54 protein-coding genes and 1 riboswitch (2 of these 55 running past the window's edge) are annotated in these 57,671 nt (G+C 36.8%); of the genes, 27 read left to right on the top strand and 27 right to left on the bottom strand.

The features are described 5' to 3' along the window. On the top strand, positions 1–615 hold the 3' portion of the coding sequence (gene gcvT, locus ACP3T3_RS22370) for a glycine cleavage system aminomethyltransferase GcvT (protein WP_426477895.1). It extends 462 nt beyond the left edge of the window; the window shows 615 of its 1,077 coding nt (coding positions 463–1,077); its start codon lies off the left edge, out of view; it ends in the stop codon at positions 613–615. A 104-nt stretch (positions 616–719) separates the two neighbouring features. Here gcvT and ACP3T3_RS22365 read toward each other — a convergent pair whose 3' ends face one another. Together ACP3T3_RS22365 and ACP3T3_RS22360 are read right to left on the bottom strand one after the other, a co-directional pair. Then, positions 720–2,009, bottom strand: coding sequence for a hypothetical protein (locus ACP3T3_RS22365; protein ID WP_426477894.1), 1,290 nt, complete (start codon positions 2,007–2,009; stop codon positions 720–722). Between the two features lie 477 nt (positions 2,010–2,486). Then, a complete protein-coding gene (locus ACP3T3_RS22360; protein ID WP_426477893.1) occupies positions 2,487–2,834 on the bottom strand; it encodes an arsenate reductase family protein in 348 nt (115 codons plus the stop codon). 120 nt (positions 2,835–2,954) lie between these two features. Between ACP3T3_RS22360 and ACP3T3_RS22355 the strand changes: the two genes are divergently transcribed. From ACP3T3_RS22355 to ACP3T3_RS22335, 5 genes are all read left to right on the top strand, one after another. Continuing rightward, the gene (locus ACP3T3_RS22355; protein WP_426477892.1) at positions 2,955–3,422 is read left to right on the top strand and encodes an acyl-CoA thioesterase; all 468 of its coding nucleotides are present in this window, start codon (positions 2,955–2,957) and stop codon (positions 3,420–3,422) included. A 122-nt stretch (positions 3,423–3,544) separates the two neighbouring features. Beyond that, on the top strand, positions 3,545–4,384 hold the full coding sequence (locus tag ACP3T3_RS22350; protein ID WP_426477891.1) for a GLPGLI family protein: 840 nt from the start codon (positions 3,545–3,547) through the stop codon (positions 4,382–4,384). A gap of 166 nt (positions 4,385–4,550) precedes the next feature. Continuing rightward, a riboswitch (Fluoride riboswitch) is annotated at positions 4,551–4,618 on the top strand. 28 nt (positions 4,619–4,646) lie between these two features. After that, complete coding sequence (locus ACP3T3_RS22345) at positions 4,647–5,957, top strand: voltage-gated chloride channel family protein (RefSeq protein ID WP_426477890.1); 1,311 nt, start codon at positions 4,647–4,649, stop codon at positions 5,955–5,957. A 225-nt stretch (positions 5,958–6,182) separates the two neighbouring features. Then, a complete protein-coding gene (locus tag ACP3T3_RS22340) occupies positions 6,183–7,058 on the top strand; it encodes a LysR family transcriptional regulator (protein WP_426477889.1) in 876 nt (291 codons plus the stop codon). Positions 7,059–7,259: 201 nt separating this feature from the next. After that, a complete protein-coding gene (locus ACP3T3_RS22335) occupies positions 7,260–8,195 on the top strand; it encodes a YeiH family protein (protein ID WP_426477888.1) in 936 nt (311 codons plus the stop codon). Positions 8,196–8,481: 286 nt separating this feature from the next. Here the strand turns inward: ACP3T3_RS22335 and ACP3T3_RS22330 are convergent, their stop codons facing one another. The 8 genes from ACP3T3_RS22330 to ACP3T3_RS22295 all read right to left on the bottom strand — a co-directional run bounded on the left by ACP3T3_RS22330 (position 8,482) and on the right by ACP3T3_RS22295 (position 14,764). Next, on the bottom strand, positions 8,482–8,664 hold the full coding sequence (locus ACP3T3_RS22330; RefSeq protein ID WP_426477887.1) for a hypothetical protein: 183 nt from the start codon (positions 8,662–8,664) through the stop codon (positions 8,482–8,484). A 169-nt stretch (positions 8,665–8,833) separates the two neighbouring features. Then, positions 8,834–10,075, bottom strand: a complete 1,242-nt coding sequence (locus ACP3T3_RS22325) for an MFS transporter (RefSeq protein ID WP_426477886.1) — start codon at positions 10,073–10,075, stop codon at positions 8,834–8,836. 73 nt (positions 10,076–10,148) lie between these two features. Beyond that, positions 10,149–11,714 carry a ribonuclease Y gene (gene rny / locus ACP3T3_RS22320; RefSeq protein WP_426477885.1) on the bottom strand — a complete coding sequence of 522 codons (1,566 nt, stop codon included), beginning with the start codon at positions 11,712–11,714 and terminating at the stop codon, positions 10,149–10,151. 232 nt (positions 11,715–11,946) lie between these two features. Next, positions 11,947–12,234 carry a cell division protein ZapA gene (locus tag ACP3T3_RS22315; protein WP_034695967.1) on the bottom strand — a complete coding sequence of 96 codons (288 nt, stop codon included), beginning with the start codon at positions 12,232–12,234 and terminating at the stop codon, positions 11,947–11,949. Then, positions 12,234–12,536 carry a hypothetical protein gene (locus ACP3T3_RS22310; RefSeq protein ID WP_426477884.1) on the bottom strand — a complete coding sequence of 101 codons (303 nt, stop codon included), beginning with the start codon at positions 12,534–12,536 and terminating at the stop codon, positions 12,234–12,236. Before ACP3T3_RS22310 ends, ACP3T3_RS22315 begins: the two co-directional genes overlap by 1 nt. Positions 12,537–12,673: 137 nt before the next feature. Then, a complete protein-coding gene (locus ACP3T3_RS22305; RefSeq protein WP_105683631.1) occupies positions 12,674–13,456 on the bottom strand; it encodes a porin family protein in 783 nt (260 codons plus the stop codon). Between the two features lie 3 nt (positions 13,457–13,459). Continuing rightward, the gene (ubiE, locus tag ACP3T3_RS22300; RefSeq protein ID WP_238590583.1) at positions 13,460–14,122 is read right to left on the bottom strand and encodes a bifunctional demethylmenaquinone methyltransferase/2-methoxy-6-polyprenyl-1,4-benzoquinol methylase UbiE; all 663 of its coding nucleotides are present in this window, start codon (positions 14,120–14,122) and stop codon (positions 13,460–13,462) included. Positions 14,123–14,194: 72 nt separating this feature from the next. Beyond that, positions 14,195–14,764 carry a hypothetical protein gene (locus tag ACP3T3_RS22295; RefSeq protein WP_034695976.1) on the bottom strand — a complete coding sequence of 190 codons (570 nt, stop codon included), beginning with the start codon at positions 14,762–14,764 and terminating at the stop codon, positions 14,195–14,197. 101 nt (positions 14,765–14,865) lie between these two features. Between ACP3T3_RS22295 and ACP3T3_RS22290 the strand changes: the two genes are divergently transcribed. Then, positions 14,866–15,933 (top strand): 3-oxoacyl-ACP synthase III family protein, encoded by a 1,068-nt coding sequence (locus ACP3T3_RS22290; protein ID WP_426477883.1) that lies wholly within the window; start codon positions 14,866–14,868, stop codon positions 15,931–15,933. A gap of 63 nt (positions 15,934–15,996) precedes the next feature. Here ACP3T3_RS22290 and ACP3T3_RS22285 read toward each other — a convergent pair whose 3' ends face one another. Both ACP3T3_RS22285 and ACP3T3_RS22280 read right to left on the bottom strand, forming a co-directional pair. Then, complete coding sequence (locus tag ACP3T3_RS22285; RefSeq protein ID WP_426476643.1) at positions 15,997–16,839, bottom strand: IS3 family transposase; 843 nt, start codon at positions 16,837–16,839, stop codon at positions 15,997–15,999. A 23-nt stretch (positions 16,840–16,862) separates the two neighbouring features. Continuing rightward, complete coding sequence (locus ACP3T3_RS22280) at positions 16,863–17,297, bottom strand: transposase (protein WP_426476642.1); 435 nt, start codon at positions 17,295–17,297, stop codon at positions 16,863–16,865. Between the two features lie 97 nt (positions 17,298–17,394). Here ACP3T3_RS22280 and ACP3T3_RS22275 point away from each other — a divergent pair, with 97 nt between their 5' ends. Continuing rightward, entirely contained in the window at positions 17,395–18,600 is a 1,206-nt protein-coding gene (locus ACP3T3_RS22275) for a metallophosphoesterase (protein ID WP_426477882.1), read from the top strand. Positions 18,601–18,862: 262 nt separating this feature from the next. On the opposite strand, the gene ACP3T3_RS22270 is transcribed toward ACP3T3_RS22275, so the two are convergent. The 3 genes from ACP3T3_RS22270 to ACP3T3_RS22260 all read right to left on the bottom strand — a co-directional run bounded on the left by ACP3T3_RS22270 (position 18,863) and on the right by ACP3T3_RS22260 (position 23,680). Further along, complete coding sequence (locus tag ACP3T3_RS22270; protein ID WP_426477881.1) at positions 18,863–19,615, bottom strand: polysaccharide deacetylase; 753 nt, start codon at positions 19,613–19,615, stop codon at positions 18,863–18,865. 84 nt (positions 19,616–19,699) lie between these two features. Then, positions 19,700–20,665: an NAD-dependent epimerase/dehydratase family protein gene (locus tag ACP3T3_RS22265; protein WP_426477880.1), complete on the bottom strand. Its 966-nt coding sequence runs from the start codon at positions 20,663–20,665 to the stop codon at positions 19,700–19,702. A gap of 102 nt (positions 20,666–20,767) precedes the next feature. Further along, positions 20,768–23,680 (bottom strand): TonB-dependent receptor plug domain-containing protein, encoded by a 2,913-nt coding sequence (locus tag ACP3T3_RS22260; protein ID WP_426477879.1) that lies wholly within the window; start codon positions 23,678–23,680, stop codon positions 20,768–20,770. Positions 23,681–23,912: 232 nt separating this feature from the next. On the opposite strand from ACP3T3_RS22260, the gene ggt reads away from it, so the two are divergent. Then, the gene (gene ggt, locus ACP3T3_RS22255; protein ID WP_426477878.1) at positions 23,913–25,601 is read left to right on the top strand and encodes a gamma-glutamyltransferase; all 1,689 of its coding nucleotides are present in this window, start codon (positions 23,913–23,915) and stop codon (positions 25,599–25,601) included. A 165-nt stretch (positions 25,602–25,766) separates the two neighbouring features. Continuing rightward, positions 25,767–27,047, top strand: a complete 1,281-nt coding sequence (locus tag ACP3T3_RS22250; protein WP_426477877.1) for a dicarboxylate/amino acid:cation symporter — start codon at positions 25,767–25,769, stop codon at positions 27,045–27,047. A 183-nt stretch (positions 27,048–27,230) separates the two neighbouring features. Here the strand turns inward: ACP3T3_RS22250 and ACP3T3_RS22245 are convergent, their stop codons facing one another. From ACP3T3_RS22245 to gyrB, 7 genes are all read right to left on the bottom strand, one after another. Beyond that, positions 27,231–28,082, bottom strand: a complete 852-nt coding sequence (locus ACP3T3_RS22245) for a diacylglycerol/lipid kinase family protein (RefSeq protein WP_426480005.1) — start codon at positions 28,080–28,082, stop codon at positions 27,231–27,233. 43 nt (positions 28,083–28,125) lie between these two features. Then, positions 28,126–28,950, bottom strand: a complete 825-nt coding sequence (locus ACP3T3_RS22240) for an RsiV family protein (RefSeq protein WP_426477876.1) — start codon at positions 28,948–28,950, stop codon at positions 28,126–28,128. A 90-nt stretch (positions 28,951–29,040) separates the two neighbouring features. Next, positions 29,041–30,975: a transglutaminase domain-containing protein gene (locus tag ACP3T3_RS22235; RefSeq protein ID WP_426477875.1), complete on the bottom strand. Its 1,935-nt coding sequence runs from the start codon at positions 30,973–30,975 to the stop codon at positions 29,041–29,043. Between the two features lie 2 nt (positions 30,976–30,977). Next, on the bottom strand, positions 30,978–32,870 hold the full coding sequence (locus ACP3T3_RS22230) for a DUF3857 domain-containing protein (RefSeq protein ID WP_426477874.1): 1,893 nt from the start codon (positions 32,868–32,870) through the stop codon (positions 30,978–30,980). A gap of 30 nt (positions 32,871–32,900) precedes the next feature. Further along, complete coding sequence (locus ACP3T3_RS22225) at positions 32,901–34,823, bottom strand: transglutaminase domain-containing protein (RefSeq protein WP_426477873.1); 1,923 nt, start codon at positions 34,821–34,823, stop codon at positions 32,901–32,903. Between the two features lie 507 nt (positions 34,824–35,330). Then, positions 35,331–35,753, bottom strand: coding sequence for a DUF5684 domain-containing protein (locus ACP3T3_RS22220; RefSeq protein ID WP_426477872.1), 423 nt, complete (start codon positions 35,751–35,753; stop codon positions 35,331–35,333). A gap of 82 nt (positions 35,754–35,835) precedes the next feature. Beyond that, on the bottom strand, positions 35,836–37,770 hold the full coding sequence (gene gyrB, locus ACP3T3_RS22215) for a DNA topoisomerase (ATP-hydrolyzing) subunit B (RefSeq protein ID WP_426477871.1): 1,935 nt from the start codon (positions 37,768–37,770) through the stop codon (positions 35,836–35,838). Positions 37,771–38,004: 234 nt separating this feature from the next. Here gyrB and ACP3T3_RS22210 point away from each other — a divergent pair, with 234 nt between their 5' ends. Genes ACP3T3_RS22210 through ACP3T3_RS22200 form a run of 3 tightly spaced genes read left to right on the top strand, consistent with a single transcriptional unit; the run spans position 38,005 to position 40,871 of the window. Continuing rightward, positions 38,005–39,348 (top strand): cytochrome ubiquinol oxidase subunit I, encoded by a 1,344-nt coding sequence (locus tag ACP3T3_RS22210; protein WP_426477870.1) that lies wholly within the window; start codon positions 38,005–38,007, stop codon positions 39,346–39,348. Continuing rightward, positions 39,345–40,349 (top strand): cytochrome d ubiquinol oxidase subunit II, encoded by a 1,005-nt coding sequence (locus ACP3T3_RS22205; protein WP_426477869.1) that lies wholly within the window; start codon positions 39,345–39,347, stop codon positions 40,347–40,349. Before ACP3T3_RS22210 ends, ACP3T3_RS22205 begins: the two co-directional genes overlap by 4 nt. Before the next feature lie 6 nt (positions 40,350–40,355). Beyond that, a complete protein-coding gene (locus ACP3T3_RS22200; protein WP_426477868.1) occupies positions 40,356–40,871 on the top strand; it encodes a ClbS/DfsB family four-helix bundle protein in 516 nt (171 codons plus the stop codon). Between the two features lie 35 nt (positions 40,872–40,906). On the opposite strand, the gene lysS is transcribed toward ACP3T3_RS22200, so the two are convergent. The 4 genes from lysS to ACP3T3_RS22180 form a co-directional block, all read right to left on the bottom strand. After that, positions 40,907–42,604 (bottom strand): lysine--tRNA ligase, encoded by a 1,698-nt coding sequence (gene lysS / locus ACP3T3_RS22195; RefSeq protein WP_426477867.1) that lies wholly within the window; start codon positions 42,602–42,604, stop codon positions 40,907–40,909. A 161-nt stretch (positions 42,605–42,765) separates the two neighbouring features. Beyond that, positions 42,766–43,695 (bottom strand): 23S rRNA (adenine(1618)-N(6))-methyltransferase RlmF, encoded by a 930-nt coding sequence (gene rlmF, locus ACP3T3_RS22190; RefSeq protein ID WP_426477866.1) that lies wholly within the window; start codon positions 43,693–43,695, stop codon positions 42,766–42,768. Between the two features lie 3 nt (positions 43,696–43,698). Then, positions 43,699–44,073 carry a c-type cytochrome gene (locus tag ACP3T3_RS22185; RefSeq protein ID WP_426477865.1) on the bottom strand — a complete coding sequence of 125 codons (375 nt, stop codon included), beginning with the start codon at positions 44,071–44,073 and terminating at the stop codon, positions 43,699–43,701. Then, positions 44,073–44,291: a hypothetical protein gene (locus tag ACP3T3_RS22180; protein WP_426477864.1), complete on the bottom strand. Its 219-nt coding sequence runs from the start codon at positions 44,289–44,291 to the stop codon at positions 44,073–44,075. Before ACP3T3_RS22180 ends, ACP3T3_RS22185 begins: the two co-directional genes overlap by 1 nt. A gap of 872 nt (positions 44,292–45,163) precedes the next feature. Between ACP3T3_RS22180 and ACP3T3_RS22175 the strand changes: the two genes are divergently transcribed. The 12 genes from ACP3T3_RS22175 (at position 45,164) to ACP3T3_RS22120 (ending at position 55,906) form a co-directional block, all read left to right on the top strand. Beyond that, positions 45,164–45,805: a hypothetical protein gene (locus ACP3T3_RS22175; RefSeq protein WP_426477863.1), complete on the top strand. Its 642-nt coding sequence runs from the start codon at positions 45,164–45,166 to the stop codon at positions 45,803–45,805. Positions 45,806–46,057: 252 nt separating this feature from the next. Then, complete coding sequence (locus ACP3T3_RS22170) at positions 46,058–47,482, top strand: anthranilate synthase component I family protein (RefSeq protein WP_426477862.1); 1,425 nt, start codon at positions 46,058–46,060, stop codon at positions 47,480–47,482. Positions 47,483–47,591: 109 nt separating this feature from the next. Then, the gene (locus tag ACP3T3_RS22165; protein ID WP_426477861.1) at positions 47,592–48,194 is read left to right on the top strand and encodes an anthranilate synthase component II; all 603 of its coding nucleotides are present in this window, start codon (positions 47,592–47,594) and stop codon (positions 48,192–48,194) included. Positions 48,195–48,235: 41 nt separating this feature from the next. Continuing rightward, positions 48,236–49,222 carry an anthranilate phosphoribosyltransferase gene (gene trpD / locus ACP3T3_RS22160; protein ID WP_426480004.1) on the top strand — a complete coding sequence of 329 codons (987 nt, stop codon included), beginning with the start codon at positions 48,236–48,238 and terminating at the stop codon, positions 49,220–49,222. A gap of 32 nt (positions 49,223–49,254) precedes the next feature. Beyond that, the gene (trpC, locus tag ACP3T3_RS22155; protein WP_426477860.1) at positions 49,255–50,028 is read left to right on the top strand and encodes an indole-3-glycerol phosphate synthase TrpC; all 774 of its coding nucleotides are present in this window, start codon (positions 49,255–49,257) and stop codon (positions 50,026–50,028) included. An 11-nt stretch (positions 50,029–50,039) separates the two neighbouring features. Then, entirely contained in the window at positions 50,040–50,711 is a 672-nt protein-coding gene (locus ACP3T3_RS22150; protein WP_426477859.1) for a phosphoribosylanthranilate isomerase, read from the top strand. Between the two features lie 28 nt (positions 50,712–50,739). Continuing rightward, positions 50,740–51,252, top strand: a complete 513-nt coding sequence (locus tag ACP3T3_RS22145; protein WP_426477858.1) for a hypothetical protein — start codon at positions 50,740–50,742, stop codon at positions 51,250–51,252. A 219-nt stretch (positions 51,253–51,471) separates the two neighbouring features. Continuing rightward, on the top strand, positions 51,472–52,650 hold the full coding sequence (trpB, locus tag ACP3T3_RS22140; protein WP_426477857.1) for a tryptophan synthase subunit beta: 1,179 nt from the start codon (positions 51,472–51,474) through the stop codon (positions 52,648–52,650). A 90-nt stretch (positions 52,651–52,740) separates the two neighbouring features. After that, positions 52,741–53,475: a tryptophan synthase subunit alpha gene (trpA, locus tag ACP3T3_RS22135; RefSeq protein ID WP_426477856.1), complete on the top strand. Its 735-nt coding sequence runs from the start codon at positions 52,741–52,743 to the stop codon at positions 53,473–53,475. Between the two features lie 31 nt (positions 53,476–53,506). Next, positions 53,507–54,235 (top strand): lipoyl(octanoyl) transferase LipB, encoded by a 729-nt coding sequence (gene lipB, locus ACP3T3_RS22130; protein ID WP_426477855.1) that lies wholly within the window; start codon positions 53,507–53,509, stop codon positions 54,233–54,235. A gap of 329 nt (positions 54,236–54,564) precedes the next feature. Continuing rightward, positions 54,565–55,524, top strand: coding sequence for a protein-glutamine glutaminase (locus tag ACP3T3_RS22125; RefSeq protein WP_426477854.1), 960 nt, complete (start codon positions 54,565–54,567; stop codon positions 55,522–55,524). Positions 55,525–55,594: 70 nt separating this feature from the next. Beyond that, complete coding sequence (locus tag ACP3T3_RS22120; protein WP_426477853.1) at positions 55,595–55,906, top strand: hypothetical protein; 312 nt, start codon at positions 55,595–55,597, stop codon at positions 55,904–55,906. Positions 55,907–55,912: 6 nt separating this feature from the next. On the opposite strand, the gene ACP3T3_RS22115 is transcribed toward ACP3T3_RS22120, so the two are convergent. Next, positions 55,913–56,665, bottom strand: coding sequence for an SDR family oxidoreductase (locus tag ACP3T3_RS22115; protein WP_426477852.1), 753 nt, complete (start codon positions 56,663–56,665; stop codon positions 55,913–55,915). Between the two features lie 252 nt (positions 56,666–56,917). Between ACP3T3_RS22115 and ACP3T3_RS22110 the strand changes: the two genes are divergently transcribed. Together ACP3T3_RS22110 and ACP3T3_RS22105 are read left to right on the top strand one after the other, a co-directional pair. After that, positions 56,918–57,550, top strand: coding sequence for an NAD(P)H-dependent oxidoreductase (locus tag ACP3T3_RS22110; protein ID WP_426477851.1), 633 nt, complete (start codon positions 56,918–56,920; stop codon positions 57,548–57,550). Positions 57,551–57,581: 31 nt separating this feature from the next. Further along, positions 57,582–57,671, top strand: the 5' end (the start) of a protein-coding gene (locus tag ACP3T3_RS22105) for a MarR family winged helix-turn-helix transcriptional regulator (protein WP_426477850.1). 345 nt of this gene lie beyond the right edge of the window; only the first 90 of its 435 coding nucleotides appear in the window; the start codon lies at positions 57,582–57,584; the stop codon falls past the right edge of the window.

Below are 57,671 nucleotides of genomic sequence, written 5' to 3'. Positions count from 1 at the left end.
CAAAAGCTTACAGAAGTTAACCTTTCGGAAATTCCTTACTATCATTTCACGGTAGGAAGTGTTGCCGGAGAAAATGATGTGATTATTTCAAACACAGGATACACAGGAAGCGGAGGTTTTGAAATTTATTTCAACAATGCAAGCGCTGAAAAACTTTGGGATGCCGTAATGGAAGCGGGTAAAGAAGAAGGAATCATTCCGTGCGGACTGGCTGCAAGAGATACTTTAAGATTAGAAAAAGGATTCTGCCTTTACGGAAATGATATCGATGATACCACTTCTCCTATTGAAGCTGGCTTAGGATGGATCACTAAGTTTGATAAGGACTTCGTTTCTAAAGATGTTTTCGCCAAACAGAAAGAAGAAGGTGTTACAAGAAAATTAGTAGGCTTTGAACTTACCGACAAAGGAGTTCCAAGACACGATTATCCTGTGGTGGATGCTGAAGGAAATGTGATCGGGAAAGTAACTTCAGGAACACAGTCTCCAATGAAAAAGATCGGTTTGGGTCTTGCTTATGTGGACAAGCCTTATTTCAAATTAGGATCTGAGATTTTCATTCAGGTAAGAAATAAAAATATTCCTGCTAAAGTAGTGAAAGCTCCGTTTGTATAATTTACTAGAAATACATTCCGATAAAATAAATAAAAACCGCAGATTAAAAATCTGCGGTCACTTTTTGAAAATATATTGAAATCAACTATAGTTTCAACCTATAATTAAAAATCTTTTGCAATAACGCACCATTCATTACTTGTATTTCCCCATACCCCTTTTCCGATTGCAAAAACAGTAACTCTTTTACCCCCGGCAATAGATGTTAATTTTGTTGCATTACTTACAGTTGGGGTTGATCCCGCTAAGGTAATTTGTGAGCCTGATGCAACAATAGTTACAGATTTTCCTACCTGATCATCTGCAGGGGTAGGCAATGTTACAATAACTGTACTTACACTTCCACTCCAGATAACGGATTCATTACCCGAAGCCGAATAGTCTACTGATATACGAGTCAGTGATACCGGACCTGCCAGTAAATTATTTAAAGGTACTTTTTTTACGTCTCCTGAAGCATCTATGGCCAAAATATTAGAATCTCCCCCTCCTCCTGTAAGGCTTTGAAGATTTGACAATCGGATCGGGTTATTATTTGCATTTACTTCCAATACCCTTTGTGGGCTTACCGTACCAATTCCTACATTACCCGAAGATTTAATGGTCAGTCTTGGTGCAAAATCTGTTGAATTTCTTGTAAAAAACTGTAAACCTGCATAACTGTTTGTGGCATCCCTGTCAATACCGGTAATAGAAGCTCCGGAAAGTCCCGTTGCCGAAGTTGAAGGAATAAAATCCAGCCCTGCAAACTGCCCGCCGGTTCCGTTTAAATTATAAAGAGCAATATTTTTTGATATACCTTGACTACATGGAATACCACAATTATCAATTCCTACGGAAAAAGTATTGGTTGTAGATCCTGCTGTATTCTGAACTGACAAGACAGATGAAGGAGCAATAGTACCAATTCCTACTCTGCCATTTGCCGCATCCACCGAAAAACTTTTCCCGTCCACAGAAAAAGCATTGGTGGCAGTTCCCGTAAATGCCAATGTATTGGCTCCCTGTGTAACGGTACGGTTTCCGGTAAGGGTACCATTTGTATTGTAAATATTGGTATCTGTAGCATTGGTCGGGTTATGTAGCTTTACCCAGGCTGTTCCATTATAATAGTAATAGCCAACAGTATCAATATTCAAAGCAGTACCTGTTTGTGTTCCTGTAGCTATATTGTTTACATATATTAAGGTTGAGGTAGGAACACTGGTCATACTTTGAGCTCTCTGTCTGTCGACCCTGGTAATTAGAACACCGTCCACATTGGTAGAAGTTCCGGTTGTATTTTTGGCATTGATATCTAAGGTAGAAGCTGGGCTTGTGGTATTAATCCCAATTTGGCCATAAGCCGAGACTGCAACCCCCAATAAGGAGGTAAAAAAAAATTTTCTTATCATTGTGTGTTTATTTTGATTGACAAATATATAAAAAGAACACACATAAATAGTACAAATCATATAAATTAAAAAAAATTAACTAATCACAACATAATAATCAAATTTTTTTTTAAGTAATTCACAATAAAGAGATGTTTTTTATTCTATTTAAAATCCAATATTTTCATAGATTTTAAATGATGAAAGGACCCAATTTATTGCAGCTTCTTTACCGTCAAAACCCTCATTTCTATTAGGGCTATATCCGATTAATAAGCTGAATGACGGCTTTCCTGCTGAAAACATATCACATAGTCGTTGATATTCATATAAAGTAAAACAGGCTGTCACCTAATTTGTAAACAATAGGAGACAGCCTTTTGGGAAATAAATTCACATAGTTTTCCAAATGATCCGTGTATACAGTGATTTTCATTTGTGGAAGGGTGTCAAAAGACACCTTTCCGCCGGACAAAATCTGAAAGAATTACAACCAGCCTATCCAAAATACATCTTCAATTCTTCAATATTTTTTTTATCACTGCCTATAAATATTTTCTCATCCGTTAAGAAAACCGGTCTTTTTAAGAAGGTATAATGATCCAGCAGCAATTCTTTAAAATCTTTTTCCGTCAAAGATTTCAGATTCAATTCTCTCAGTTTGATCTGAGTAGACTTTTTACTGAACAAGACTTCATATGATTTTGTTTTTTTATACATTTCGGCCAGCTCTTCTTCCGTAAGCGGCTCTTTTTTAATTTCGCGGAGTTCCCAGTCTTTAAGATTAAATTGGGCTAAAATTTTTCTACAGGTATCACATGTATTAAGATAAAATACTTTCTTCATTACGATTTCTAAATCTGTTATGGGTTAAAATTCTCTTCCATTGAAGTTTCGTCTTTCAAAAGTAGGATTTAATCTAAAACTTTGGAAATTATTAAATAACTTTATTCAAATTTTATAAAGATGCAGAACAAGCCTATTACTTTTCAGTTTATTTCGGAACCTTCAGATGTTAATTACGGAGGCAATGTACATGGAGGAAGTGTAATGAAATGGATTGATCAGGCCGGTTATGCGTGTGCAACCACGTGGAGTGGCAATTATTCTGTCACCGTGTATGTAGGCGGAATCCGTTTTTATGATCCGATCAAAATCGGGGAAGTGGTAAAAGTGGATGCGCAGGTAATTTATACCGGTACTTCAAGCATGCATATTGCGATCAATGTTTTTTCAAGAAACCTTAAGCAGCCGAATTTTGAGAAGAAAACCCATTGTATCATCGTTTTTGTTGCCGTGGATGAGAATGGTAAAAAACTTCCTGTCCCTAAATGGACCCCTGAAACACAAGAAGAAAAACAGCTTGAAATGTATGCCAGGCGCCTGATGGAACTGAGAACGCAGATTGAAGATGAGATGAAGCCTTTTTTATAGAGAGCGAGTTTCGGGATGCGGGATGTAAAGTTCAAGGGTTAACGTTGTAGGGTAACTAATAACTTAACAGCGAATAATCAAGAACAACCGGAAGCCAGTAACAATAAAACCAACCACATTGTATGAAAAGTATTTTTATCTTAATGGCATTGCTTATTTTAGCTTTCGTCCAGGCTCAGACCCATCGGTTTATTTATGAACTGCAATATAAGATGGATTCTACAGAGACCACTTATGAAAAGCTGAATATGATTCTGGATATTACGCCCAAAGAGGTAAAGTTTTACGGAAGAAACCTGATCACAACAGATTCTTTAAATAAAAAATTCGGGATGAACACCAGTCACACCGATATGTCGGGGCAGATTGTGAAAAGAAAGATCAATTCTTTTGATAACGAAAATTTCATCAATATTAAAAACGGATATTATTTTTTCAAAACCACAGATAAAATAAACTGGACCATTTCCAATGAAATCAAAAAAGCAGAAAACTATACCTTACAAAAGGCATCCGCGCGATTTGGGGGAAGAAACTGGACAGCCTGGTTCTGTAAAGATATTCCTTTTAATGAAGGACCTTTTAAATTTCGTGGGCTGCCCGGTTTAATTTTTGAACTTTTTGATTCAAAAAAGAATTTTATTTACCATCTTATTAAAAGTCAGGAACTGTCTGAAGTGTATCCTACTGATGACTTTGTTGAATCTAATTTCGGAAATAAAGCGATTCCCATCAATGAAAAGCAGAAGTATAAACTGATTATGGAGTTTTATAATGATCCTTTTGCTTTTGAGAGAAATAATTTCAGCAAATCCAACAATGATCTTAAAATTAATATCAACGGAAAAGAAATCCGTACTGTGGATGAGCTGAATACCCAAACCAAAAGCATGCAGGAAGTCATACGAAAATACAACAATCCGGTTGAGATTGACAAGGCAATACATTATCCAACACATTAAAACCCTGGTCTATTTTTAAATTTAAGCTAAAGCCAATGGAATACTTTAAATTATTTGGTCGGGCAAAAGCCCACCTCTATTGATGATAATATCCAAATATTTAATATAATATCTTTTATCTTTTATCTTTTATCTTTTATCTTTTATCATAATTCATATATTTGTATCATCAAAAGGAAATGGTGTTCTTCCTTACCCAACCGCTTTACAAAAGCTGATGACGCCTGATTAAAAGATTATTAACAAATAACTAATCAGGAGTATGATGTCCAAAAAACAACGAGCACTTATTAAAAAAGCAGTTTTTCACACTCATTTTTTCTTCAGAAAGTTTCCGGCTCTGCCTTATATTTTAAAATGGCTTCTTATCAGTATTATTATTGGTGCTTTGGTTGGAACCGCTTCAGCAGGATTTCTTCAGTCATTGGAATGGGCAACCAACTTCAGGGAAGATCATCTCTGGCTGATTGCTTTCCTTCCTGCTGCAGGATTCCTGATAGGACTTCTTTATTATTATCTCGGAAAAGATGTAGAGGCCGGAAATAACCTGCTGATTGATACCATTCATGAGCCTAAAGGAAGAATTCCGTTTAAAATGGCTCCTTTTGTATATGTAGGGACGATTATCACCCATTTCTTCGGAGGTTCTGCAGGCCGTGAAGGGACGGCGCTCCAAATGGCAGGTGCAATCGCAGATCAGCTTACGAAACCTTTTAAGCTTGACAGCAATGAAAGAAAAATATTGATGATTGCGGCTATTGCTGCCGGATTCGGTTCTGTTTTCGGAACTCCCCTGGCGGGTGCGGTTTTTGGTCTTGAGGTTTTCCTTATCGGAAGGATTCGCTACAATGCTATTTTCCCGGCTTTTGCCTCTGCTATTCTCGCGGACTGGGTAACCGACCTCTGGAATGTAAAACACACCCATTATCACATTGATTCTATTCCAAAACTTGAGTTTTTACCGATTCTCTACAGCATTCTTGCAGGAATAGCTTTCGGAATCTGCGCTGCTGCTTTCAGTAAAATCATTCACTGGATGGGAGCTTTTTTCAAATCGAAAATCAAATATCCCCCGCTTCGTCCTGTTGTGGGAGGAATTATTATTGCACTGGCTGTTTTTGCCATGGGCACCACAAGATATATCGGATTAGGAATTCCTGTGATTGTAGAATCCTTTGAAAAGCAGCTGCCACTGTATGATTTTGCTTTAAAAATGATCTTTACTATTGTCACACTTTCGGCAGGATTCAAAGGTGGAGAAGTCACTCCCCTGTTTTTTATCGGAGCGGCATTGGGCAGTGCTTTATCGCTTTTTATTCCTCTGCCTTTCGGATTATTGGCAGGAATGGGCTTTGTAGCCGTATTTGCAGGAGCTACCAATACTCCTTTGGCCTGTATGCTGATGGGAATTGAATTATTCGGAGCAGAATGTGGCGGGTATGTGGCTATTGCCTGTGTCGTTTCTTATCTGCTTTCCGGCCACAACAGCATTTATACCCGACAAAAAATCGGAGAAGCTAAGAACAGAAGATATGAGAACCGACAGGACAGGTCAATTTTGGATTTTTTATAGGTTGTTTTTGTTGCTGGTTATTTTTGGTACTCGTTGCTGGCTATTTTTTGTTGCTAATGACTCCTCGAATCCTGCATCCCATATCTCATATTCCGAAACCCAAATCTCTCAACACAAAAACTCTCCACTCTCAAACCCTCAAACCCTCAAACTCTCAAATCCTCAAACTCACCAACTCACCAACTCCTTTTCGCCATTTCCAACTATAATTCGTAATTTTACCCCATGTTCGATTACAGATTAAAAGTGTTCCATACAGTAGCTTCAAGATTAAGTTTCACCAAAGCTTCAGAAGAGCTTTATATTTCCCAGCCCGCTGTTACCAAGCACATCAAAGAGATTGAAACCCAGGTGGGAGCCAAGTTATTTGACCGTAAGGGAACTTCTATCCAGCTGACCCAAAGCGGAAAGATTCTGTACGAGCATGCTGAGAAGATCAGAAATATCTACCGTGACATGGAATTTGAGATCAGCCAGATCAACCAGCAGCATAAGGGGAAACTGATTATCGGGGCCAGCACAACTGTTGCACAGTATATTTTACCTGAAATTTTAGCCAAATTCAATTCTTACTATAAAGATATTAAGATTGAACTTCTTACGGGCAATACCGAAGCTATTTCATCACTTTTAAAAGAAGAAAAAATTGACCTCGGAATTATCGAAGGTGAATCTCAGTCTTCTTATTTTGAATATAAAACTTTTAAACCGGATGAAATTGTTCTGGCTGCAAAATCAGATCATCCTCTTGCTCATAAAACGTTACTTTTAAAAGACCTTTATCAACTGGATTTAATATTCAGAGAGCAGGGGTCCGGAACGCTTGAGTTTATACACAACCGGCTTAAAGAGAAAGGAGTCAATATCAATGAGTTGAATACCGTCATACAGCTGGGGAGCAGTGAGAGTATTAAAAATTACCTTCTTCATTCAGAATGTATGGCTTTTCTTTCTATCAGCACCATTCTGAATGAGCTTAAAAACAATATACTTACACTGATTGACATTAAAAACTTCAGTATTGAAAGAGACTTCCACTTTATTCTGCCTAAAGGTGAACAGTCTGAACTGATTCAACTTTTTCTGAGATTTGCAGAGTAATTAATTTGTACAATGTATAAAGTATGAATGTAAAAAGTATTTAATGTCATGGCAGGCCTATAGTTGATTATCCGAAGTACATTTTACATTTTACATTTTACATTTTACATTATAACTTTTAGTTATCCAATATAACAAAATACAATTTACTTTGTAATACTAATTTCCGGAATTTTGTTGCAGATTTTAAAAGTCCGCATTATGAAAGATTTCATACAAAATGAAATGACCCGGAAAGTATTTTTTATCGTTTTGGCTGTTGTATGCCTTACACCATTTATATCTTCACCTATTGCACTGGCCTTGGGATTTGCCCTGGCTGTCTTTATAGGAAACCCCTTTGAAAAACATCTTCACCGATATATTCATTTATTGCTGCAGATTTCAATTGTAGGTCTGGGATTCGGGCTGAAACTGGACGAAGCCCTTCACGCCGGAAAAACCGGTCTGATGTTAACTGTTGTCAGTATTGTTACGGTAATGGTTTTAGGATATTTTCTGGGTAAAATATTTAAGCTGGAAAGATCTTTATCTTACCTTCTTTCTGCGGGAACGGCTATTTGTGGCGGGAGCGCTATTGCAGCGGTTTCTCCTATTATTAAACCTGATACAAAACAGATTTCCCTTGCACTTGCTATTGTTTTTACCTTAAATTCAGTTGCGTTGTTTGTTTATCCGGTGGTAGGGCATCTCCTGAATCTTTCCCAGGAGCAGTTTGGACTTTGGTGTGCTGTAGGCATTCATGACACAAGTTCTGTAGTGGGGGCTGCCGGCAAATATGGTAATGAAGCTCTGAAAATAGCTACCACCGTAAAGCTGGCCCGTGCCTTATGGATTATTCCGGTTTCCATCATTACCATGTTTATTTTTAAAAATAAAGAGTCTAAAATAAAAATTCCATGGTTTATCGGATATTTTATCATGGCTATCCTGCTTAATACGTACCTGCCTTTTCCGGAACAAGTAAATACATCCATTACTGCTCTGGCCAAATCCGGCCTGAACCTGACCTTATTTTTTATTGGCTCTACCCTTTCCATTCAAACGCTGAAGTCTATAGGATTTAAACCTTTACTTACGGCCATACTGCTATGGGCAGTGATCAGTATAGGAAGCCTGGCTTACATTACAGGTTAATTATTTCAAATAATTAGTACTTAAAAACTTTATCCAGCAATATTCATACTTTTTAAAAATAACCTTTTACAAGGTTGCAGGGAAAGATAAAAAAACAACAATCAACAACATACATATATCTGATGTAGATTGTGTTAATTCAACATCGTTTATCGTCAGCGCTTAAGTTCAGTGGTTGCCTTAACGGACACTTTACACAACTTTTCCCCATAACAAAAGCCTTTTGAAACTCCAAAAGGCTCTTGCATTAAATGTGGAAATGTTTATTTCATATTGAAATAATTTCTTAAACTTCACCACAAGTATATACCTGTGGACAACCGATATACTGTACGCAATACCATGGTCCTGTTACTGCTCCTGAGCAGCTGCATCCGCAAAGAGACAAATCAGGGTTTCCACTTATTCCTCCAGTGATATTTTTCAGATCTTGTTTTCTTAGTTTTTTAGCGTTTTTCATAATGTTCATGAGATTTAGTTTGATTATACAATATAGTTTTTAGTTACATTTCAAAGTTAAACAAATATTAATTACACGCAACAAAAATTAGTATAAAAGTTAATAATTTGTTGATTTTAATGTAATTATTACATTGAAATAAGTAAATACAATGTTAGCTTTTTTTAAACAACTTAAATTACTCTGTAAATTCAAGGTCTCTGTCGTGGGTTTCAGAAATCGTAAGTGAGGAGTAAAATGCCAGCCCAAATACCACGACTCCTATTATCGCCGCACTTTCTACTACCGGAAAATGGCCTTTAAGAGTGTCAAAAGCCAAAATCATGACCGGTACAAGACCTCTTACCATATTCGGTACGGTTGTCGTTGCTGTGTTTCTGATATTGGTCCCAAACTGTTCTGCAGCCAGCGTAACAAACATTGCCCAATAACCTGTTCCAAAGCCAAGCCATATACAAAACAGATAATATTTCATTTCTGTGTTGGTATTCCCGAACAGCATGACGCCTACTCCGATCAGGGTAAAGATCAGCATATAAAAAATAGCCATTTTACGGGATTTTAAAGCATGGGAAATAAAACCACTCAACAAATCACCGACGGAAATCCCCACATACGCCCACATAATTGCTTTTCCGGGATTGATCTCTTTAATTCCTAATTCAGGAGCAAACTGATTGGCCAGAACCGCCAGAATTCCTATGCAATACCATGTCGGCAATCCTACCGCAATACATTTTAAATATCTTATCAGCCGGTCTTTATGGGTAAAAAAGGACAGGAAATTTCCTTTGGAGATGTTTTTATGTTCCATATTCTTATAAATTCCTGATTCGGAAACGCTGATTCGCAGGAGCAACAGTAAAATTCCCATTATTCCTCCAATAATGTAAGAGATATTCCAGCCGCCCGCCAATTCAACGGTAAGCTGAGCTACCACAGCACCCATTAATCCAAAACCTGCCACCACTGAGGTTCCTATCGCTCTTAAGTTCTTCGGGAGACTTTCAGAAACCAGTGTAATTCCTGCTCCAAGCTCTCCGGCAAGCCCAATACCGGCAATAAATCTTAACCCGGCATATTGGTATACTAAATGCTCTTTGGGGAAGTAAGGCAGGAAGCCACAGGCAATATTTGCCAGGGAATATACCAGGATAGATCCAAAGAGTACGGAAAGCCGCCCTTTTTTGTCTCCGAAAATTCCCCAGAAAACACCTCCGAGAAGAAGCCCCACCATCTGGCAGTTCAGAATAAAGGTTCCATCTGCATCAGGATTAAGCCCCAATGCTTTTAAGCTGGGTATTCTAACGATGCCAAATAAAAGAAGGTCATAGATATCTACAAAATAGCCAAGGGCGGAAATAATAACGGGAATAGAGAAAATGTACTTCAGTTTTGAAGACACGGACAGTTCTTGCATTTTTAAGTTTTGATAAAAATAAAAAACCTTTCAATTTCTTGAAAGGTTTTTATCAAATATCTTTTTTGGATTATTATCTGGCAATATTGACAGCTCTCGTTTCTCTGATTACCGTTACTTTTACCTGCCCCGGATAAGTCAGCTCATTCTGAATTTTCTCGGAGATGTCGTAAGAAAGCTGAGAAGCTACTTCATCATTCACTTTTCCGCTCTCTACCATTACTCTCAGTTCTCTACCCGCCTGGATGGCATAAGCACTGGATACTCCATCGAAGCTTAATGCTGCAGATTCAAGGTCTTTTAATCTCTGGATATAAGATTCCAGCACTTGTCTTCTTGCTCCCGGTCTTGCTCCTGAGATTGCATCCGCCACCTGAATGATCGGAGATAATAATGATTTCATTTCAATTTCATCGTGGTGAGCTCCAATAGCGTTCACGACTTCCGGATTTTCTCCGTATTTCTCAGCCCACTGCATTCCTAACAATGCGTGTGGTAATTCTGATTCCTGCTCAGGAACTTTCCCGATATCGTGCAGAAGACCTGCTCTTTTTGCTAATTTTACGTTCAGCCCTAGCTCAGCAGCCATGGTTGCAGCAATATTGGCAACTTCTCTTGAGTGCTGCAGTAAGTTTTGTCCGTAAGAAGAACGGTATTTCATTCTCCCTATGATTTTGATCAGCTCAGGGTGTAATCCGTGGATTCCTAAATCGATAATGGTTCTCTTACCTACCTCAATGATTTCCTCTTCGATCTGTTTTCTTGTTTTTTCTACTACTTCTTCGATTCTTGCCGGGTGAATTCTACCATCGGTAACCAATCTGTGAAGTGACAGTCTCGCAATTTCTCTTCTTACCGGATCAAAGCACGAAAGAAGAATCGCTTCCGGAGTATCATCAACGATGATCTCTACTCCTGTTACGGCTTCCAGAGCACGGATATTTCTACCTTCCCTACCGATAATTCTACCTTTTACTTCATCAGACTCAATGTTGAAAACTGATACTGAATTTTCGATAGCCTGCTCGGTTCCGATTCTTTGAATCGTTTGGATAACAATTTTTCTTGCTTCATTTTTGGCATTCAGCTGAGCTTCTTCCATAATGCCCTGAACATGTGCCTGTGCTCTTGTTTTAGCTTCTGCTTTCATGGTTTCTACCAATTCTGCCTTCGCTTCCTCAGCCGTATAATTAGAGATTTTTTCAAGTATTTCTACTTTCTTAGCCGTGGCTACATCCAATTCCTGCTGTTTTCTTTCCAGAATTTCGTTTTTCTTAGCGTAATCTGCGATCTGCTTATCTAAATCTTTTTCAAGTTTTCCAATTTTGCTAAGCTCGTCATTCAGTTTATGTTCCTTGTCTTTCGTTCTCTTTTCAACTTCCTGCATTTTCTTTTCACGGATCTGAATATCAGCGTCATGCTGTGATTTCAGTTCCAGGAATTTTTCTTTAGCCTGAAGGTTCTTTTCTTTCTTTATGGATTCAGCTTGAACGTTAGCTTTTTCTATAAGGTTTTCGGCATTTTTCTTAGCATCATCTATGATGAATTTTGCTTTAGTATTCAGAGAACTTCTGGAAAAAAACATTCCCACTACAGCTCCGATTACTAAACAAACAACACCGACTATAACTTCTATCATAATATATATTGAGTTTTAATTGTATTCATATCTTTTAAATAAAAAAAGCCCACAATAATCCAGAGATTGAGAGTAAACTCCTAATCAACACGATTTGAACTGATTTCCACTGTCTGTAATCCGGAAAACCGGCACGCCATTCGATGGACATTTGTTCGGTAATTGTTTAGCGTTGAGTTTACCTTTAATGTGTTAGAATTATTGTAGGCAGTAATTTTTCAGGAAAAAAAATCTATTTCCCGATTTCATTCAACGACTGATTAATCTGTGTTAACCTTTCGTTGGTTGAATTAATATTTTTCTCGTAGTTAAGAGAAACTACTTCTGCATTGGTTCCCAGTTTAAGGGCACACATTGCCAAAGCATCCTGTTTATCTCTTACATCGAAGTTTTGTTCAAAATCTTTAATCATATTCTCGATCTGCTTTCCTACTTTACGCAAAGTTTCTTCCTCTGCTGCCGGTACGTTCAGCGGATATACTCTTCCTGCAATGTTGACGGTTATTCTCCTTACCTCCATTATAATCCACTGTTTTGAAGCTGAGCAATACAGAAATCAATTTCTTTCACCAATCTGTTGATATGGTTTTTCATTAATCTATTGTGTTCAGGATTTCCTGATATTGCTGAATAAAGTTTTATATTTTTTTGTTCTTCTGCTAATACCTGATTTTTTCTTCTTTCCTCATCATATTTCTTCTTCAACTCTTCATGCTCAATATTTAATTCTTTTAAATTTTCCGTAAGACTTTTATAGTTCTTTTGCAGAGTCAAAATCTTTCTCTCTAATTCTGAAAAATTGTTTTCTAAATCTTGAAGCATTTCAGGTTTGTATATTCTAACTAAAAGCAAAAATAAAAAAATAATAACACTAACAAAAATAAAACGCTCTATATTTTGAAATACAAATAAAAAAGGAGGCGCCAGAGCACCTCCTGTATATTTTTCAATACATTATTTTATTCAAATTTCAGAACAAACATTACCGCTCTAGTCTGCAGTGTAGAAATTGCAGATGACCAGTAAGGAGGTGTGGTAGCATTATCCGCCACTTTTTCATTGTTCATGAAGAATGTTCCTCTGACGGCAGGAGTCAGTTTAAATTTGTTGAAATAAAACTGGATCCCCATTTCTGCAGACCATGCAAAGTTGTGGGTAGTAGATCTGTAAATTCCCTGCATGTTGTCATCAGTGGAAGTTGCGTTAGACTGAAGGTTTACTACATAGTTTACCCCTGCAGCAACGTAAGGTCTTGAATTGTACCATCTTTGTCCGTGAAGTTCCAAAAGTACCGGAATATCAATCAAAGTAGATTTAATTTCTCTTACTTTATCCTTTTCCTGTAAAGGAAATGGCATAAAAGGGGGATTGGTTAAAGATCCGCCCGCATAAATGTCATTGGATTGTGTATTAAAAGTCAACTGTCTTTGTGCAAACTGTAAACCTGGCTCTATTCTTACGTCAAGATAGTCATTCAGTCTCCATTTTGCAATAAGCCCGGCACCGAAACTATAACTTTCCTTAGAGGTAACAAGGTTTTCATTATCATTCATCCCGTACTTTGGATGCAAAACAATGCGGTAATCCAGTCTGTTCCCGTTCAAATAAAACCCCCAACTGAATTTCTGCTCGTCGAAATCTTCCAACTTATCCATTCTGTTTCGGGTTCTGAATTGCGCGTTTGCAAAAACGGCAACATTTACTGAGGTTAAAACCAGTGCTTTTAATAGAAATTTATTCATAGGTTACTTTGTTGCTTTATAAATTGTGGCTATACCTAAACTTAATTTTTTATATTCAACTTTCTTAAATCCCGTATCTAAAAGAATTTGCTTCATCTTCTCCCCGAAAGGAAAAGCATTTACAGAATCCGGAAGGTATGTATACGCCCTATTATCCTTAGAAACCAATCTGCCGATAGCAGGTAATATATTTTTGAAATAAAACATATAAAATGGTCCCATGAACCCCTCAACCTTTGAAAACTCCAGTATATAAACACTCTTGTTATCTTTAACTACTCTTCTTAACTCTGCCAAACCTTTGGTAAGGTTTTCAAAATTCCTTACTCCAAATGCAACGGAAACAGCATCAAATCTATTGTCCTCGAAAGGTAAATTTTCCGCATCTCCTTTTTGCATGGAAATTTTGCCGTCTAATTTAAGTTTTTTTATTTTAATAACGCCAACATTGAGCATTTGTTGTGATAAATCTAATCCAACTACTTTAGAACCGGTTCCTTTTTCAATGGTAATTGCCAGGTCTCCCGTTCCTGTAGCCACATCCAGCACTTCCTGCGGATTATCATTTTTCATCCATCTTACCAGTTTATTCCTCCACAGAACGTCAATTTTCATGGATAAAACATGGTTCAGAAGGTCGTACTTCGGTGCAATGTTGTCGAACATATCCTCTACCTGGCTTTTTTTTGTAGCCTCTGAATTGTAGGGAGTAACTTTGGTGATATCTTTTGTCAAAACTTAAAACTTGTAATATTCTTTGTAATAATTTAGGTAATCCTGCTTTCTGAAGATTTTAGATCGTGATTCCACTTTCTGGATATTCTTGATCACTTTGTCATAATCTTCATCTACATTGTAGTAAAAATCTTCTGTGTAAAGCTTATTGAAGCGTCTTGCTCCTCCGTAATAATCCTTTCCGTCAATAACGGTTTTATCAAGATTTGCCAGCAACGAATCTTTTTTAAGATTATATCCGTAATACTGATCATTTACGTAGTAATCCTGGTGTGTAATATTAATCAGTCCACGAAGTTTGTTTACTTCAAATGCCGAATCGTACAGCATTTTTTTGTTCTGATCAAAAACCTGAATAGAGTTTTTCCCTTTATTCAAATCCACATGCACATACTGCCCCGCAGAAATAATTCCTTCAGATCCGTTATTGATCTTAAAGTAATACGTATTCGGGGTAGGATTATCTACAACATAATAATTCTTCTTGGCTAAAAAAAGGAAGTAGATCCCAAAGGCAACGATAAACGCCACAGCTGCAATAAGTAAGCCTTTTAAGGACGAGTTGTTTTTCATAGATTGTAAAGTACAATTTTTGCAAATTTAATAATATTTTTAATTCTTCGTTATTAATATTAATTATTAACTTTGCATCTTTAAAAAAATCATATAAACGAATGCCGAATACGATCATTATTGGCTCTGGATCTTATATCCCGAACAGAGTTATTGGTAGAGATTACTTCATGAATTCTGAATTTTATAGTGAAGATGGGGTAAAGATTGAAAAGCCTGTGGAAGAGACCATTGCGAAATTTGTAGAGATTACAGAAATCGAAAACAGGAGATTCATTGAGGATAATCTTTCCAATTCACAAATCGGTTATGAAGCTGCAAAAATTGCTCTTGAAGACGCAAAAGTAGACGGCGAACAATTGGATTATATTATCTATGCAAGCAATTTCGGGGAAGTTACCGAAAATGGATATGCTGATTTCATGCCTACTATGGCAGCAAGAGTAAAAAATAAACTGGGGATTACAAACAGAAAATGCGTAACGTATGATATGCTTTTCGGATGTCCGGGATGGGTTGAAGCAATGATTTTAGCGGATAACCTTATTAAAGCGAAAGTTGCTAAAACAATTCTCGTGATCGGAGGTGAAACATTAAGCAGAGTAACAGATCCGCATGACAGAAACAGAATGATTTTCGCTGACGGTGCCGGAGCGGTAGTAGTACAGGCAACAGATGACGAGAGTGTAGGAATTATTGCACATAATACAATCTGTGACAACGGACCGGAATTAAACTATCTTGAAAACCAGCCCTCCATCAATAAAGAAGTAGATCAGAAACGCCTTTATGTAAGAATGCTGGGAAGAAAAATCTACGAATACGCTCTTAAAAACGTACCGGTTGCCATCAAAGACACCATTACAGATGCAGGTCTTTCTATTGAAGATATAGACAAAATCTTAATCCACCAGGCTAATGCTAAAATGGATTACGCCATGATTGAGAGACTTCACAGGCTTTATGACGTAAAAGAATATGATCATTCTATTTCTCCTATGACGATTCAGGATCTTGGGAACACTTCTGTAGCGACCATTCCTACCATGTATGATTTAATAATTAAAGGAAAAATGGAGGGTCAATCGTTTAAAGAAAAAGGCAACATTGTGATGACTTCGGTAGGTGCCGGAATGAACATCAATGCTGTCGTTTACAGATTTCCTTAAAAATATTTAATAACATGACTAGTCCTGAAATAATGATACAAATTAAAGGATAAAAATAAATAATTAAACCAGAGTAAATTTACTTTTGCTTTGGTTTTTTGTTTTATAAGTTTTCATTTTTAATTTGGACTGTTCATGCATTTGATTTGGTGTTAAATAATGATTTGAAAAATGTGGTCTGAACTCATTATAGATGCTAATGGATTGCTCCACAATTTTTCTTCTCATTGAAGTCTCAATATCATATTTATCAATATCGAATTCCTGTTTTAAAATACCATTTACTCTCTCTGCAATAGCATTTTCATAAGGATCAGAGTTCTGTGTCATACTGCATTTTATCTTATGCTTTATCAATATTTTCTGATACTCATTTGAGCAATATTGCAATCCCCTGTCAGAGTGATGAATCAATGATTCTTTATCAGTTTTATTGTTCTTTAATGCCTTTTTCAATGCCATCAGGCTACTTTCCGTATTGAGATTATCTGCAACATAGTGACCTACAATTTTCTTAGAATAAGCATCAGTTATCAGACTTAAGTAACTCGGTTTTTTCCTGTTTCCAATATAGGTAATATCTGCTACCCACACCTGGTTGGGTTTGTTGATACAGTACTCCAAAATCAGATTTTTATGTTTTCTGAATCTATGATGAGAATTGGTTGTGATATGATAGCTTCTCTTTGATGTGATCAATAAATGATTAGCTCTCAAAATATCAAAGAACTTATCCCTTCCTATTTTCAGAGATCTTAAAGGTTCCCTCAAAATAAAATATAGCTTTCGACCTCCTAATTTTGGCATTTTTATGCGGATATCTTCTACGAGGGTTATTACTTTTAATGCTTTGCTTTGTGAGCGTTTATATCCTCGGATACTTCTGTAATAGACTTGTCTATCCAACCCGAACAATTCGCAGGTAAAAACTATGGTTTCTTTTTCTTCACTGCGGAAGTTGGTGATTGTTCGGGTGATGAGTTTTTTCTGATATCAATATCATATTCTTTCTCAGCAAGATTTATCATCATATCAAAAAATATAGCTTTTTTATCAGCAATGTAAGCCTGTTTCTCTAAAAATGCTTTCTGTTTTTCAAGCACTTTAACTTCTGCCTCTAATTCCATGATACGCTGTTCAGGAGTCTTTTTCATGGTAAATGGTGTTTGGTATTCCCAATCAAAGGTACCATATTTTCTCAACCAACTAACAATTGTTGAGCGTGCTTGTATACCATATTTTTTCCGACTGTCTGTAATTCCTGATTTTCCCGTTTCTATTTCTCTTACAATTTGAAGTTTCAAATTCAAACTGTAATCTTTCTGGGTACGCTTGACATAGCGCGTTTCTAAGTTTTCTTCCATAACGATTGTTTTTTTGTGTATCGCTATTTCAGGACGGGACAACAAAAAAAATATAAAGCACAGGGAAGTTTATTCTTTGTGCTTTTTTTGATCAGACATGCAAAAGAATTTTTTAATCATCGCAGGAATTTTCCTGTTTCTGGAAGTTTATATTTATCAGGCTGTAAGAACTCTTACCGATAATTCCTGGATCAGAATCGGGTATTGGGCACTATCATTAGCTGTATACGCAATTTTCGCTTATGAAGTCACCCACTACCAGAGATCAGACCGAAGTATGGTAAGGGCCCAGATTATGATTTCTTTGTTTTTAATTTTTATCCTTCCTAAAATTTTCGTGGTCCTGTTTTTATTAATTGATGATATCATAAGAACCGGGGGCTACCTGATTGGCTTTGCAAAACCATCAGAAAATTTCTTCCCGGAAAGAAGGAAGTTTCTGAGCCTGGTAGGACTGGGAATGAGCGGCGTTCTTTCTGCTCTTTTCATCGACGGAATTACTTTTGGAAAGTACAGACATAAAGTAAGAAGGGTAAGAGTAAATTTTGCCAATCTTCCAAACAGCTTTAAAGGCTACAAAATCATCCAGATTTCTGATGTTCACAGTGGAAGCTTCTCTGATCCGGATAAGCTGCAGCACGCCATTGAACTGATCAATGAACAGAAGCCTGATTTGGTATTATTTACCGGAGATATGGTGAATAATGTTGCAGATGAGTTCAAACCTTTCATCCCTTTATTTTCAAAAATTCAGGCTAAAGACGGCAAATTCGCCGTATTAGGAAACCACGATTACGGAGATTATGTAACATGGGCATCACCTGCTGCAAAAAAAGAAAACCTTGAAACATTGATCAGTTATGAAAAGCAGGCCGGTTTCGACATGTTGAGAAATGAGCATCGGGTAATTGAAAAAAACGGCGAGAAACTTTACATTTTAGGGGTTGAAAACTGGGGATTAAAACCATTCCCACAGTTTGGTAAAATAGATGATGCTTTAAAAGACGTACCGGAATCTGCCACCAAAATTTTAATGAGCCACGACCCTACCCATTTTGATTACGTAGTGAAAAAACATCCCTCAAACATCCATCTTACCCTTTCGGGACACACGCATGGTATGCAGTTTGGCTTGGATCTTAAAAATGTAAAATGGTCACCGGTACAATACAAATACCCAAAATGGGCCGATTTATACGAAAGTGAAGGAAAACTGCTGTATGTCAACAGAGGATTTGGAGTGCTTGGATACCCGGGAAGAGTGGGTGTACTGCCTGAGATTACACTTTTTGAGTTGAATTAGGGTGCGGGATACGAGTGGCAAGTTGTTTGGTTGCGAGTTAATTTTGTTTTGAGTTTCGAGTTGCTGGTTACTGATTGCAGGTTATTTTGTTGCTGGTTCTTTGGTTGCGAGTTACGTTTTTTTTGTTCCTGCTTACCCACAACCTTAAACCCTCAAACATTCCCACTCTCAAACTCTCAAACGTTCCCACTCTCAAACTCAAACTCCTAATCCCTTTAACCTGAAACCTATTACCTAATATCTGCCACCCAACACCTGCAACCTAAAAAATATAATCTTTCATACGGGAAGTCGCCATTTCCCTGTCATTGAGAAAAGTAAGGAGGGCATCTAATTTGTCCTCCATTTTTTTGCCCGAAAATAAGCTTCGGTAAAATGGGATATCAAAACGGTATTTCTTAAAGTCTGTAAACTGCCAGGTGTTCAGATAGATCAGCACAAACTCTTCATTCTGTAAGGTTTCCAGCACCATATTCTGGTAATACTTCATCGGAAGGATCTGAAACACAAAATCATTATAAGGAAGCTGACTGTACGGAGAGATACTTTCCGGGACAATACTCAATCCATCCTCTTCTGTAATTTCCGTATCTCTTCTGAGTCTTTTGAAAGGAAAAAGAATATCCGCATTGTCAATATTGGAGACATAATTAAATTCCATCAGTTTCAAAATTTCCTGTGAAACCTTTACCTCTTTTTGGCGGATTCCCCTGATCTGTTTTTCCAAAAGATCCTGAATATTTTTTTTGGCATTTTCAATTTCTTCAGGATTTGAGTCTTCATTATAAAAAGCAATTTCATGCCCTTTGGATGAAATTGCTTTTATTAAATTTTGAAGTTTTCCGACAAGAGAAATCTCTACAAAAAAACTTGATTTGATATCATGAATATCTAAAATTCTAAGAATTGCTCTGGTATTATTTTCTGTGATTTTCAATCGCTCATCATCAGTAAGTTGGGGGCCGCTTTTTACTTCAGCTTCAATTTCCGTGATGTTAAAAGTTAATAATACCATTTAAATTAAATTTTATATAAATTCTATAAAATATTAAAAATCAGACGTTAAAATAATTATCAATTAAAGTATTACTTTACATTGTTAATCCTTACTTAGTTTTACCTTTAAATTCTTGATCATATCCTTCGTCATTTCAGAAATTCCGAAATCATACGTCAGACCCCAGTCTTTTTTCGCTACTGAATCATCAATAGAAGCCGGCCACGAATCTGCAATTGCCTGTCTGAAATCCGGGTTATAATCAATCGTAAAATCCGGAATTTCTTTTTTGATTTCTGCTGCCAGTTCTTTTGGAGTAAATGACATTCCCCCTAAATTATAAGAAGAGCGAACGGATAAACTTTCTTTCGGAGCGTCCATTAATTTCAAGGTTGCATTGATGGCATCATCCATATACAACATTGGCATTCCTGTATCTTCGGAAATAAAACTTGTATATTTTCCATCTTCAATGGCCTTATAAAAAATCTCAACAGCATAGTCGGTAGTTCCACCTCCTGCCGGAGTTTTCCATGAGATCAATCCGGGATACCTGATACTTCTTACATCCACACCATATTTATCGAAATAGTATTCACACCACTTCTCCCCTGCCATTTTGGAGATCCCATAAACCGTTGTCGGATTCAACACTACGTCCTGTCCCACCTCATGCTTTGGAATTCCTTTTCCAAAGACAGCAATAGAACTTGGCCAGAAGATCTTTTTAAGCAGCCCTTCTTTTGCCATTTCACAAAAATGAAGCAGCGGCTCAAGATTCAGTTTCCACGCAAAAACAGGCTGCTTTTCCGAGGTTCCGGATAAAAGTGATGCCAGATGATACACTGTAGTAATATCGTAATCTTTGATCACCTGTCTTACCAGTTGTGTGTTGGTAACATCCATTCTTTCATAGTGTCCGGCAGAAGTAATTCCTTCCTGCCATCTGTCTAATCCCGAAGCAACAACATTATCAGCTCCGTGAATTTCAACAAGTCTGTTCGTCAATTCGGTACCAATTTGTCCCAAGGCACCTGTAATCAGTATTCTTTCCGTATAGGATTCCATTTTTCAGATTTTTTTAGAATTGTACAAAAGTAAAAAAAACATGCCAACCATAATAAAAAAGGTATACTTTCGTACACCTTTTTATATTCCTTAAACTTGTAATTAAAAAGTAAGATTTACTCTGGCAAAAAGAAACCTTCCGTTCATTCCGAACTGAGAAACATTTCTCGAGTACACAAACTGATTCTGATTAGAAAGATCAATAGTAGAGGTATTAACATACACAAGGTTACCAGAAGCATCCAGAGAAGGAGTTTTCACCGTTGCCGGACCGTAGTTTTTATCAGGATAAATGTCAAACAAATTATTCGCCCCGATTGTCAGTTTAAAGTTTTTATTAAAATTATACCCAACAGACAGGTCGGTAATTATTTTTCCTCCCCAAACCGGATGTTCAGTAGCGACAGCCTGGCCGTTAATGATTTCCCCACTTACAATTCCATCTCCATTAGCATCCATTGTATTAGGATCCGTAACTTTTCCGAAATAAACATTTCTTAACAGCACACTGAATTTATTAATTTCCAGAGCGTTATTCAGGGAAGCTTTGAACCTTGGGATAGCTTCTTCAAGATAAACACGGCTTGATTCTGAATAATACCTGTTGATCTGGCCGGCATTGATTAAAACATCAGAACCATGGATATTACCTATCCTGTTTGTTTTTGACACCGTAACTGCAAAATCAGAATTCAGAGCTACACCCTGGGAAAACTTTGCCTTGTGCGAAATGACCCCTTCGATACCTTTCGTCTGTGTATCAATAGCATTAGCAAAGAAAGTGGCGGCATTTGCATTGGCCTTATCAAAGGCGGTCTGTAATTTACCAAGATCACTTTCCGCCGGATAAGTTCCTGACGGTCTTGAAAACTGATCTGTTAATACAACTCTGTTTTTAATTTTAATATAATAACCATCTACCGTAAACGTCAGATTCATCTGAGGAACTTTAGCTGTAAAGCCAGCAGAATAACTGACGGACTCTTCCTGCTTCAATTGTGGAATTCCCAGAATACCCGCTGCATCAGAATCATTAGAAAATGTACCTACTTCATATGCCGTTCCGCCCACAAATTGTGTAGCCGTAGCATTAAAGTAGATCTGCTGCAACGAAGGAGCTCTGAAGCCCGTGGAATGAGCTGCTCTTATATTTATATTATTCGTAAGTTTATATCTTGTAGCGACTTTATAATTGAAAGTAGAACCAAAGTCTGAATAATTTTCATATCTCAACGCCGCACTCACCAGCCATTTATCCGTAACATCCAGTTCCGTGTCCACATAAGCAGCTACGGAATGCCTTCCTTTATTTAAAGCATTTTCCGGACGAAAACCAGGGAATACCTGAGCTCCTCCGGGCCTGACACTAGTAATCGACCCTGGATTATTTGGACCAATTGGAAGATTAGGATCTGGAGGAGTATAAACTCCAAAAAAATCTGTAGGTTTCAAGCGAGGGTCTATTCCTGGAGTCTGTATATTTCCGTTAATATCATAAAGAGCCCATGAAGCTTCCTCTCCATTTTCTATCTTATACTTTTCGAATCTCATCTCTCCCCCAAAAGCAACATTGAAACCTTTTAACCAGTCTAACTTTGTATCAAAATCTGCATTGATCGTATTTTGAGAGAATCCCAAACCTCCTGCATTAAACTCTCTTTTACCAGGATACAGCATGGATGCATTGGCTGTATTTTTTATGGTATAGTCAAAAGTATTGCTTCCGAAAGTATTGCTGATATCATAATTAATATTTCCTAATTTCCCTTTAAATCCAGCAGCAAAAGAGAGATCAATAACATCAGAGGCAATTTCCGGAAGGAAACCATTAGGATATATTGATGTGGAAGTCCTGTTTTGATTGGGTCTTCGGTAAAAACCTGCTGCATTCCCTGCTCTATAGGAGATTCCTCCAAAAGCATATCCACGGATTGTTGAAGACAGATCAAATTCAGAATTCATAAAAAACTGACCGGATCCTAGCCGGGATTGCCCGACCCTCATATTAAAATCATCTCTTGTTAACCCCCTGTAGACCAGTTCATTTTCAGTAACATCACCTTTCAGCAGATTCTGCAATCCAGCAATTGTATTTGCCGACTGAATATTAGCCTGCTGTGCTGCTGTAAAATAACTTACACTTGGAGCATACTGATGTATATAATCTATGATTTGCTGAGTATTGGAAGTGTTATTGACATTCCCAAAAAGAGCGGAAATATTAACTCCCTTTTCCAATGCTCTTTGCTCAATAGCATTATATGCATTAAAAATATCACCTGCCGCCGACCTGGCTCTTCTCGTATCATTCCTGTTCAGCAAGCTTGCTGTAAAATTGACGAACCCATTATTACCAATTTTAGTTCCGTAATTAAGATCAAGCTGATACTTCTCTCCATCCCATCCTCCGGTATGATCATTAGCTCCTTTTGAATTAAATCCACCTCCCATAATTGCAGCGGTAAATGCATTCGTATTTTTTTTCATGATCACATTAATAACTCCGGCAATTGCATCAGAGCCGTATTGCGCTGAAGCCCCATCCCTCAATACTTCCAGCCTTTCAATAGCAAAAGCAGGAATAGCATTCAGATCGGTCCCTACAGACCCTCTACCCGGAGAACCGTTAATGTTAACCAGTGATGAAGTATGCCTTCTTTTTCCATTAAGTAAAACAAGTACCTGATCCGGCCCCAACCCTCTTAATTGGGCAGGATCAACGTGATCTGTACCATCTGCCACAGTTGTTGAATTGGAGGTAAAAGATGGTGCTGCATAGTTTAAAATCTGATTAAGGTCAGTTTGAGGGCTTAACACAGATTGTGATCCGATATTGATAACATCCACAGGAACAGGAGTATCAGTTGCAACACGACTTTTATTTCTGGATCCTACAGTAATTTTAACTTCATCTACTGCTTTTACTTTTATAGAATCTGTTGTTTGCGCATATACATTAGCTGATACAAGGAATAAGGTTCCTAAAAAGATAATTTTCTGGTAATTTTTTTTCATGCATTTTTTTTCAAATGTAGAAATAAAATTCAAAAAACTACAATAAAAATCACAAAAAGTCTAAATAGACTAAATATTATTCAATAAATACAAATAATCAATCAAATAACATTAAATAAATTTAAAATATATTAATAATTAATTAAAACAAAGTATAATTTTCACATCTATAATAAAAACAAACATTTACATAAAAAAATTCAATAATTTTGTTTCAAGAAAAAACAATTATATGAAGAAGATTTTAATTGCTTCGATGCTGTTGGCGGCTCAACTCAGCTGGGCTCAATTTACAGATATCAATATTATCAAGGAAGTACAGGTAAAAAATAAAGGGGTTGTAGTCTCTGCACATCCGCTAGCCAGTGAAGCAGGAGCCAGAATCTTAAAAATGGGCGGAAATGCCTATGACGCTGTTACAGCGACACAATATGCTCTTGCTGTCGTGTATCCCCAGGCAGGAAATATCGGAGGAGGAGGATTTTTAGTAGGTGTAAAAAATAATGGCGAAAAATTCACATTAGATTACAGGGAAACTGCTCCGAAAAAAGCTTTCAGAGATATGTACATTGATAAAAAGGGAAAAGCAGATACGGATCTTTCCCAAAACGGAAGACTGGCTGTAGGTATTCCCGGAAGTGTGGCAGGATTTTTTGCTACTCTGAAATACTGTAAACTTCCTATGGAAAAGATTATTCAGCCCGCCATTGATCTTGCTGAAAAAGGATTTGCCATCACGGATAAAGAGGCAGAAATGCTGAATAACCAAAGAGAAAAATTCCAGAAACATAATAAATCTTCCATCATTTTTGTAAAAGATGCTCCATGGAAAGCCGGCGATCTGTTGATCCAAAAAGACCTGGCAGAAACTTTGAAATTGATCCAGAAGTCAGGAGCAAAAGGCTTTTATGAAGGAAAAACAGCCGAACTTCTGGTGGCCGAAATGAAAAGAGGCAACGGACTTATCACGCTGGAAGATCTTAAAAACTATAAAGTTGCCGAAAGAAAAGCCCTTGAATTTGATTATAAGGGGAACAATGTTGTGACAATGCCTTTACCTTCAAGCGGCGGAGTTCTTCTTGCCCAGATGCTCAGAATGGCCAGTTTTGAAAATCTTGAAAAATACCAGCAAAACTCTGCAAAAGCTGTCCAGATCATGACAGAAGCAGAACGAAGAGCTTATGCAGACAGAGCAGAATATATGGGTGATCCGGATTTTATCCAGGACAAAACCTCTTACCTGATCTCTGATGACTATCTGAAAGGCAGATGGAAAAGCTTCAGTTTTGATAAGGCTACTCCAAGTGCAGAAGTGGGTAAGATCATAGAGCAGCCTAAAGAATCTATGCAGACTACTCATATTTCCGTATTGGATAAGGATGGAAATGCGGCCTCTGTAACTACCACGCTTAACGGATATTATGGAAGCAAAGTTTTAGTTTCGGGAGCCGGATTCTTTTTAAATAACGAAATGGATGATTTCTCTATCAAACCAGGGGTACCGAATATGTTCGGGGCAGTAGGCGGAGAAGCGAATTCCATTCAGCCTAATAAAAGAATGCTTTCTTCTATGACTCCAACCATCCTGTTGAAGAACGGAAAACCTTATATGGTTGTGGGAACTCCCGGAGGAACTACGATTCCAACTTCAGTGTATCAATCTATTGTAAATGTGGTAGATTTCAAGTTGAATGCGAATATGTCAGTCAATGCGCCAAAGTTCCACCACCAGTGGTTACCGGAAACCATTACTGTTGAAAATAGTTTCCCGGAAAGTACTATTTCTGAACTGAAAAGTAAAAACTACGTCATTGAAAAGACAAAATACATCGGCAAAACAGAAATGATTGTTCTTGATGAAAACGGAAACATTCATGCTGTGGCAGATGGACGTGGAGATGATTCTGTAGCAGTGGAATAATTCTCATACAACAAAATACGGTTTGGGTTTCATTCTTGGAATGAAGCCCAAATTTCTTCAACCATATTATAAAACAAGCGCTACAGCTACTTTTCAATGACTTTTGTCATGTCTTCAGATAAATTTTCTTAATTTTCGGTCTTAAAAAAACAAAACGACTGTTCTTTGAAAGCAAAAAAAATCTACAATCAGCTTTATTTTCAGGTGATTATCGCCATCATTGCCGGTATTCTTCTTGGAAATTTTTATCCTGAATTAGGCGAAAAGATGAAACCTTTGGGAGACGGATTCATCAAATTGGTAAAAATGATTATCGCTCCTGTCATCTTTATTACGCTTACTTTGGGAATCGCCCATATGACCGATTTGAAAAAAGTAGGCAGAATTGCGGTTAAAGCAATGATTTATTTTTTCACCTTTTCAACCCTTGCTCTTATCATCGGATTAGTGGTAGGAAATATTTTACAGCCAGGTCATGGTTTAAATATAGATCCTTCTACGCTTTCAGGGGATGTTTCACAATATCAGGCCAAAGCCCATGAATCAACACTTACGGGCTTCATTATGAATATTATTCCGGAGACATTGTTCAGTCCATTGGTGGGTGAAAATATCCTTCAGGTTCTTCTGGTGGCTATTTTAATGGGAGTTGCTTTGGTTCTGACGAAAGAAAAAAGCAGGAAAGTAACTGATTTCCTGCAGGATTTATCAACTCCGGTATTTAAAATTGTACATATGCTTATGAAACTTGCCCCTATCGGAGCTTTCGGAGCTATGGCTTTTACGATCGGAAAATACGGACTTCATTCTGTGCTGAATCTGATATTCCTTGTTGGTACATTCTATATCACTTCTATCCTCTTTGTTGTTCTGGTATTAGGAGCGGTAGCATGGTATAACGGATTTAATATTTTCAAACTCCTTTTCTATCTTAAAGAAGAGCTACTTCTCGTTTTGGGTACGAGCTCTTCAGAATCTGCCCTTCCTGGAATTATGGAAAAGCTTGAAAAAGCAGGCTGCTCAAGAGCCATTGTAGGTTTGGTAGTTCCTACGGGATATTCTTTCAATCTCGACGGAACGAATATTTATATGACGCTTGCCTCTCTCTTCATTGCGCAGGCATTAAACATCCATCTCCCTATTGAGAAGCAACTGATGCTTCTTCTGGTAGCTATGTTAAGCTCAAAAGGTGCGGCAGGTGTTACCGGGGCGGGATTTGTTACTCTTGCAGCAACATTGGCCGTAGTTCCTGAAATTCCGATTGCGGGAATGACCTTAATTCTGGGAATTGATAAGTTCATGAGCGAATGCAGAGCCCTGACGAATGTAATCGGAAATTCTGTAGCAACCGTTGTAGTAGCCAACTGGGAAAAACAGCTTGATAAAAAACAGCTTCAATACTGTCTGGATCATCCGGCTAATGTAGAGAAGAAACTGGAAGTGTAAATAGGTGGCAGGTTTTAGGTTGCAGGGATTAGGGAGTTTGAGTTTGAGAGTGGGAACGTTTGAGGGTTTAAGGTTGTGGGTAAGCAGGAACAAAAAAACGTAATTCGCAACCAAACAACCAGCAACAAAATAACACGCAATCAGCCAGCAACTCGAAACTCGAAACAAAATTAACTCTTACCTTTAAACCAAAATATTCAAACTCGCGGGCTGTACTTTAATATGGATTGGTGATTTGATCTTATTGAATTCTCCATCCAGATGCCAGTTTTTGGTATTCACTTTAAATGATATTTCAGAGACCGGAAGATAGGTTACATATTCATCATCTTTGAGTCTTTTGGTAAACATCCTGAAGGCAAACAGCGCAGAATAGGTCAAAGGAAATTTTTTTACCAGAACCATATCCACCAGCCCATCGCTTTTACTGGCTTTTGGTGCAATATAAGCATTGTTACCAAATTGGCGGGTATTGGCGATGTTCATCATCAGATACCTTCCGTTATACTGCTGGTACTCTTCATCAAAAAACTTCACCTTAATCGGTTTGTAATTGAAAAAAGTTTTCAGGGAAACTTTAATATAGTTTTTGAATCCACGGCTTGTTTTTTCAAACTCTTTAACGACTTTACCGTCAAATCCCGTTCCTGAAACATTGATGGAAAGCCTGTCGTTTACGGTGAAAGTGTCTATCTTTCTGGAGTTTTTTGCTTTTATTTTTTCTAAAAGTTCATCAAGATTTTTACTGAATTGTGTTTCATTGGAAAATCCGTTTCCAGAACCGGCTGGGAAAATAGCCAGGATTTTATCTGTATTAATCAGATTTTTGGCGACTGTAGAGATTGTACCGTCCCCTCCTATGGCCACAAAAATATCCACTTCTTCAAAATAAGACTGAATAAATTCATCTGTCCCAAGAATAGATTCTGATACATAATACAATGGGTTGTTAACCTTTGTTTTAAGTTCATTCAGAAACGGCTGATAGTTTTTTTTGGCCGAAAAAGGGTTGATAATAAAAGCTACTTTGTCCATTACCGCAAAATTAAAAAATGCTCCCATAACTGGAAGCATTAATTTACTTAATTTTCATTCTTTCTTTAAATTCTGTATTCAATGTGCCTTTCAGGTCTTCCCATGATACGGGAATGGTAATATCTCCGGCTGCAAAAGCGGCAATTTCATAGGGACTGTAGTGAAAATACAGGTTTTTATCATCAAAATAAAAGTTATCGGAAGCCGGAATTTTATCAACCAAAAGCATTTCCGAGTTTTTCACTTCCCCGTCTCCATCCATCGTTCCGCTGTTAATTTTATCAATATTTTTCATCAGAATGGCTTCAATCTTACTTTTAGGCATTGATGTAATATCTTTCAATTCTAATTTTTTGCTGTTTTTAAGATCAAAAACCCTTTCAGAAAATCCGTAATTGTCATGTGCTCCGCCTTCGTACCCGCTTCCTACATATTGAATATGCATATAACCATTTGTATTGGATATTAAATTCATATGTGAACTTGAATACCAGTCCTGGGCATAGGTAACGTCTGAAAGCCAGTCTTTATTATCATTTTTTATGGAACTGAAATAATTATTCTTTTCTTTATCAAGGTAAGCCTGAAGTCCGGCCTTGGAAAAGTCTTTGATTTTTTCATTCTGGAAATAGATGCTGTCCAGGAGCTTTTTATCTTTTAAAGTAGGGAAAACCAACAATTTTGAAGTATAGCTCACTTTTAAAGAGTCTGTAATTTTTGTAGAATCACTGACTTTCACAGAGTCTACAACCAATTGCTCTGATGTTTTATTTTCCGTTTTTTCTGCTTGTGCTGCCGTTTCTTTTTTTTTGCAGGCAGTAACCGCTAAGAAAGAAGATAGTGCTATAACAGCAATCGTATTTTTCATAATCCTATTTTCAGGTATCAAATACAAAAACCATTCAAAAGATGAATGGTTTTTGAAAAAAAATTATTTTTTTGCTTATTTTGTTTTATATTACTTCTTAATAAGGCTGATCACCTGATTTTCAAATTTCGAAGCAACTCCCCAGATTTGTTTGAATGCCGGGTAATATTCTTTCGGATAGTCTGAACTGCTGATTTTTGTAGTTGTTGTAACCTCAAGCTTATTTCCTTTTTGTTCTACAGAATAGGTATACGCTATTTCTTTATCTTCTGTAACGATTCTTTTTTCTTTAGGCATTTCCTCAATGACGTATCCTTCAGGGATTTCAAGAATGATCTTTTTCACTTTCGTGGTAGGTGATCCAAAATCGATAGGATATTTTCTGACTTCAGTCTGATCAAACTCATTGGAATTTTTACTTAAAAACAACATCGGATTAATGATCATTTTCTTTCCTACCCTGTCGATCAGGTTCATAGAAGAAAACTTCATGCTGCTTTCAAATTCCCCGTTTTCCAATACTTTTGAATCAATATCGGTGAAATCCATTGAGAAATTTTCTTTGTACTGCTTTTTATATTTCTCAGCATTATCATCATAGTTATCTTTTGCATACATAGCATATGCACCGGTATCCTTATCTGAATAGGTCCCGGAAATGCTTCCGTCATCATTGATCCTGGCATTCACGGTAAGATAAGTATTGCTTGATTTTAAATTGCTCATTTGAATCTGCAGTGCTTTATCTTTAGTCACCAGAACTCCATATTGGTTCCAGTTTTTAAGAGGAATTTCATCCAGTGAAGACTGCTTAGAGGTAGCATCATAAATATGTAACTGATTATCCAGATTGATAGCAGCCAGCACAAAATTCATATTGGAGACATTCGGTGATACCAGATTGATGAGGCCGTTTTCTACTGTGGAAATAACCAGCGGATCTGCTTTAAGGCCAGCTTCCCGAAGCATCATGACAAGGAAAAGATTAATTTCTGCTGCATTTCCGGTTTTAGTTTCTAACAATTTTTTGATCCCGTCTTCAGTATAAATTCCTTTGTCTTTATTCCAGATCAAGGTTTTCTGAACATAGGAAAAAATGGCATTGGCCTTTTCAAGATCAGTTTTCATGCCTGAGATTCCTGCCGGCATATTTTCTTTAGCCAGTTTTGTCCTTTTCAGTTCACCGCCAAAATCCTCATTTTCATAAAGCCTTTTGGCAATCTGATCCCAGGAAGATGAATACAGTTTAAGCTGACCAAAATTAGTAGAGTTTAGCTCTGCACTGATTTTTGTTCTGAAATTCCTGTCATTTCTAACAAATTTTTCAGTTTTAAATCCTTTTACATTTTCATAAGCAAATCTAAAGGTTTTGTATTGGGAACCATAAATATTTCGCTCATCCATTTCCCTGTATTTAGGAGACATCCCACCGGTATAATTGACGTTATACGACATATTGATCGGAGCATCAAAAACATACTCTGTATTTAATGAAGGAGTATCAGATTCTATTAATACCTCCGGGATAATAAAGAGAAACGGAGATATGACTTCGTATTGATATTCCAAGACTGATCCGTTTTTCACACCGGGAAAAGCAAATTTCGTCAGGGTAACATATTTATTCTCTTTACTTTTATATTGAGAGCTTTTTTCCACTTTTACAGGAACGACATTTCCGTTTTCAAGATTGTAAGTAAACGCTTTGAATTTGCTTAAAGATTCACGGTTGGTTCCAATATTATAAATAGGAATTTCAAGGTTCAACCAATCTTCCGCTTTATCTTTATTGTACACTTTGACTCTGTAAAAATATTTTTTGTGCATATTTCCTGTACTTCCATCCACCATAAAGTAGACAGATTTATACAAAATTTCGGCAGGAGCATTTTCATCAAGTAATGATTTTGTCTTAGACAAATCTGCTTCATTAAATTTAGGAGGATTCAGAAATTCATATTTCTTCTGAGCATTCATCATGATTGCATTGGCAGAACAAAGTACCAATACTATTATTTTTTTCATGGTTATATTTTAGTTATTAAGATTTTTGAATTATCCATGTTCAGAATTTTTTTTCTGAAACTTATGTATTCATTGTATTTTTCTTTTGGATACAATCCTTTATTGACCTGCATTTTTCTGATCACTTTTACCTGTCCATCACTTTTAACGAAGCTTAGCTTGTAAGACCCGAATTCTGACGTGATGCTTGAGTTATCGGGGGTTTCATCAACCTTATAGCCTACAGGAGGGATAAAAGCAATTTCATATTCATCTTCAAAAGACATATTCACCTCGAAAGGAAGCTCGCGGTTCTCCTCTGTTTTATAGACCACATCAGAAAAAATAGGAACCGATCTGAACAGCAGGCTGTTTCCTGCTTTTTTAGAGAAATTATTCGTTTTAAAATCCAGGTCATAGGTAATAACAGCATTGTCTCTGTCATTATTAAAGTTTTTCATTTCAACTTTTTCAAAGTTTAAAATATCAAATGTTCCTTTCACTGCTTCATTTTTCTCTTTAGGATTAAGATTGGCAAATCTTAAATTATAATCATACTGATTTCCTGTGTAGGTAAAATTTCCTGTTCCTGTAATGCTGTTATCTTCATTAAGATTAATTCTCAGAACTTGCTTTTCTTTATTCTGTTCTGCTTTATAAGCTGGTGTATTGATCAGTTCAATTCCTTTTTGGGTGACAGCAAGCACATTTCTATCGGTGGTAGTGTACCCTAAGTGGTTAAATGCAATTTGCTGAGAAGTATTTTCAAGCCAGATATTTCCTTTTTCCGTAGGAACCATAAGAATAACGTGATTTCCACCCATAGAAGGGAATTCAGGATCAAAGGAAACCTGTGAGCGGCCAGAATTGATGATACAATACGTGGAAGGAATCCCGGCCTCAGTCAAAAGAATTCTCATATAATTGGTAAGCCCTTTGCAGTCTCCATATCCTTTTTTCTGAACTTCATCCGGCTGCATAGGCTGCCAGCCGCCTATTCCCAATGATACGGCTATATAACGGCTTTTGTTCTGCATATACTGATAGATTTTCTTTACTTTATCTTCTACAGATCCCTGTAGTTGTAAAGAAGCCACTTCCGCTTTAATAGCAGGTGTAGATCCTGAAACGGGTATCAGAAGATCATTATAAATCCATGTTCCGAAATCTTTCCAGTTATTTAGCGTTCCCTGCTTCCCTGCCAGACTGAATTTTGCCAGAGCAAAGTTGACTGAAGGTAAGATTTTAACAGGCTGTGGTATCATAAAAGCATCATCAATAGCAGGTACATTTTTATACGAATAGGTTTTATCATTTGCACTACCGCTTTCAATGACAGATGCATAATTATATTTTGAGGGATAAATCTTGGTTCTGAGCTCAATTCCTGAGTTATTAATCACCTTAAACTGTGCTTCTTCCAACGATGTTTTTACAGAGGTAAAAGGCACAAAATCCGGTATAAAAACTGTATTTTCATCATTTGTCTCATAAGAGAAATCTATCGTATAAGGATACTGAGCAGGTGTATATGAATATACAAGCATTCTGTTATCCGAATAAAAAACTCCCTGAGAGTTATTGGCTATATCCTGAAAATCAGACTTTGAAACACTCTTGATCTTTTTTCCGGCTTCATCGTAAACCGTAACTTTTATGTTTGAAATACGCCTTGCTTTATCATAGGGAATATAAATAACTGCCTGTTCGTTACCGTCTTTATTTAAAACGGTAGTAACCGTATTATACTGGTACTTTATTTCATCAACTTTGTTGATCTGGGCTGTGGTAAAATCCTTTCGAACAACCACATTAGCATTTTTCTTTAAATTTTCAGGAATTGCAGAAGCAGGATAGCTCTGTGCAAAATATAATGAGGCAGTAGATAAGGCCCCTAAAATTAAAAATTTCATCATTACTGTTAATTTTAAATAATAAATTTTGTTTTATTTTTTTATTAAACTAATCACCTGATTTTCCGTTTCAGAGATCGTTTTCCAAATTTGTTTAAAAAACGGGTAATATTCTTTAGGATAATTTTGGCTAGCAACACCTATTTTTGAAGTAATTATTATTTTATTACCAAGCGTTTCAACCTTGTATAAAAAAGATATCTCCTGGTCATCTGTAGCAATCTTTTTATCTTTTGGAAGACTCAAAACTTTATAATTTTCAGGAATTTCTAATTCTATTCTTTTTTCTTTATTAAAAGCTGAAATAAAATCAATTTGATGTTTTCTTTCATGGGACTGATCAAACAATTCCTTTTCAGCATTTAAAAACATGATTGGATTGATAACTATTTTCTCTCCTATTACATCCATCAGATTAGTATCGGAAAATGTCATCTGAGTCTCAAAATCACCATTGGCCAAGAGCTTTGGTTCCACATTTTTCCCATCTATATTATATTGCAGAGGGAACGCTTGTTTATATTTATCCTTACTTATATCAAATTCATCATAAGAGTTAATTGCATACATCCCGCTATCCTTTTGTGTGAAGGTTCCTCTCACTAAAGAGTTTTCCAGGTCTAAGCTGGCTTTAATAGTCATCTCTTTTTTACTTATATTAGTATTGGAGAATGAAAGAGAGGTTCCTTTTTTCCCTTCCAGCAAAATTCCGAAATCATTCCAATCCCTCTCAGGCAACATATTCACCTTAGAATTAAAAGAAGTTGCATCATAAAAATAAATCTGATTATTAATTTTCACTGATGCTAATACAAAATTCAAGTTATTAACGTTAGGAGAAATAATATTTAATATACCATTGTCAACAGTAGAAATCAGAAGAGGATTAGCGTCAATTCCAGCATCTCTTAAAAGCATAATCAAAAGAAGATTAATGTCTGCGCTATTTCCAGATTTTGTTTTTATAAGCTGTCTTAAATTCTGAGAAGCCATTATTCCTTTTTTGTCATTCCATCTGTAATTTTCTTTGACAAAATTGAAAATTCTATCAGCCCTTCCTAAAGGATCATAATACGTTTTAATATTCTCAGGAAGAACATCTTTCACATTGCCTTTTAAGAAATTCCCAAAGTCGTCAAAGTTATAAAGTTTGTCTGCAAGACTGTTCCAATCTTTGAACTCATTATAAGCAAAATACTTAGTTGCAAATCTTTTAAGTTCAGGTTTTACTTTTCCCCTGAATCTATCTAAATCTTTTACATAATTTTCTTTCTGAATAGATTTCATATTCTCATATCCAAATCTGAAAACGTTATATAAAGCTCCTAAACGATCTTCGGTAGTTGTGACATAATATTTGGGTTTCACAACACTTCCTGTATTATTGAAAAGGTAAGTAATAGGTTCATCAGGATATTCCAGATTATACTCCTGATAAACAACAGGAATATTATACTCCAAAAAATATACTGGATTGGCTATATTATTACTCGTCACTTTATAACTATATTCTATTACAGATCCATCTGAAATATTAGGTAAGGCAAGTTTATAGATATTTATGCCTTTTGTAAAATTCTCTTTTAGCTGCTCTTTTTTATCAATTAAGACTTTTTCAACTTTATTATTGAAAAGGTTATATATTTTAACTTCAAATTTACTCAGAGATTCATCGGTAAGGAGAGGAATACTTATATTAAGCCAATCTTCTGATCGCTTTTTATCATAGATTTTAATTTTCGAATACCATTCTTTTTCTAAAGAATTATCATTCCTGATATTATATCGAACACTATTATAGAGAATTTCAGCTGGTGCATCCTTTTCTATCAGTGAGTTAGTTTTTTTCAGATCCGATTCATCAAAGACAGGTGGAGAGAGGAATTTATGTTGTGCAAAAATTACATTAAACATAAGACCGCTCACTGCTACAGTAAGTTTAGTTTTGGTTTTCATCAAATATTATTGTTTTTTGGAATTCTCAGAAATTGCAGAAGCAGGATAGCTCTGTGCAAAATATAATGAGGCAAAAAAGAAAGCCCCCAGGACTAATATTTTCATCATAGTTATTAAGATTATGCAAAAATAAGAAAATCTTAATAACTGTTAAAATAAATATAAAAGGCTTCAGTATATGAAGCCTTAACCTAATATTTAAAAAAGTACTATATTAAATGTACTTATAAGAAAATCAATACATTATCAACTTTTCATCATCAATTCTGAAAAATAAAAAACAGAATATTTATACTCATTTTATATTGAAAGAAAAGAGAACATGTATTCTATGGTATAATGGATAAATTTCATTTTGTCTGCATTTCAAATTTAAAATAAATTACAATTCGTACTATCCGGATAATGTAGAATTAATAATAGCTAGAAGTAAAATAAATTCTACAATGGAATAATTATTTATAAAAAAAGACCTCATTTCTGAAGTCTTTAAATTTTTTGTCTTTTTTAATCATTCGGAACCAGTTTACTATCATACTGATCACTGCCAAGCCCCAATACAGGAATAAAAATAAATCCTAAAAAGAAGATCAGAATAGTGTAAAGGGGTGTTTCTTTGGAGAATCCTTTGGCAAGTCTATCGTATACTACCCAATATGCGTAGAGATTTACCAACGGAATAAAGAAAAGGATGATCCACCATATTGGCTTCTTCACGATTTCCAGCAATACAATCATATTATAAATTGGAATAAAGGCTGCCCATGCATCCTGTCTTCCTGCTTTCTGGAAGATTTTATACATGCAGTATCCATAAAAAATATAGCATAGTAAGCCGAAGAACATAGTTCCGATCCCTAATCCGGCAGCTACTGCTCCGGATGCGGCATCTGCCCCGTTGTAAGGATCTGTTTGTAAAAGAGTTAACATATTATTTGTTTTTTTGGTTCATCCAAATATAAAAAAAGCTTCTAAATAATCAGAAGCTTTTGTATTATATTTTTAAAAAGGTTTATGCATCAATTTTTGCATATTTTGCATTTTTCTCGATAAACTCTCTTCTTGGCGGAACCTCGTCACCCATTAACATTGAGAAAACACTATCAGCTTCTACAGCATTATCAATGGTTACCTGCTTCAGAATTCTGTGTTCAGGGTTGAGGGTTGTTTCCCAAAGCTGTTCCGGGTTCATTTCCCCAAGACCTTTGTAACGTTGTACTTCTACTCCTTTTCCGTCCGGAGCCATATCTAAAGTAAACTCTTCACGTTCTTTTTCGTTATAAGCATATACTTTTTTGTTTCCTTTCTTTAACAGGTATAAAGGTGGCTGAGCAATATAGATATATCCGTTCTCAATAAGTTCCTTCATATATCTGAAGAAGAACGTAAGGATCAGCGTAGAAATGTGAGATCCGTCAATATCGGCATCGGTCATGATCACGATCTTGTGGTATCTCAGCTTAGCCATGTTCAATGCTTTGCTATCTTCTTCCGTACCTACAGAAACTCCAAGAGCGGTGTAAATATTTCTGATCTCCTCATTGTCATAAACTTTATGAAGCATAGATTTTTCTACGTTCAAAATTTTACCTCTTAAAGGAAGTATAGCCTGGAAGTGTCTGTCTCGTCCCTGCTTGGCTGTTCCACCTGCGGAATCTCCCTCTACAAGGAAAAGTTCAGATTCTGCCGGATCTTTGGATGAACAGTCAGAAAGTTTTCCGGGAAGTCCGGAACCTCCCATCGGAGATTTTCTCTGAACCATTTCACGCGCTTTTTTCGCAGCTTGTCTTGCTTTTGCAGCCAGAACAACTTTTTGAACAATTATTTTAGCTTCGTTAGGATTTTCTTCCAGGAAGTTAGTAAGCATTTCTCCTACAATCTTATCCACAGCACCAGAAACTTCAGAGTTTCCTAATTTTGTTTTGGTCTGTCCTTCAAACTGAGGTTCCATTACTTTTACAGAAATCACAGCTGTTAATCCCTCACGGAAGTCATCTCCGGTAATTTCTACTTTTTCTTTTGCCGGAAGTCCCAATTCGTCTGCATATTTCTTTAAAGTTCTTGTTAAAGCTCTTCTGAAACCGGCAAGGTGAGTACCTCCTTCGTGGGTATTAATATTATTAACATACGAGTGAAGATTTTCGTTGAATGACGTGTTATAACGCATCGCCACCTCAACAGGAATATCATCTCTTTCGCCTTCCATGAAAATTACGTGTTCCATGATAGATTCACGGTTTCCATCGATATAAGCAACAAACTCTTTTAAACCTCCTTGAGAATGGAAAACTTCTGTTCTGAAAGAACCATCTTCCAGTTTTTCTCTTTCATCGGTAAGCGTAATGGTAATTCCTTTATTAAGATAAGAAAGCTCTCTTAAACGCGTTGCTAATGTATCGTAGTTGTAAACTAATTCTGTAAATATACTGTCATCGGGCTGGAAGAACTGCTTAGTTCCTCTTTTTTCACTGTTCCCGATCTCTTCAACACCAGTCTGTGCCTTTCCTCTTGAATAAATCTGCTGGTAAACGTTTCCGTCTCTGTAAACAGTAGTGATCATTTCATTGGAAAGTGCATTCACACACGAAACCCCTACACCGTGAAGACCTCCTGAAACCTTATAAGAATCTTTATCAAACTTACCTCCGGCTCCAATTTTTGTCATTACAACTTCAAGGGCAGATTTCTGTTCTTTTTCGTGGAAATCAACCGGGATACCTCTACCGTTATCACTTACTTCAATTCCGTTTCCTTCCTTGATGCTCACGAAGATCGTATCGCAGTATCCTGCCAATGCCTCGTCAATAGAGTTATCTACTACTTCATAAACCAAATGGTGAAGACCTCTTGTTCCTACATCACCAATGTACATTGAAGGACGCATACGAACGTGCTCCATTCCTTCCAATGCCTGAATACTACTAGCTGTATATTGTTTTTGACTCATATTAAATATTAAAAATCCTGCTACATGCAAAGACTTACAAATATCGTGATTTTTTTCGAGGTATGAAAGTTAAAAAGTGTCAAAAAAATGTAGCATTTTCTTAGTGAAAGCATCAGGAATAGTATGTCAATAAAAGAATCAAAATTAAAATGAATTGGTGAAATACCAACTGTTGTAAATCATATTCAACATCAATAATTTATGCGTAAATTTATTTACTGAAAAGTTGATATTATGGATGATTTTATAGCAGCACGTGCTCAGATGGCTCTATCCCTGGGCTTTCATATCATATTCTCCTGTGTGGGTATGGTGATGCCTTTTCTGATGGCTTTTGCCCATTGGAAATACCTAAAGACCAATAATGAAATATATAAAGGACTTACCAAAGCATGGAGCAAAGGGGTGGCTATCCTTTTTGCCACCGGAGCGGTTTCGGGAACAATGCTTTCTTTTGAGCTGGGACTTTTATGGCCTGGATTTATGAAACATGCCGGTCCTATTTTCGGAATGCCTTTTTCTCTGGAAGGAACAGCTTTTTTTATCGAAGCTATTGCGATCGGGTTCTTTTTATATGGCTGGGATAGGTTCAATAAATGGTTCCACTGGTTCTGCGGATTTCTTGTAGGATTGAGTGGACTCGCTTCCGGAATTCTGGTAGTAGCCGCCAACTCGTGGATGAACTCGCCCACCGGTTTTGATTATATCAACGGACAGTATCTTAATATTGATCCTATCAAAGCGATGTTCAATGATGCGTGGTTTCCGCAGGCTCTTCACATGACGGTTGCTGCATTTTGTGCAACAGGGTTTGCTGTTGCCGGAGTACATGCCTTTATGATCATGCGAAAAAGAAATATTGAATTTCATACCAAAGCCTTTAGAATTGCTGTAGGTTTTGCATTGATCGGAGCATTCGGTGCACCATTAAGCGGTGATGTTGCAGCAAAATCGGTAGCGGAAAGACAGCCTATTAAGCTTGCTGCTATGGAAGCTCATTTTGAAACTGAAAAAGGAGCCTCATTTATTATCGGGGGAATTCCCGATGAGGAAAAAGAAGAAGTGAAATATGCGGTGAAAATTCCAAAAGTTTTAAGTTTTCTAGTGAGTAATGATTTCAATGCTGAAGTAAAAGGCCTTAAAGATTTCCCGAGAGATGAATGGCCACCGATTGCAGTTGTTCATTATGCTTTTCAGATCATGATCTTTTTTGGAGTCGTAATGATTGGTATCGGGGCCATGTATTTATATGCTTTCTTCTTCAGAAAAGAATGGCTGAATAAAAACTGGCTGTTAAAAACCTTCCTAATAGCAACACCTTTCGGATATATTGCCCTGGAAGCAGGATGGACAGTGACAGAAGTTGGAAGGCAGCCATGGATCATTTATGGCGTCATGAGAACGATAGATGCCGTTACTCCTATGCCGGGAATACAGTATTCATTCTACTTCTTTACGGCTATTTTCATATCATTATCAATGATTCTTATCTTCCTTTTAAGAAGACAGATTCAAATGGTACCGAAACTTTACGATCCTACCGATCCTCAGTTTAACGATAAAAACAAAAAATCATGATCTACGTTGTTATAGGTTTTCTCTGGCTTTCCATCTGTCTTTATATTATTCTGGGCGGTGCTGATTTCGGGGCTGGTATTGTAGAACTTTTCACCAATAAAAAAGCAAGAAATAAGACCCAGGAAATCATGTATGAGTCCATAGCTCCCGTATGGGAAGCCAATCATATGTGGCTGATCATTGCCATTGTAATTCTCTTTGTAGGATTTCCTGAAATCTATACCACCATGTCTACCTATCTTCATATTCCTTTGGTATTGATGCTTGTAGGCATTATTGCAAGAGGAACGGCATTTACCTTCAGACACTATGACGCCGTGAAAGATAACTGGCAGGTTTTATATACCCAGATTTTCTATTATGCAAGTCTTTTAACGCCTTTCTTTTTAGGATTAATAGCTGCCGCCACGGTTTCACATTCTATCAATCCTGATGCTTCAGGTTTTCTGGATTTGTATGTGTTCAGCTGGCTGAACTGGTTTGGGGTTTCTGTAGGTTTGTTTACTGTGGCACTCTGTGCCTATCTTGCTTCTGTTTTTGCATTAAGAGAAACACGTAATAAAACTGATCTTTTATTAATGATAAGAAAATCCAAGCAGACCATGATCTTTGTGGTGATTACCGGAATATTGGTATTTGTGACCGCTTATATTTCAGATATTCCTCTTTTGATGTGGGTATTTTCCAAACCTTTGGGTATCATGGCTATTGCCTTTGCTACTATTGCGTTATTACTTATTTTAAGAGCGATGAACCGACAAAAGCTGCTTCCGGTACGTGCATTGGCAGGGTTTCAGATGGTCATGATTCTAGTGGCCGCAACGTATCAGCATAATCCGAATATTATTTTATTAGGAAACGGGCAGCACCTTTCTTTATTGGAACATATGGCTCCTGAAAAGACTATTGCCGCATTGGGATGGGCATTGATGCTGGGGTCATTATTTATTCTTCCATTTTTATTTTATCTGATGGCATCGTTCAGTAAACTTAGAAAATAGGTAAATATGCGGCCGTATAAAGATAAAGCAGAACTCATTGAGGAGATCAGGAAGAGACTTCTGTTGTATGATGAGGAATTTAACGATATAAAAGAGGAGGAAAAAGATCTTCTTATGTCTGGAGTTGACAAAACTCCCTCGCAAAATATTTCTTATCAATTGGGCTGGACCCGACTGCTTTTGCAATGGGAATCTGATGAAAACAAAGGAATTGAAGTAAAAACTCCTACTCCTGAATACAAATGGAATAATTTAAAAGGGTTATATCAGTCTTTTTATGATCAATATGGTTCCCACAGTTTGCAACAGCAAAGAGAACTTCTGCGAAATCAGGTTAATGAAATTATTGAATGGATAGAAAGCCTTGATGATGATACATTATTCATTCCCGGACAGAGAAAATGGACAACTACACCCGCTCGGTGGCCGGTCTGGAAGTGGATTCATATTAATACCGCAGCTCCGTTTAAAAACTTCAGGGCACAGCTTCGGAAATGGAAAAAAGAAAAAGGTACAGCATAGCGCTGTACCTTTATACTTATATTTTCTGAAAAATCTTAAGCCAGTTTCATCAAAAGGTTTTCATCAATCTTTTCTACTTTCACAAGATTATTCTTTGTCAAAGTTTTAGAAGCTTTATCCCATTTTTTACCGGATAGCTGGCTTCTTTCTTTTACTTCAGCCAGAGACATTGCTTCTTCCTGAGAATTAAGGATTTCAAGGATTACTTTTTCATCTTCTCCTAATTCAATTTGAGGAACCGCTTTTTCCGGTCTCATCTGAGGGAAGAATAATACCTCCTGAATAGATGCATTATTCGTTAAGAACATGATCAATCTGTCCATACCGATTCCTAATCCTGAAGTTGGCGGCATACCATATTCAAGAGCTCTTAAGAAGTCCTGATCAATGAACATTGCTTCATCATCTCCTCTTTCAGATAAAGCCATCTGTGCTTCAAAACGCTCTCTCTGATCAATAGGATCATTAAGCTCCGAATATGCGTTTGCGATTTCTTTACCGCATACCATTAATTCAAAACGCTCTGTTAAGCCTTCTTTACTTCTGTGTTTCTTTGTCAATGGAGACATTTCAATCGGATAATCTGTAATGAAAGTCGGCTGGATGAAGTTTCCTTCACATTTTTCACCGAAGATCTCATCGATTAATTTTCCTTTCCCCATCGTCTCGTTCACTTCAATACCGATAGACTTGGCAAAATCATATAATTCCTTCTCTGTTTTTCCTGTGATATCAAATCCTGTAAATTTCAGGATCGCTTCAGTCATGGAAACTCTTGGATAAGGAGCTTTGAAGTCTACTTCATGTTCTCCAAATGTAGCCGTGGTAGTTCCGTTCACCTGAATAGCACAGAATTCCAGTAATTTCTCAGTGAAATCCATCATCCAGTTGTAGTCTTTGTAAGCTACATAGATTTCCATAGCGGTAAATTCCGGGTTATGGGTTCTGTCCATTCCTTCATTTCTGAAGTTTTTAGAGAACTCATATACTCCGTCAAAACCACCCACGATCAGTCTTTTCAGATATAATTCGTTGGCAATTCTTAAATATAATGGAATATCCAATGCATTGTGGTGCGTAATAAACGGTTTTGCAGCTGCTCCACCAGGAATAGACTGTAGAATAGGTGTTTCCACTTCAAAATATCCTGCATCATTAAAGAATGTTCTCATGGCATTGAACAATTTTGTTCTCTTCACGAAAATCTCTTTTACCTGTGGATTTACCGTTAAATCTACATAACGCTGTCTGTATCTTAATTCCGGATCGGTGAATCCGTCGTGTACCACGCCATTTTCGTCAGTTTTAGCCTGAGGAAGAGGACGTAAAGCCTTGGTAAGAAGTGTAAAGTTCTTGACTAAAACAGTCATTTCTCCTACCTGAGTCGTAAACAATTCTCCTTCAATACCGATAATATCACCGATATCCAACAGATGCTTGTATACTTCATTATATAGTTCTTTATCTTCCCCCGGACAGATCTCGTCTCTGTTGAAATAAACCTGGATTTTTCCTTTAGAATCCTGCAATTCTGCAAAAGAAGCCTTTCCTTGAATTCTGCGGGACATCAATCTACCAGCGATCTTCACCTGTTTATTTTCAGAAAAGTCCTGTTTTATAGATTCTGTAGTATCTGTAATGGTATACTCATCCGCAGGGAATGCATTAATCCCCATTTCAGTAAGCTTATTCAGCTTTTCTCTTCTAATGATTTCTTGTTCTGATAATTGCATTTCTTATTTTTCTAAAAGCGTACAAATTTAGGCATTTTTGACATGATCATCAATGGCTTTTTTCAGAAATTTTAAAAAGTGGTTGAGATGCGGGGTACGAGGTATGCAGGTACAAGATCTAAATTATTGTGCTATTAACCTTAAACTTTAAACCTTGAACTTTAAATAATCCAAGTTTTCCTGTCCTTTTTAGGAATAAACGTCCACGCCAGCATTCTGCTTACTTTTTGCCCCTGGGCCATATCAATGACTTTCACTTCTACGGCTTTTACTTTCTTTAAAAGATGCGTCAGTTTATTAAGATTGTCTTTTTTGGAAACGAGGCATGTAAACCAAAGAACCTGTGATGAAAATAAGGCACTTTCGTTAATCATCTTCGTAATAAAGGCCAGTTCGCCCCCTTCACACCATAACTCGGACTGCTGACCGCCAAAATTAAGCAAAGGCTGCCTGGATTTTGATATTTTAAGGTTTTTTGTTTTCCTGATATTTCCCTTCATTGCAGCTTCTTCAGAATCATGAAAAGGAGGATTACACATCGTAAAGGTAAATCGGTCTTCAGGATTAATGATATTGATAAAAATGTGATCGGCATCAGGTTGTCTTTTCAACCGAATGACAGATGAAAGATCCGGATTTTGATCTAAAATATGCTGGGCATTGGTCAAAGAATCCTGGTTAATATCTGTTCCCAGCATCGTCCAGCCATATGACCTGTAACTGATTAAAGGATACACAAGATTGGCTCCAGTTCCTATATCCAGACCTTTTACAGAATTTCCTGCAGGAATTTCATCAGGCTGTTCTGCTAAAAGATCGGCAATATAATGTACATAATCTGCACGTCCGGGAATGGGAGGACAAAGATTGGAGTCCGGAATATCCCAGCCTTTAATAGTATAGAAATGTAAGAGTAAGGCTTTGTTGAGCAGTTTCACTGCTTGTGGAATGCTGAAATTAATGGTTGCCGTCTGATAAGCATTCACAAAAACATAGTGTTTCAGTTCCGGCACACAAGAAATAAGCTGATCAAAATCGTAGGGATTGCGATGCAGATTTCTTGTGTGCAGACTGGATTTTTCGGCAGACATATTTTATTTCTTCTGACTTAAAATATATTCCACCATTTTTTTTGCATCTTCTTTAGATACCTGTGGATGGGCTGCCATAGGCACACTTCCCCATACTCCACTTCCGCCTTCTATAATTTTGGAAGCCAGCAGTTCTGTATCTTTTTCAGAATACTTCCCAGCAATTTCCTTATAAGAAGGTCCTATCATTCTCTCATTTACAGAATGGCATCCCGAGCAGTCCAATGTTTCCATGATCTGATCACCGGAAAGATTAGATTTTGCCGGTTCTGAAACAGAAGCCGTCTCAGAAGAAGGTGCCACTTCTGCTGTATTTTCTTTTTTAGAACAGGAAATGATCATAAGACCAAGGGTCCCTGCCAAAAGTATTTTTTTCATTATTTCTTCGCTGTAGAATCTGTTTTAGCAGCTTCAGGTGCCGGAGCAGCCGGAGTTGCAGCAGCTGGAGCAGCAGTTTTAGCAGTAGAATCTACAACCGTAGCTGCTTCTGGCTCAGGAAGCATAGTGTTCGTATCCTGTAAAGAGTGATCTACTTTTTTTGAGCAGCTTGCTAATAATAAACCTCCGATAAATGCGATTGCTAATACTTTTTTCATTTTTTTCTAATTTGGAAGCAAAAATATAAAAAATAAACTTTTAAACTTATGACAAATGTTTTCTTTGAGAAATATTTTTAATAACTGATTGTAAGGATCAATAAAAAAATAATTCAAGCATCAGGGAAATTTAAATTAAGGTTACTATTTTTGTGTATCGGATGATTCGACAGTAAAATAGTTTTAAACGCTATGTTCGCAAAGTATTTATGATAAAGCTCTATTTTTTTGTTCGCAAAGGCACTTCGTTTAGCTAATGACAGCGGATTTTGCTGAGGGAAATGCCGTTGCGGCCGTTTTAGCAATAATTTAATAACATCTTTGCGATCACAGCGTTTAACAAAAAACCGGAGAAAGGAATGGCATTATTTTTTTCTACAGCGGAACTCCTGATATTCCTTATATCTGATATCTGAACCAGTATAATATTTTTTTTTAACGCTAGGCTCGCAAAGTATTTATGATAAAACTCTATTTTTTTGTTCGCAAAGGCACTTCGTTTAGCTAATGACAGCAGATTTTTGCTGAGTGAAACGCCTTTGCGGCCGTTTTAGCAATAATTTAATAACATCTTTGCGATCACAGCGTTTAACAAAAGACCGGAGAAAGGAGTGACATTATTTTTTTCTACAGCGGAACTCCTGATATTCCTTATATCTGATATCTGAACCAGTATAATATTTTTTTTTAACGCTAGGTTCGCAAAGTATTTATGATAAAGCTCTATTTTTTTGTTCGCAACGGCACTTCGTTTAGCTAATGACAGTGGACTTTGCTAAGGGAAATGCCGTTGCGGCCGTTTTAGCAATAATTTAATAACATCTTTGCGATTCCAGCGTTTAACAAAAGATTATTATAGTTATATTTAATCCATGGTTTTAATTTCAAAAATTCTGTTTTTCACCAGCCATCATGGTTTTTATACTGTGATTCTGTTGTTCGTGTTCTTTGGGCTCCTCTCCTATCTGACCAAAAAAGCATGGTTTTTGATTCCGATCATTCCTCTGGCTATATTAAACGGATTTGGCGGACAGTTTTTAAATGCATGGTTTTTAAACCGATACGGAGTGGAAAGCACAGCTATCATCACATCTGATGTAGAAACCAATTCTACCCTGAACGACATGTATATCCACGATTATGAGGCCATTGTAAAAAAACAGGACGGGAAATACACTACTACGTTTTTCTCTACTACCAGTGCAACGATCTATCCCATCAGTAATTCAATCAGAATACCTGGTGATAAGGATATTCCTGTAAAATATATTCCCGGATATGAAAAGAACATCGTGATCCTTTATGATCAGTCCAGAGAAGGAAAAATTTTATTACAATACGAAAAGCTTGCTCCCGTCAATTCTGCAAAAAAAAAGTATGAAGCAGACAGAACGAACAAGGAATTTATTGAGGAGTATATTGCCGCATTGGAAAACTATGTAAAATATTATAATGATGAGACTTACAAAGAAAAAATTAAAGCATTACGACATGAGCTTGAACAGCTTAAGTAGCAGATTTCAATAATAAGTTTTTTTATTTTTGATATTTTATTAGTTTTCATATTAAAAAAATTTCTACATTTGTCCCATGTTTAAAATGAACAACAATATTTGGTGGTGGCTTTCAAACTCTTCGTCGGGTCTGAAGGTATTGTCATGTTGTTAATTACAGCAGAAATAATCAAAAAACAATATATAGGCTTTGACGGATACCGTTAAAGCCTTTTTTTATTCCTTATTATCACAAAAATAAAAAACAACAAAATGTTTACAGACACAATTAAAATAAAAACTGTTTCGAAAAAAACGCTGGGAGACCTTCATACTCCTATGAATATTTATCTTAAGATCAGAGACAAGTTCCGGGATACTATACTTCTGGAAAGCTCGGATTCAAAAAGTATTGATCATAATTTTTCCTTTATTGCGGTAAATGCCATTGCCGGAATTGAAGTGAAAAACCTCGATGAATATGAAATCAAACTTCCTGCTTCCGCTCCGGTAAAACAATTGATTAATGATCAAAAGATTACAGATATATTTGAAAACTTCAGAAATATTTTTAAATGTGAAGAAACGAATGATCCAATAGAGCAAACGGCTCAGAGCCTTTTTGGCTACACAAGCTTTGAAGCGGTACAGTTTTTTGAAAACATCCATCTTAAAGCACAAAGCAAGGAAGTTGAGATCCCTGTTATGCGATACAGATTATACCAATATGTGATCGCTGTCAATCATTTCAATGATGAAATGTATATTATTGAAAATTCTATTAAAGGTATAAAATCTGAGTTTCATCTGTTGGAAAACCTTATTAAAAATCAGAATACTCCTGTTTATCCTTTCGAAAAAACAAGTGAGGAAACTTCCAATATCACTGCTGAAGACTATATTGAGCTGGTAAAAACGGCGCAAAAACACTGTATGCGCGGAGATGTTTTCCAATTGGTTCTGAGCAGAAGATTTGAACAGAAATTCAAGGGAGATGAGTTCAATGTATACCGTGCTTTGAGAAATATCAATCCTTCTCCTTACCTATTTTATTTTGATTACGGAAATTATAAATTATTCGGATCAAGTCCTGAAAGTCAGTTAATTATAAAAAACAATAAAGCAGTCATTCACCCGATTGCAGGAACTTCAAAGAGAACAGGAAACTTTGAAGCCGACCTTGAAGCTATTGAAATTTTAAAGGCTGATCCCAAAGAAAATGCGGAACACACCATGCTGGTGGATCTGGCAAGAAATGACCTTGGAAAGCTTGGGAAAAATGTAACGGTTACCAAACTTAAAGAAATCCAGCTGTTCTCACATGTTATTCATATGGTAAGTGAAGTAACGGCAGATGTTTCTGACATTCTCAATCCTCTTGAAATGGTTTCCGCCACTTTCCCCCAGGGAACCCTCAGTGGTGCACCGAAGCATAAAGCGCTGCAGCTGATCAACCAGTATGAAAAAGATTCCCGCGGATATTACGGCGGCTGTATAGGAATGATTGGATTGAATGGCAGCTGTAATCAGGCTATTATGATCAGAACATTCTTAAGTAAAAACAACACCTTATTTTATCAGGCTGGTGCCGGTATTGTAGCCAAATCAGTCCCTGAAAACGAACTGCAGGAAGTCAACAACAAGCTGAATGCATTGAAAAAAGCAGTTGAAAAAGCAGAAAAAATAGTTGAAAAATAAAATTCCAATCAACCAGCAATCAGTAACCAGCAACTAGCAACTAGCAACTAGCAACTAGCAACTAGCAACTAGCAAAAAAAACAACTAGCAACTCCCTAACAAAAAAGCAATGAACAACAATATAAACACTCAACAGACACCGCTTAAAGTTCTCGTTTTTGATAACTACGACAGCTTCACATATAACCTTGTCCAGATTATTGAAAGAATTCTGGATCAGAGAGTAGATGTGGTAAGAAATGATGAAATTACCTTGGAAGAGATTGCAAAATATGATAAAATCATTCTTTCTCCCGGTCCCGGAATTCCTGAAGAAGCGGGTATTTTATTAGACCTTATTAAAGAATATGCTCCTACAAAAAGTATTCTTGGGGTATGCCTTGGCCAGCAGGCTATCGCTGAAGCTTTCGGAGGAAATCTGATCAACCTGACTGAAATTTTCCACGGAGTAGCAACCACAACAGAACTGATAAAAGAAAATACCAAACTGTTCAAAGATTTAAGTTCAGGACTGGAAGTGGGAAGATATCACAGCTGGGCCGTAAATCCGGAAGGTTTCCCGGAAGAACTGGAAATTACAGCTGTAGATAAAGACGGAATGATCATGGCTTTACAGCACAAAACCTATGATGTACACGGTGTACAGTTTCACCCTGAAAGCATTTTAACGCCGGAAGGAGAAGTCATCATTAAAAACTTTCTGTTGTCATGAAAACCTTAGAAACCCCTTCAACAACTATAAAAACACCACAAATGAAAGAAATACTGCAATACCTGTTCAACCATAATACGCTTTCCAAATCTGAAGCTAAGGCGATGATGATTGAGATTGCACAGAATAAGTTCAATACCGCGGAGGTTACTGCTTTTATCAGTGTTTTCCTGATGCGAAACATCACATTGAAAGAACTGGAGGGCTTCAGAGAAGCTTTATTACAGATGGCCGTTCCTGTAGATATAGATGCCAGTAATGCCATTGATATTGTAGGAACCGGAGGTGACGGAAAAGATACGATCAATATATCGACCTTGGCCAGCTTTGTAGTAGCCGGAGCCGGACAGAAGGTAACGAAACACGGGAATTACGGAGCTTCTACCACTACAGGTTCGTCCAATGTGCTGGAAGAACTGGGATATCAGTTTAAAAGCAATTCAGAACAATTGAATGAAGATCTTGAAAGAGCCAACATCTGCTTTTTGCATGCTCCTCATTTTCACCCTGCGCTTCAATCCGTTGGATTATTGAGAAAGTCTCTGGGATTAAGAACGTTCTTTAACCTTTTGGGACCATTAGTGAATCCGGCAAAACCCAAATATTCAATGATTGGGGTTTATAATCTGGAAATTGCAAGAATTTATCAGTACCTCCTTCAAAAAGAGGAACGCGAGTTTATGCTGGTACATGGTTTAGACGGATATGATGAAATAAGCCTTACGGATGACAGCAAAATCATCACAAAAAACGGTGAAGAAATCTATTCTGCGGAAGATTTAGGTTTCCATCCGGTAATGCTGGAAGATATTAAAGCCGGAAGTACTATTCAGGAAACGGCAAAAATATTTATAGATATTTTAGAAGGAAAAGGTACGGAACAACAGAATTCCGTGATTCTTGCCAACGCATCAGTAGCGCTGCACAACACCCATCAATTCGGAGCTTATGAAGATTGTCTTCTGCTGGCTAAAGAAAGTCTGCAAAGCGGAAAAGCATTAAATAGTTTTAATCTTTTGATCAAATAAAATTCATCCCTGACTAAAATAGACACAAAAAAATGACCATACTGGATAAAATTATTGAACGAAAAAAAGAGGAAGTTGCTGCAGCAAAGTCACGCATTTCTCTTGACCGATTAAAAAACACGGCTTTTTTTGGAAGATCAACCTATTCACTAAAAGAATCTATCAAAAATAAAAGCGGAATTATCGCTGAGTTTAAAAGACAGTCACCTTCCAAAGGCATCATCAACAATAGTGTAGAGCCTTTAGATGTTGTTTCATCATACGAAAACTTTGGAGCCAGCGGAATTTCTATCCTGACTGATTACGATTTCTTCGGAGGAAATTTAAATGATGTTCTCAATGTAAGAAATGATATTACCATTCCGATTCTGCGAAAAGATTTTATGATTGATGAATATCAGTTCTATGAAGCCAAAAGTATAGGTGCTGATGTTGTTTTACTGATTGCTTCCTGCCTTTCACCTGCTCAGGTAGAGGAATTCACGGCACTTGCTCATGAGCTGAAAATGGAAGTTTTGCTGGAAATCCACACAGAAGATGAGCTGAAACATTTCAATTCAAAAATCGATCTCGTAGGAATCAACAACAGAAACCTCAAGGATTTTAAAGTTGACCTTCAGCATTCCGTTCAGTTGAAAAACCAGCTTCCGAAAGACGTTTTATCTGTTGCAGAAAGCGGTATCTACAATCTTGAAAATTTTAAATTTTTAAAAGAAAAAAGATTTGACGGCTTCCTGATGGGAGAATATTTTATGAGAAATACAGATCCTGCCAAAGCTTTTGAAGAATTTGCCTCTCAAATTTAAACTCAATAACAATGAACCTGCAACCTACTATCTTACATCTGCCACCTCAGCTCAAAGTCTGCGGTCTCACAAAACCGGATCAGATTCAGGAACTGATTTCTATGAATGTAGATTTTCTCGGCTTTATCTTCTACAAAAAATCACCGAGATATGTTTTGAATCATATGAGTTTCGAAGAAATTTCAGCTATTAACCATCACGGAAAAGTAGGCGTTTTTGTTAATGAAGAAATGGATGAAATTTTAAAAATCGTACAGCAGGCAAAATTGAATTTCGTACAGCTTCACGGTGATGAAAGCAATGATTTCATTGTTGAATTAAGACAAAAACTGAATCCGGAAGCCGGGATTATTAAAGTAATAAGAGTCGGAAACAATGATTGTGATAATAAAGAGAAGATAGCACAAACTCTTTCCTCCAACCTGCAACCTGTCAACTACTATCTATTTGATACGGACAGTAAAGCATTCGGAGGGACTGGAAAACAGTTCGACTGGACCATATTGAATGAATTTGAGATTCCTCTGCCCTACTTTTTAAGCGGTGGCATTTCAGAAGAAAATATCGGGAATTTAGAGGTCTTGCGACAAAAACCCTTTGCTTTGGATATCAATTCAAAATTTGAAACAGAGCCCGGAAACAAAGATATTAACAGAATAAAAAAGTTTAAAACCTTACATTAGCAAAATAGAAATCTATAAAAAACACACAATGATGAACATACACCTGCTAAAAAAGACATTTTACAAAACATTATTTCCCCCTAAATTCGGAAATGGAAAGATCCAGAACCTGTATCACTTTGTTGCAAATAATGACAGCAATATAGAAAACTGGGAAGTGGGTGGATTATTGTCTGAGTTCATTAGCATTATTAAAGATTTTGACGAAAGTGATATTCAGTATTTTTTTGAAAGAATCAGCTTATGGAACAGCTATTATCTGGTTATTATTTCAGATAAATTTTTGGAAGCCCACGTAAAATCAAGTGTAAAGTATGACCTAGGATTGATTTATGCGAAGATATTTCTGCTTTACGAAGATTCTGATTCTTATTATTTAATTGATAATCTGGAAATTGCCATTACCATGTATCAATCAAAAATAGATAAAGCGACCTTAATTGATCTGACTCATAAAATTGAATTATTACATTATAAAAAACTGATTACCAAACAACAGTATGATTATAATCTTACATTTATTAATAGTTTGAACCCATGAAATATCAGATAAAAGAAGCCAAAGATTTAAAAGAAAGAGATAGAATATATTTTGCGGCTTTGAGATTTCACCCTATCACAAAGCCAAAATGATCAAAGAATTACTGGCTCAGAATGGATGAACCCAGAAGATGATGATATATTGATTTAATGCTTCACAGGAAACAAAAGAATTGCCCAATCAGCTAAGCTTACTTATTTAATACTAAAGAACAAAAAAATGAATTATAAAAACCCCGATGAAAACGGATATTATGGAGAATTTGGAGGAGCTTTTATCCCCGAAATGCTCTATCCTAATGTAGAAGAATTACAAAAAAACTATCTTGAAATCATCGAATCTGAAGATTTTCAGGCTGAGTATCAGGATTTGCTTAAAAACTATGTTGGGCGGGCTACACCATTATATTTTGCTAAAAACTTAAGTCAGAAATACAATACCCGGATTTATTTAAAACGGGAAGACCTCAACCATACCGGAGCCCATAAGATCAATAACGCACTGGGGCAGGTTCTTCTGGCAAAACGTCTCGGAAAAACAAGGATTATTGCTGAAACCGGAGCCGGACAGCATGGTGTTGCCACCGCTACAGCGTGTGCTTTGCTTGGTTTGGAATGCATCGTGTATATGGGAGAAATTGATATTCAGAGACAAGCCCCGAATGTTGCAAGAATGAAAATGCTGGGTGCAGAAGTTGTACCAGCTACTTCAGGTTCAAAAACCTTAAAAGATGCCGTAAATGAAGCATTAAGAGACTGGATCAACAATCCTCTGACGACTCATTATGTCATCGGAAGTGTGGTAGGACCTCATCCTTTCCCGGATTTGGTAGCCAGATTTCAAAGTATTATTTCAAAAGAGATTAAAGAACAGCTTAAAGAAAAAATCGGTAGAGAAAATCCTGATTATGTGATTGCCTGTGTAGGCGGAGGAAGTAATGCAGCAGGAACTTTCTATCATTTTGTAGAAGAAAAAGAAGTAAAGATCATTGCTGCTGAAGCCGGAGGGTTTGGAGTAGATTCAGGAAAGTCGGCTGCTACTACCTTTTTAGGAACCCTTGGCGTTCTTCATGGAAGCAAAAGCCTTGTCATGCAGACGGAAGACGGACAGGTCATTGAGCCCCACTCTATTTCCGCAGGATTGGATTATCCGGGAATTGGCCCCTTTCATGCGCATTTATTTAAAGAAAAAAGAGCGGAGTTCTTTAGCATTAATGATGATGAAGCTTTAAAATGTGCTTTTGAGCTGACCAGACTGGAAGGAATTATTCCCGCATTGGAAAGTTCTCACGCACTGGCTGTATTGGATAAGAAAAAATTCAATGAAAATGATGTGGTTGTTATTTGTCTTAGCGGCCGTGGAGATAAAGATATGGAAACGTATCTGAAGAATTTGTAAAATGTAAAAAGTATTCATATAAAATGACTTTAACAGATAAAAACGTAATCATAAATACATTTTACATGAATACATCAATACAATAAAAAAATGAAAAAACTAAATATATACTTCACAGCAGGAATTCCTCAATTGGAAGATACCGCTGATATTATACATCTGATTCAGGATTCCGGAGCAGATATGATCGAAATCGGAATGCCTTATTCTGATCCTGTGGCAGACGGCCCGGTGATCCAGAAAGCTCATGAACTGGCTTTACACAATGGAATGACCATTGAAAAACTATTGTCACAGCTGAAAGCTATCAAAAACGAAATCAGGATTCCGGTTATCCTGATGGGTTACATCAATCCGGTATTGAGTTTCGGGTTTGAAAAATTCTGTGCTGCATGTGCTGAAAGTAGTGTTTCAGGACTGATTCTTCCTGACCTTCCTCCTATTGAGTTTGAAAAAAATTACCAGCAGATTGTAAAGCAGCACCGTCTTAATTTCACTTTTCTGGTAACCCCGGAAACATCCGATGAGAGAATGATCTATCTGGATTCTTTAAGTTCAGGTTTTCTGTACGCGGTAAGCTCTTCTTCCACAACAGGAAATGAAAATGCTGTTGTAAAAAATGAATCCTACCTTTCCAGAATAGCATCTCTTCCGCTTAAAAACCCGGTAATGATCGGATTTGGGATCAAATCAAAAGCAGATTTTGAAAATGTAACGGAAAAAGCAGATGGCGGTATCATCGGTACTGCCTTTGTAAATATTTTACTTCAGGATAGAGACTGGAAGAAAAGTGCCATAGATTTTATCCATTCCATAAAAGCGTAAAATTCACTAAATTTGTATATCAAAAATTGAAATGAATACAAATCAGAATAAAGTAGTAGAATTTGAAGATTTAGGGATCAGAGAATATCAGCCCGCCTGGGATTATCAGGAGCAGCTGATGAAAAACATCATTGATACTAAAATAAAAAACAGGGATCTTCCTGCAGAACAGCATAGTACTACTCCCAATCACCTTCTCTTTGTAGAGCATCCCCATGTGTATACATTAGGAAAAAGCGGTCATGAAGAAAATATGCTTGCCGGCATTGATCAACTGAAAGAAATTGATGCCACTTTCGTGAAAGTAAACCGCGGCGGAGATATTACCTATCATGGCTACGGACAGGTAGTGGGATATCCTATTCTGGATCTTGAGAACTTTTTTACAGATATTCATTTATATATGAGGAATCTGGAAGAAGTGATCATCAGAACCATCGCCGAATATGGCATTAAAGGAGAGCGCTCACCGGGAGAAACCGGAGTATGGCTGGATGTAGGAAAACCTTACGCCAGAAAGATGTGTGCAATGGGAGTGAAAGCTTCCCGGTGGGTAACGCTGCACGGATTTGCTTTGAATGTGAATACGGATATGCGCTATTTTGAATACATCATTCCATGTGGTATCAAAGATAAGCAGGTTACTTCTTTGAAAAGAGAACTTGAAAGAGAATTATCGCCGGAAGAAATGGAAGAACTGAAAGCAAAGCTCAGAAAACATTTTGCAGATGTTTTCCAGGCAGAATTATTATGTAAATAATTTTCACAAAATATCCTTTCATTTAAATATACAGCCAGTTTCAGATTTTGAAGCTGGTTTTTCAATTTAATTCATTTTATAGGAATTCTGACTCCAAACATCAAAAAAATAATTATTTAAAAAGGTTTCTACATTTCTTGAATTTACTATTAAAAACATAATGATTTTGAACATTTTTAGTATCTAAAATCAAAAACACGATAGAATAGTGTATTTTTTTTAAAAAAATTTTTGCATGTATTTTAATTTTTATTACTTTTAATATCACAAAATAGTGAACTATAATAATTAAAGTTCACTAAAAAATTAACCACCAAAATATAAAAACTATGAAAAAATTTCTGTTATCCATGATGGTATTTGTGACGATGCTGTCATTTAATGCCTGTTCAGATTCAAATGCCAATCAGGACCCGAATCTTGCTGCCAAGGAGTCTAATGAAATCGCGATGAAAGATTTCGGCAAAACTGTTCCGGTAGGGATTGAAAAAGAAGATGGGAAGTTTAAAATCTCATTTATGGTTACTGCCCAGCCATACCAGATTAAGGACAGTAAAGAAAATGCAGCCTATATTTCTATGATCAGACAGGCTGTTGACAATGAAACACCTGTTCATGTGTTCCTGAAAGCCAATACCAATGAAATCGCAAAAGTAGAGAAAGGTACAGATGACGATATCCGTTATTTTAAATCTGTATTCAACAAAGAAGAAAGAGGTGAAAGTAATAAGGCAGTGAGTGTAATTCCTAATCTTGCAACGTTAAACAGTCTGTTTGCTCAGATCAAAAACCAGGCTTGCGGAACTTCTACAGCTTCTTCCCCGTGCATCACATTCAGATATCCTGTGGACGGATGTTATGCAAGAGCTCACAAAATGAGACAAATACTATTGAATGCAGGATATGACTGTGAGAAACAATTTGTTTATGGTAACCTGAGAGCATCTACAGGAACATGCTGCGTATCATGGGTCTACCACGTAGCGATATTGGTAAGCTTTAAAAATGCTTCCGGAATTGTTGAAAAAAGAATCATTGACCCGTCGTTATTTTCCAGCGGACCTGTAACTGATACTGCATGGAGAGCTGCATGTACCAACACAAGCTGTGGATCTGCTTCTGTGTCTTCTTATGCCAATACTGCAGGAAATGTGTATTACAGAAGTCCATCAGGTTCTTTACTGTATGATAACAACTATGTAAATACCAATTGCGTATTGAATATATTCTCATCCCTTTCAGGATGTTCTCCTTCGCCTGCACCAAGTGTAGCAAGTTGTGGATTTTAACTGATTTATATAGAACTCCTGCAATTATTTTGATACATTGCAGGAGCTTTTTTACTTAACATTTTTTATTATGAAAGCCTGGTTCTATCTATTATTACTTTTTATTATGATTACATCCTGTTCCGGTAATTCCAGTTCACAGAATTTAACCTGGTATAATAATTCCACCATTACCAATATCACCGAAGATCCGGATAAGCCGAATGAAGTGGTACGTGTGTCCATCGGAATCAGTGCTCAGGTTTTTTATATTTCAAAAAAATCCCCGGATTATAAAGATCTTATGGAAAAAGCAACTCAGAGCTTTAAGAAAAGTAAGATTTATAATATAGGTATTGAAAATAAAACCAATATCATCAAAGAAATTAAAGAAGTCAAATAATCCGGACTATCTGATCACAGAAATTCCGGCATCTACTTTGAGCTCAGCCCCATGAATATATGAAGCTTCTTCTGAAGCCAGAAACAGAACCACATTGGCTATTTCTGACGGTTCGCCCTGCCTTTTAAAAGGAATTGCAGGGATGATCTCTTCAATAGCACTTTCTATCTGGTCTCCGGTTAAACCTGTATTATTAAAAATATTGGTTTTAATATGTCCGGGACTCACTCCATTCACGCGGATTCCACGTTCTGTAAGTTCCACTGCAAAAGTTTTGATGAATGACTGTACTGCCGATTTAGCTGCAGAATACACTGAAAAGTTATGCATCGCAATATCTGTTGCCACTGAAGTATTGAATATAACGGAGCTTCCGTTTTTCATCAAAGGCAATATCTGCTGTACTGTAAAGAAAGGTCCTTTTACCAGCATATTAAAAAGTTCATCAAACTGATTTTCATCCACGTATTCAATAGGAGCAAATCTTCCGTATCCTGCATTGGCAAATACCAGATCAATATGTTCCGTATATTTCCGTACTTCCTGCTGCAGGCTCATCAGGTCTTTTATATCTCCTGCATTAGATACGATTCCAAAAGCCATTTTTCCAAGTTTTTCCAAAGCACTGTTTACGGTTTCTTCACTTCTCCCTGTGATAATGACTTTCCCTCCCTCTTCAATGAATTTCTGAGCGGCAGCGAAACCCATTCCATTGGTTCCTCCGGTTATTAAAGCTGTTTTGTTGTTAAATCTCTGCATTGTTGTAAGTTTTAAAATTCTATGACAAAGATTGGAATATGAGCGCATTGAAAAAATCCGGATCATGTGGAATTATAAAAAATAGCAAGAAGCAGGAAATAGAATTTACTTTATCAATAATCGGCATCAATAAAATCTTTCAAAATTAAATTGTACACAATTTAATTGGATGTATATTTGCAATGTTAATTTACTTCAGTGTTGAAGCTGAAGTCTATATCCAAGGTAGTTTAATTTAAAAACAAAATAAAAATGTCATTAATAGAAAATCTGAACTGGAGACATGCCGTAAAAGCATATGATCCGAACAAAAAAGTTTCACAGGAAGACCTTAACACTATTTTAGAAGCAGCAAGACTGGCTCCCACTTCATCGGGTTTACAGCCTTTCCGTATCATCGTGGTAGAAAACCAGGAAGTGAAAGAAAAAATGGTAGCCGGAGCTTTAAACCCTGAAGTGATGAGAGATTCTTCCCACGTTTTGGTTTTTGCAGCATGGGACAGCTATTCTAATGAAAAAATTGACAAAGTTTACGATTATCACACGGATGTAAGAGATCTTCCAAGAGGCCGTTTCGGAAGCTATACCGATAAAATTAAGGAAATGTATGGAGCACAGACTCCTGAAGAGCATTTTGCCCATACTGCCCGCCAGACTTATATTGCACTAGGGATTGCCCTTGCACAGGCTGCAGAGCTTAAAATCGACAGTACTCCGGCAGAAGGATTCAGCAATGCTGTAGTAGATGAAGTACTGGGACTAAAAGAACTGGGACTGAAAAGTGTGAGTCTTTTATATCTTGGATACCGTGATGAAGCTAATGACTGGCTTTCTTCTATGAAAAAAGTCAGAATTCCTATGGATGAATTTATCATAAAAAAGTAATACCTTCATCGAATCTTTCGTACTCAAAATTATGGAAAATCCGAAAACACCCAAACTAGAAAACCAGATCTGCTTCCCGTTGTATGTGATTGCCAAAGAGATCACTGGGCTTTACCGTCCT

Origin of the sequence: Chryseobacterium sp. CBSDS_008 (assembly GCF_049959325.1) — a bacterium.
Taxonomy (GTDB): domain Bacteria; phylum Bacteroidota; class Bacteroidia; order Flavobacteriales; family Weeksellaceae; genus Chryseobacterium.
This window is presented reverse-complemented; position numbering and strand designations above follow the sequence as displayed.

Bases quoted from the DNA above. Each gene is read 5' to 3' on its own strand.
- ACP3T3_RS22365 (WP_426477894.1), bottom strand. From the start codon at position 2,009: ATGATAAGAAAATTTTTTTTTACCTCCTTATTGGGGGTTGCAGTCTCG.
- ACP3T3_RS22360 (WP_426477893.1), bottom strand. From the start codon at position 2,834: ATGAAGAAAGTATTTTATCTTAATACATGTGATACCTGTAGAAAAATT.
- ACP3T3_RS22355 (WP_426477892.1), top strand. From the start codon at position 2,955: ATGCAGAACAAGCCTATTACTTTTCAGTTTATTTCGGAACCTTCAGAT.
- ACP3T3_RS22350 (WP_426477891.1), top strand. From the start codon at position 3,545: ATGAAAAGTATTTTTATCTTAATGGCATTGCTTATTTTAGCTTTCGTC.
- ACP3T3_RS22345 (WP_426477890.1), top strand. From the start codon at position 4,647: ATGATGTCCAAAAAACAACGAGCACTTATTAAAAAAGCAGTTTTTCAC.
- ACP3T3_RS22340 (WP_426477889.1), top strand. From the start codon at position 6,183: ATGTTCGATTACAGATTAAAAGTGTTCCATACAGTAGCTTCAAGATTA.
- ACP3T3_RS22335 (WP_426477888.1), top strand. From the start codon at position 7,260: ATGAAAGATTTCATACAAAATGAAATGACCCGGAAAGTATTTTTTATC.
- ACP3T3_RS22330 (WP_426477887.1), bottom strand. From the start codon at position 8,664: ATGAACATTATGAAAAACGCTAAAAAACTAAGAAAACAAGATCTGAAA.
- ACP3T3_RS22325 (WP_426477886.1), bottom strand. From the start codon at position 10,075: ATGCAAGAACTGTCCGTGTCTTCAAAACTGAAGTACATTTTCTCTATT.
- rny (WP_426477885.1), bottom strand. From the start codon at position 11,714: ATGATAGAAGTTATAGTCGGTGTTGTTTGTTTAGTAATCGGAGCTGTA.
- ACP3T3_RS22315 (WP_034695967.1), bottom strand. From the start codon at position 12,234: ATGGAGGTAAGGAGAATAACCGTCAACATTGCAGGAAGAGTATATCCG.
- ACP3T3_RS22310 (WP_426477884.1), bottom strand. From the start codon at position 12,536: ATGCTTCAAGATTTAGAAAACAATTTTTCAGAATTAGAGAGAAAGATT.
- ACP3T3_RS22305 (WP_105683631.1), bottom strand. From the start codon at position 13,456: ATGAATAAATTTCTATTAAAAGCACTGGTTTTAACCTCAGTAAATGTT.
- ubiE (WP_238590583.1), bottom strand. From the start codon at position 14,122: ATGTTCGACAACATTGCACCGAAGTACGACCTTCTGAACCATGTTTTA.
- ACP3T3_RS22295 (WP_034695976.1), bottom strand. From the start codon at position 14,764: ATGAAAAACAACTCGTCCTTAAAAGGCTTACTTATTGCAGCTGTGGCG.
- ACP3T3_RS22290 (WP_426477883.1), top strand. From the start codon at position 14,866: ATGCCGAATACGATCATTATTGGCTCTGGATCTTATATCCCGAACAGA.
- ACP3T3_RS22280 (WP_426476642.1), bottom strand. From the start codon at position 17,297: ATGGAAGAAAACTTAGAAACGCGCTATGTCAAGCGTACCCAGAAAGAT.
- ACP3T3_RS22275 (WP_426477882.1), top strand. From the start codon at position 17,395: ATGCAAAAGAATTTTTTAATCATCGCAGGAATTTTCCTGTTTCTGGAA.
- ACP3T3_RS22270 (WP_426477881.1), bottom strand. From the start codon at position 19,615: ATGGTATTATTAACTTTTAACATCACGGAAATTGAAGCTGAAGTAAAA.
- ACP3T3_RS22265 (WP_426477880.1), bottom strand. From the start codon at position 20,665: ATGGAATCCTATACGGAAAGAATACTGATTACAGGTGCCTTGGGACAA.
- ACP3T3_RS22260 (WP_426477879.1), bottom strand. From the start codon at position 23,680: ATGAAAAAAAATTACCAGAAAATTATCTTTTTAGGAACCTTATTCCTT.
- ggt (WP_426477878.1), top strand. From the start codon at position 23,913: ATGAAGAAGATTTTAATTGCTTCGATGCTGTTGGCGGCTCAACTCAGC.
- ACP3T3_RS22245 (WP_426480005.1), bottom strand. From the start codon at position 28,082: ATGGACAAAGTAGCTTTTATTATCAACCCTTTTTCGGCCAAAAAAAAC.
- ACP3T3_RS22240 (WP_426477876.1), bottom strand. From the start codon at position 28,950: ATGAAAAATACGATTGCTGTTATAGCACTATCTTCTTTCTTAGCGGTT.
- ACP3T3_RS22235 (WP_426477875.1), bottom strand. From the start codon at position 30,975: ATGAAAAAAATAATAGTATTGGTACTTTGTTCTGCCAATGCAATCATG.
- ACP3T3_RS22230 (WP_426477874.1), bottom strand. From the start codon at position 32,870: ATGATGAAATTTTTAATTTTAGGGGCCTTATCTACTGCCTCATTATAT.
- ACP3T3_RS22225 (WP_426477873.1), bottom strand. From the start codon at position 34,823: ATGAAAACCAAAACTAAACTTACTGTAGCAGTGAGCGGTCTTATGTTT.
- ACP3T3_RS22220 (WP_426477872.1), bottom strand. From the start codon at position 35,753: ATGTTAACTCTTTTACAAACAGATCCTTACAACGGGGCAGATGCCGCA.
- gyrB (WP_426477871.1), bottom strand. From the start codon at position 37,770: ATGAGTCAAAAACAATATACAGCTAGTAGTATTCAGGCATTGGAAGGA.
- ACP3T3_RS22210 (WP_426477870.1), top strand. From the start codon at position 38,005: ATGGATGATTTTATAGCAGCACGTGCTCAGATGGCTCTATCCCTGGGC.
- ACP3T3_RS22205 (WP_426477869.1), top strand. From the start codon at position 39,345: ATGATCTACGTTGTTATAGGTTTTCTCTGGCTTTCCATCTGTCTTTAT.
- ACP3T3_RS22200 (WP_426477868.1), top strand. From the start codon at position 40,356: ATGCGGCCGTATAAAGATAAAGCAGAACTCATTGAGGAGATCAGGAAG.
- lysS (WP_426477867.1), bottom strand. From the start codon at position 42,604: ATGCAATTATCAGAACAAGAAATCATTAGAAGAGAAAAGCTGAATAAG.
- rlmF (WP_426477866.1), bottom strand. From the start codon at position 43,695: ATGTCTGCCGAAAAATCCAGTCTGCACACAAGAAATCTGCATCGCAAT.
- ACP3T3_RS22185 (WP_426477865.1), bottom strand. From the start codon at position 44,073: ATGAAAAAAATACTTTTGGCAGGGACCCTTGGTCTTATGATCATTTCC.
- ACP3T3_RS22180 (WP_426477864.1), bottom strand. From the start codon at position 44,291: ATGAAAAAAGTATTAGCAATCGCATTTATCGGAGGTTTATTATTAGCA.
- ACP3T3_RS22175 (WP_426477863.1), top strand. From the start codon at position 45,164: ATGGTTTTAATTTCAAAAATTCTGTTTTTCACCAGCCATCATGGTTTT.
- ACP3T3_RS22170 (WP_426477862.1), top strand. From the start codon at position 46,058: ATGTTTACAGACACAATTAAAATAAAAACTGTTTCGAAAAAAACGCTG.
- ACP3T3_RS22165 (WP_426477861.1), top strand. From the start codon at position 47,592: ATGAACAACAATATAAACACTCAACAGACACCGCTTAAAGTTCTCGTT.
- trpD (WP_426480004.1), top strand. From the start codon at position 48,236: ATGAAAGAAATACTGCAATACCTGTTCAACCATAATACGCTTTCCAAA.
- trpC (WP_426477860.1), top strand. From the start codon at position 49,255: ATGACCATACTGGATAAAATTATTGAACGAAAAAAAGAGGAAGTTGCT.
- ACP3T3_RS22150 (WP_426477859.1), top strand. From the start codon at position 50,040: ATGAACCTGCAACCTACTATCTTACATCTGCCACCTCAGCTCAAAGTC.
- ACP3T3_RS22145 (WP_426477858.1), top strand. From the start codon at position 50,740: ATGATGAACATACACCTGCTAAAAAAGACATTTTACAAAACATTATTT.
- trpB (WP_426477857.1), top strand. From the start codon at position 51,472: ATGAATTATAAAAACCCCGATGAAAACGGATATTATGGAGAATTTGGA.
- trpA (WP_426477856.1), top strand. From the start codon at position 52,741: ATGAAAAAACTAAATATATACTTCACAGCAGGAATTCCTCAATTGGAA.
- lipB (WP_426477855.1), top strand. From the start codon at position 53,507: ATGAATACAAATCAGAATAAAGTAGTAGAATTTGAAGATTTAGGGATC.
- ACP3T3_RS22125 (WP_426477854.1), top strand. From the start codon at position 54,565: ATGAAAAAATTTCTGTTATCCATGATGGTATTTGTGACGATGCTGTCA.
- ACP3T3_RS22120 (WP_426477853.1), top strand. From the start codon at position 55,595: ATGAAAGCCTGGTTCTATCTATTATTACTTTTTATTATGATTACATCC.
- ACP3T3_RS22115 (WP_426477852.1), bottom strand. From the start codon at position 56,665: ATGCAGAGATTTAACAACAAAACAGCTTTAATAACCGGAGGAACCAAT.
- ACP3T3_RS22110 (WP_426477851.1), top strand. From the start codon at position 56,918: ATGTCATTAATAGAAAATCTGAACTGGAGACATGCCGTAAAAGCATAT.